General features: G+C 60.7%; 50 protein-coding genes and 3 tRNA genes (2 of these 53 only partly in view). 22 read left to right on the top strand and 31 right to left on the bottom strand.

The window, feature by feature from the left end; all coding sequences use genetic code 11:
• The 6 genes in view from ACZRMS_RS10040 to ACZRMS_RS10015 are tightly spaced (each overlapping or abutting the next) and all read left to right on the top strand, a layout consistent with a single transcriptional unit that may run on beyond the window.
• Positions 1 to 377 carry the final stretch of a monovalent cation/H+ antiporter subunit A gene (locus ACZRMS_RS10040; protein ID WP_463995206.1) on the top strand. The gene continues 2,554 nt to the left of window position 1, outside the view, so the window shows 377 of its 2,931 coding nt (coding positions 2,555-2,931); the start codon falls outside the window, past its left edge; the stop codon is at positions 375 to 377.
• On the top strand, positions 377 to 721 hold the full coding sequence (locus ACZRMS_RS10035; protein ID WP_003446102.1) for a Na+/H+ antiporter subunit C: 345 nt from the start codon (positions 377 to 379) through the stop codon (positions 719 to 721). Before ACZRMS_RS10040 ends, ACZRMS_RS10035 begins: the two co-directional genes overlap by 1 nt.
• A complete protein-coding gene (locus ACZRMS_RS10030) occupies positions 718 to 2,403 on the top strand; it encodes a monovalent cation/H+ antiporter subunit D (RefSeq protein WP_463995205.1) in 1,686 nt (561 codons plus the stop codon). The genes ACZRMS_RS10035 and ACZRMS_RS10030 overlap by 4 nt, the downstream gene beginning before the upstream one ends.
• The gene (locus tag ACZRMS_RS10025) at positions 2,400 to 2,888 is read left to right on the top strand and encodes a Na+/H+ antiporter subunit E (protein WP_463995204.1); all 489 of its coding nucleotides are present in this window, start codon (positions 2,400 to 2,402) and stop codon (positions 2,886 to 2,888) included. The genes ACZRMS_RS10030 and ACZRMS_RS10025 overlap by 4 nt, the downstream gene beginning before the upstream one ends.
• Positions 2,885 to 3,163, top strand: a complete 279-nt coding sequence (locus ACZRMS_RS10020; protein WP_048358261.1) for a K+/H+ antiporter subunit F — start codon at positions 2,885 to 2,887, stop codon at positions 3,161 to 3,163. The genes ACZRMS_RS10025 and ACZRMS_RS10020 overlap by 4 nt, the downstream gene beginning before the upstream one ends.
• Positions 3,160 to 3,531 carry a Na+/H+ antiporter subunit G gene (locus ACZRMS_RS10015; RefSeq protein WP_463995203.1) on the top strand — a complete coding sequence of 124 codons (372 nt, stop codon included), beginning with the start codon at positions 3,160 to 3,162 and terminating at the stop codon, positions 3,529 to 3,531. The genes ACZRMS_RS10020 and ACZRMS_RS10015 overlap by 4 nt, the downstream gene beginning before the upstream one ends.
• 134 nt (positions 3,532 to 3,665) lie before the next feature.
• On the opposite strand, the gene ACZRMS_RS10010 is transcribed toward ACZRMS_RS10015, so the two are convergent.
• The 6 genes from ACZRMS_RS10010 to ACZRMS_RS09985 form a co-directional block, all read right to left on the bottom strand.
• Positions 3,666 to 5,156, bottom strand: a complete 1,491-nt coding sequence (locus ACZRMS_RS10010) for a DASS family sodium-coupled anion symporter (protein WP_463995202.1) — start codon at positions 5,154 to 5,156, stop codon at positions 3,666 to 3,668.
• 188 nt (positions 5,157 to 5,344) lie between these two features.
• Positions 5,345 to 6,139 carry a TonB family protein gene (locus ACZRMS_RS10005; RefSeq protein WP_463995201.1) on the bottom strand — a complete coding sequence of 265 codons (795 nt, stop codon included), beginning with the start codon at positions 6,137 to 6,139 and terminating at the stop codon, positions 5,345 to 5,347.
• The gene (gene tolR, locus ACZRMS_RS10000; protein WP_463995200.1) at positions 6,136 to 6,582 is read right to left on the bottom strand and encodes a protein TolR; all 447 of its coding nucleotides are present in this window, start codon (positions 6,580 to 6,582) and stop codon (positions 6,136 to 6,138) included. The genes ACZRMS_RS10005 and tolR overlap by 4 nt, the downstream gene beginning before the upstream one ends.
• A 13-nt stretch (positions 6,583 to 6,595) precedes the next feature.
• Positions 6,596 to 7,306, bottom strand: coding sequence for a protein TolQ (tolQ, locus tag ACZRMS_RS09995; protein ID WP_463995199.1), 711 nt, complete (start codon positions 7,304 to 7,306; stop codon positions 6,596 to 6,598).
• 66 nt (positions 7,307 to 7,372) lie between these two features.
• On the bottom strand, positions 7,373 to 9,280 hold the full coding sequence (locus tag ACZRMS_RS09990; protein ID WP_463995198.1) for a phytase: 1,908 nt from the start codon (positions 9,278 to 9,280) through the stop codon (positions 7,373 to 7,375).
• A gap of 128 nt (positions 9,281 to 9,408) precedes the next feature.
• Positions 9,409 to 11,943, bottom strand: coding sequence for a TonB-dependent receptor (locus tag ACZRMS_RS09985; protein ID WP_463995197.1), 2,535 nt, complete (start codon positions 11,941 to 11,943; stop codon positions 9,409 to 9,411).
• A gap of 399 nt (positions 11,944 to 12,342) precedes the next feature.
• Between ACZRMS_RS09985 and ACZRMS_RS09980 the strand changes: the two genes are divergently transcribed.
• Both ACZRMS_RS09980 and ACZRMS_RS09975 read left to right on the top strand, forming a co-directional pair.
• Positions 12,343 to 13,263, top strand: coding sequence for a GGDEF domain-containing protein (locus ACZRMS_RS09980; protein ID WP_463995196.1), 921 nt, complete (start codon positions 12,343 to 12,345; stop codon positions 13,261 to 13,263).
• On the top strand, positions 13,260 to 14,294 hold the full coding sequence (locus ACZRMS_RS09975; RefSeq protein ID WP_463995195.1) for an AraC family transcriptional regulator: 1,035 nt from the start codon (positions 13,260 to 13,262) through the stop codon (positions 14,292 to 14,294). The genes ACZRMS_RS09980 and ACZRMS_RS09975 overlap by 4 nt, the downstream gene beginning before the upstream one ends.
• Before the next feature lie 157 nt (positions 14,295 to 14,451).
• Here the strand turns inward: ACZRMS_RS09975 and ACZRMS_RS09970 are convergent, their stop codons facing one another.
• Positions 14,452 to 15,483 carry an Ldh family oxidoreductase gene (locus tag ACZRMS_RS09970; RefSeq protein WP_463995194.1) on the bottom strand — a complete coding sequence of 344 codons (1,032 nt, stop codon included), beginning with the start codon at positions 15,481 to 15,483 and terminating at the stop codon, positions 14,452 to 14,454.
• A gap of 132 nt (positions 15,484 to 15,615) precedes the next feature.
• Between ACZRMS_RS09970 and ACZRMS_RS09965 the strand changes: the two genes are divergently transcribed.
• From ACZRMS_RS09965 to ACZRMS_RS09940, 6 genes are all read left to right on the top strand, one after another.
• The gene (locus ACZRMS_RS09965; protein WP_463995193.1) at positions 15,616 to 16,491 is read left to right on the top strand and encodes a MurR/RpiR family transcriptional regulator; all 876 of its coding nucleotides are present in this window, start codon (positions 15,616 to 15,618) and stop codon (positions 16,489 to 16,491) included.
• Positions 16,492 to 16,504: 13 nt separating this feature from the next.
• Positions 16,505 to 17,260 (top strand): transporter substrate-binding domain-containing protein, encoded by a 756-nt coding sequence (locus ACZRMS_RS09960; protein WP_463995192.1) that lies wholly within the window; start codon positions 16,505 to 16,507, stop codon positions 17,258 to 17,260.
• Positions 17,261 to 17,363: 103 nt separating this feature from the next.
• On the top strand, positions 17,364 to 18,083 hold the full coding sequence (locus tag ACZRMS_RS09955; RefSeq protein WP_463995191.1) for an ABC transporter permease: 720 nt from the start codon (positions 17,364 to 17,366) through the stop codon (positions 18,081 to 18,083).
• The gene (locus ACZRMS_RS09950) at positions 18,080 to 18,790 is read left to right on the top strand and encodes an ABC transporter permease (RefSeq protein ID WP_463995190.1); all 711 of its coding nucleotides are present in this window, start codon (positions 18,080 to 18,082) and stop codon (positions 18,788 to 18,790) included. The genes ACZRMS_RS09955 and ACZRMS_RS09950 overlap by 4 nt, the downstream gene beginning before the upstream one ends.
• A 48-nt stretch (positions 18,791 to 18,838) precedes the next feature.
• A complete protein-coding gene (locus ACZRMS_RS09945; protein ID WP_463995189.1) occupies positions 18,839 to 20,080 on the top strand; it encodes an NAD(P)/FAD-dependent oxidoreductase in 1,242 nt (413 codons plus the stop codon).
• A gap of 16 nt (positions 20,081 to 20,096) precedes the next feature.
• Entirely contained in the window at positions 20,097 to 20,882 is a 786-nt protein-coding gene (locus ACZRMS_RS09940) for an amino acid ABC transporter ATP-binding protein (RefSeq protein ID WP_463995188.1), read from the top strand.
• A 114-nt stretch (positions 20,883 to 20,996) separates the two neighbouring features.
• On the opposite strand, the gene ACZRMS_RS09935 is transcribed toward ACZRMS_RS09940, so the two are convergent.
• Complete coding sequence (locus tag ACZRMS_RS09935; protein ID WP_463995187.1) at positions 20,997 to 23,033, bottom strand: oxidoreductase; 2,037 nt, start codon at positions 23,031 to 23,033, stop codon at positions 20,997 to 20,999.
• A gap of 210 nt (positions 23,034 to 23,243) precedes the next feature.
• On the opposite strand from ACZRMS_RS09935, the gene ACZRMS_RS09930 reads away from it, so the two are divergent.
• Together ACZRMS_RS09930 and ACZRMS_RS09925 are read left to right on the top strand one after the other, a co-directional pair.
• Positions 23,244 to 24,374 carry a nitrilase-related carbon-nitrogen hydrolase gene (locus ACZRMS_RS09930; RefSeq protein WP_463995276.1) on the top strand — a complete coding sequence of 377 codons (1,131 nt, stop codon included), beginning with the start codon at positions 23,244 to 23,246 and terminating at the stop codon, positions 24,372 to 24,374.
• A 4-nt stretch (positions 24,375 to 24,378) separates the two neighbouring features.
• Complete coding sequence (locus ACZRMS_RS09925; protein WP_463995186.1) at positions 24,379 to 25,419, top strand: AraC family transcriptional regulator; 1,041 nt, start codon at positions 24,379 to 24,381, stop codon at positions 25,417 to 25,419.
• A gap of 239 nt (positions 25,420 to 25,658) precedes the next feature.
• Here ACZRMS_RS09925 and ACZRMS_RS09920 read toward each other — a convergent pair whose 3' ends face one another.
• The 20 genes from ACZRMS_RS09920 to leuC form a co-directional block, all read right to left on the bottom strand.
• Positions 25,659 to 26,504, bottom strand: coding sequence for a DUF2242 domain-containing protein (locus ACZRMS_RS09920; RefSeq protein ID WP_463995185.1), 846 nt, complete (start codon positions 26,502 to 26,504; stop codon positions 25,659 to 25,661).
• Positions 26,505 to 26,806: 302 nt separating this feature from the next.
• Positions 26,807 to 26,883, bottom strand: a tRNA-Asp gene (locus tag ACZRMS_RS09915).
• A 101-nt stretch (positions 26,884 to 26,984) separates the two neighbouring features.
• Positions 26,985 to 27,061, bottom strand: a tRNA-Asp gene (locus ACZRMS_RS09910).
• A 55-nt stretch (positions 27,062 to 27,116) separates the two neighbouring features.
• Positions 27,117 to 27,192: transfer RNA gene (locus tag ACZRMS_RS09905), tRNA-Val, on the bottom strand.
• A gap of 109 nt (positions 27,193 to 27,301) precedes the next feature.
• Positions 27,302 to 28,069, bottom strand: a complete 768-nt coding sequence (locus ACZRMS_RS09900; protein WP_463995275.1) for an SDR family oxidoreductase — start codon at positions 28,067 to 28,069, stop codon at positions 27,302 to 27,304.
• Between the two features lie 8 nt (positions 28,070 to 28,077).
• Positions 28,078 to 29,289, bottom strand: coding sequence for an O-succinylhomoserine sulfhydrylase (locus tag ACZRMS_RS09895; RefSeq protein WP_463995184.1), 1,212 nt, complete (start codon positions 29,287 to 29,289; stop codon positions 28,078 to 28,080).
• 78 nt (positions 29,290 to 29,367) lie between these two features.
• Positions 29,368 to 30,873: an amidophosphoribosyltransferase gene (gene purF / locus ACZRMS_RS09890; protein WP_048358285.1), complete on the bottom strand. Its 1,506-nt coding sequence runs from the start codon at positions 30,871 to 30,873 to the stop codon at positions 29,368 to 29,370.
• 41 nt (positions 30,874 to 30,914) lie between these two features.
• Positions 30,915 to 31,472 (bottom strand): CvpA family protein, encoded by a 558-nt coding sequence (locus ACZRMS_RS09885; protein ID WP_463995183.1) that lies wholly within the window; start codon positions 31,470 to 31,472, stop codon positions 30,915 to 30,917.
• A gap of 106 nt (positions 31,473 to 31,578) precedes the next feature.
• Positions 31,579 to 32,211 carry an SPOR domain-containing protein gene (locus ACZRMS_RS09880; RefSeq protein ID WP_463995182.1) on the bottom strand — a complete coding sequence of 211 codons (633 nt, stop codon included), beginning with the start codon at positions 32,209 to 32,211 and terminating at the stop codon, positions 31,579 to 31,581.
• Positions 32,195 to 33,502 carry a bifunctional tetrahydrofolate synthase/dihydrofolate synthase gene (gene folC / locus ACZRMS_RS09875; protein ID WP_463995181.1) on the bottom strand — a complete coding sequence of 436 codons (1,308 nt, stop codon included), beginning with the start codon at positions 33,500 to 33,502 and terminating at the stop codon, positions 32,195 to 32,197. Before folC ends, ACZRMS_RS09880 begins: the two co-directional genes overlap by 17 nt.
• Positions 33,499 to 34,419, bottom strand: a complete 921-nt coding sequence (gene accD, locus ACZRMS_RS09870) for an acetyl-CoA carboxylase, carboxyltransferase subunit beta (RefSeq protein ID WP_463945471.1) — start codon at positions 34,417 to 34,419, stop codon at positions 33,499 to 33,501. The genes folC and accD overlap by 4 nt, the downstream gene beginning before the upstream one ends.
• 270 nt (positions 34,420 to 34,689) lie before the next feature.
• Positions 34,690 to 35,313 carry a phosphoribosylanthranilate isomerase gene (locus ACZRMS_RS09865; protein WP_463995180.1) on the bottom strand — a complete coding sequence of 208 codons (624 nt, stop codon included), beginning with the start codon at positions 35,311 to 35,313 and terminating at the stop codon, positions 34,690 to 34,692.
• A gap of 62 nt (positions 35,314 to 35,375) precedes the next feature.
• Positions 35,376 to 36,200, bottom strand: coding sequence for a tRNA pseudouridine(38-40) synthase TruA (gene truA, locus ACZRMS_RS09860; RefSeq protein WP_048358291.1), 825 nt, complete (start codon positions 36,198 to 36,200; stop codon positions 35,376 to 35,378).
• Between the two features lie 257 nt (positions 36,201 to 36,457).
• On the bottom strand, positions 36,458 to 38,824 hold the full coding sequence (locus ACZRMS_RS09855; protein WP_463995179.1) for a FimV/HubP family polar landmark protein: 2,367 nt from the start codon (positions 38,822 to 38,824) through the stop codon (positions 36,458 to 36,460).
• 189 nt (positions 38,825 to 39,013) lie between these two features.
• The gene (locus ACZRMS_RS09850) at positions 39,014 to 40,024 is read right to left on the bottom strand and encodes an aspartate-semialdehyde dehydrogenase (RefSeq protein WP_463995178.1); all 1,011 of its coding nucleotides are present in this window, start codon (positions 40,022 to 40,024) and stop codon (positions 39,014 to 39,016) included.
• 222 nt (positions 40,025 to 40,246) lie between these two features.
• On the bottom strand, positions 40,247 to 41,359 hold the full coding sequence (gene asd, locus ACZRMS_RS09845; RefSeq protein ID WP_463995177.1) for an aspartate-semialdehyde dehydrogenase: 1,113 nt from the start codon (positions 41,357 to 41,359) through the stop codon (positions 40,247 to 40,249).
• A 68-nt stretch (positions 41,360 to 41,427) separates the two neighbouring features.
• Complete coding sequence (gene leuB / locus ACZRMS_RS09840) at positions 41,428 to 42,510, bottom strand: 3-isopropylmalate dehydrogenase (RefSeq protein ID WP_463995176.1); 1,083 nt, start codon at positions 42,508 to 42,510, stop codon at positions 41,428 to 41,430.
• Between the two features lie 57 nt (positions 42,511 to 42,567).
• Positions 42,568 to 43,335, bottom strand: a complete 768-nt coding sequence (locus tag ACZRMS_RS09835; RefSeq protein WP_463995175.1) for a class I SAM-dependent methyltransferase — start codon at positions 43,333 to 43,335, stop codon at positions 42,568 to 42,570.
• Positions 43,336 to 43,472: 137 nt separating this feature from the next.
• Positions 43,473 to 44,117 (bottom strand): 3-isopropylmalate dehydratase small subunit, encoded by a 645-nt coding sequence (leuD, locus tag ACZRMS_RS09830; protein ID WP_463995174.1) that lies wholly within the window; start codon positions 44,115 to 44,117, stop codon positions 43,473 to 43,475.
• Between the two features lie 10 nt (positions 44,118 to 44,127).
• Entirely contained in the window at positions 44,128 to 45,546 is a 1,419-nt protein-coding gene (gene leuC / locus ACZRMS_RS09825) for a 3-isopropylmalate dehydratase large subunit (RefSeq protein ID WP_463995173.1), read from the bottom strand.
• A 133-nt stretch (positions 45,547 to 45,679) separates the two neighbouring features.
• On the opposite strand from leuC, the gene ACZRMS_RS09820 reads away from it, so the two are divergent.
• Positions 45,680 to 46,594 carry a LysR family transcriptional regulator gene (locus tag ACZRMS_RS09820; protein ID WP_463995172.1) on the top strand — a complete coding sequence of 305 codons (915 nt, stop codon included), beginning with the start codon at positions 45,680 to 45,682 and terminating at the stop codon, positions 46,592 to 46,594.
• Positions 46,595 to 46,638: 44 nt separating this feature from the next.
• Positions 46,639 to 47,820: an acetyl-CoA C-acyltransferase family protein gene (locus ACZRMS_RS09815; RefSeq protein WP_463995171.1), complete on the top strand. Its 1,182-nt coding sequence runs from the start codon at positions 46,639 to 46,641 to the stop codon at positions 47,818 to 47,820.
• 87 nt (positions 47,821 to 47,907) lie between these two features.
• On the opposite strand, the gene ycaC is transcribed toward ACZRMS_RS09815, so the two are convergent.
• Positions 47,908 to 48,534 (bottom strand): isochorismate family cysteine hydrolase YcaC, encoded by a 627-nt coding sequence (gene ycaC, locus ACZRMS_RS09810; RefSeq protein WP_463995170.1) that lies wholly within the window; start codon positions 48,532 to 48,534, stop codon positions 47,908 to 47,910.
• An 88-nt stretch (positions 48,535 to 48,622) separates the two neighbouring features.
• Positions 48,623 to 49,489: a pirin family protein gene (locus tag ACZRMS_RS09805; protein ID WP_463995169.1), complete on the bottom strand. Its 867-nt coding sequence runs from the start codon at positions 49,487 to 49,489 to the stop codon at positions 48,623 to 48,625.
• Between the two features lie 329 nt (positions 49,490 to 49,818).
• Between ACZRMS_RS09805 and ACZRMS_RS09800 the strand changes: the two genes are divergently transcribed.
• The 4 genes from ACZRMS_RS09800 (at position 49,819) to ACZRMS_RS09785 (ending at position 55,890) form a co-directional block, all read left to right on the top strand.
• Positions 49,819 to 52,293, top strand: a complete 2,475-nt coding sequence (locus tag ACZRMS_RS09800) for a TonB-dependent siderophore receptor (protein ID WP_463995168.1) — start codon at positions 49,819 to 49,821, stop codon at positions 52,291 to 52,293.
• Positions 52,294 to 52,371: 78 nt separating this feature from the next.
• The gene (locus ACZRMS_RS09795) at positions 52,372 to 53,235 is read left to right on the top strand and encodes a LysR family transcriptional regulator (protein WP_463995167.1); all 864 of its coding nucleotides are present in this window, start codon (positions 52,372 to 52,374) and stop codon (positions 53,233 to 53,235) included.
• A 77-nt stretch (positions 53,236 to 53,312) separates the two neighbouring features.
• Positions 53,313 to 54,551, top strand: coding sequence for a cytosine deaminase (gene codA, locus ACZRMS_RS09790; RefSeq protein ID WP_463995166.1), 1,239 nt, complete (start codon positions 53,313 to 53,315; stop codon positions 54,549 to 54,551).
• A gap of 94 nt (positions 54,552 to 54,645) precedes the next feature.
• Positions 54,646 to 55,890 (top strand): D-mannose isomerase, encoded by a 1,245-nt coding sequence (locus ACZRMS_RS09785; protein ID WP_463995165.1) that lies wholly within the window; start codon positions 54,646 to 54,648, stop codon positions 55,888 to 55,890.
• An 846-nt stretch (positions 55,891 to 56,736) separates the two neighbouring features.
• On the opposite strand, the gene ACZRMS_RS09780 is transcribed toward ACZRMS_RS09785, so the two are convergent.
• Positions 56,737 to 56,755: the final stretch of a TonB-dependent siderophore receptor gene (locus ACZRMS_RS09780; protein WP_463995164.1), read on the bottom strand. Its footprint extends 2,417 nt past the window's final position; 19 of the gene's 2,436 nt are visible here — the last part of the coding sequence; its start codon lies off the right edge, out of view; its stop codon occupies positions 56,737 to 56,739.

Genomic DNA, 56,755 nt, shown 5'->3' with positions numbered 1-56,755 from the left:
TCGCCGGTCTGGTGATGAGTGTGGCGTTTATTCTGCAGTACATGGTTGCCGGCACGCAGTGGGTCGAAGCGCAAATGAGCCTGCGCCCCTTGCGCTGGATGGGCACCGGCCTGTTGTGCGCGACCCTGACCGGCCTTGGATCGATTGCAGTGGGCTATCCGTTCCTGACCACCCATACCGCCCACTTCAGCTTGCCGCTGCTGGGGGATATCCATGTGGCCAGCGCCCTGTTCTTCGATATCGGCGTTTATGCGGTCGTGGTCGGTGCCACCCTGCTGATCCTCACGGCACTGGCGCACCAGTCGGTCCGGGCCCATCGCCCGAGCAACCAGCTGGCCCCGCAACCTGCCCGTCAAACCAAAGAAGGAGCCGCCTGATGGAAGAAGTCATCGCTATCGCTATCGGGGTTCTGGCCGCATCGGGTACCTGGCTGGTTCTGCGCCCGCGAACCTTCCAGGTGGTCATGGGCCTGTGCCTGCTGTCGTACGGGGTCAACCTGTTCATTTTCAGCATGGGCAGCCTGTTTATCGGCAAGGAGCCGGTGATCAAGGACGGCGTGCCCCAGGACTTGCTCAACTACACAGACCCGCTGCCCCAGGCGCTGGTACTCACCGCCATCGTCATCAGTTTTGCCATGACCGCACTGTTTCTGGTGGTCTTGCTGGCCTCTCGGGGCCTGACCGGTACCGACCACGTTGATGGCCGGGAGCCTAAAGAATGAATTTGATGCCGCATCTGATCGTTGCGCCCATTCTGTTACCGCTGCTGACTGCGGCCATCATGCTGTTGCTGGGGGAAAAACACCGCCCGCTCAAAGCCCGGCTCAATCTGATCTCCACCCTGATCGGCCTGGGCATCTCGGTGCTGTTGCTGCTATGGACTTGCCAGCAGGCTATCCCGGCCTCAATCGGGGTATACCTGCCCAGTAATTGGCAAGTGCCATTCGGGATTGCTTTGGTGGTTGATCACCTGAGCGCCCTGATGCTGGTGCTGACCGGCATCATCGCCAGCTGCGCCCTGATGTTCGCCATGGCCCGCTGGGACCGCGCCGGGGCCAGCTTCCACGCGTTGTTCCAGATCCAGCTGATGGGCCTGTACGGGGCCTTCCTGACCGCCGACCTGTTCAACCTGTTCGTGTTTTTCGAAGTGCTGCTGGCCGCCTCCTACGGCCTGATGCTCCACGGCTCGGGCAAGGCCCGGGTGTCGGCGGGGCTGCATTACATTTCGATCAACCTGCTGGCCTCATCGTTGTTCCTGATCGGCGCGGCCTTGATTTACGGGGTGACCGGCACGCTGAACATGGCCGACCTGGCACTCAAGATCCCCCTGGTGCCCGAGGCTGATCGCGGCCTGCTGCATGCAGGCGCGGCCATTCTGGCAATTGCGTTCCTGGCCAAGGCCGGGATGTGGCCCCTGAACTTCTGGCTGGTGCCGGCCTACTCCTCGGCCAGTGCACCGGTGGCGGCCCTGTTCGCGATCATGACCAAGGTCGGGATCTACACCGTGCTGCGCTTGTGGACCCTGTTGTTCTCCGGGCAGGCCGGAGCGTCGGCGTACTTTGCCGGCGACTGGCTGATCTACGGCGGCATGGCGACCATCGTCTGTGCCGCGATTGCGATCCTTGCCGCCCAGCGCCTGGAGCGCATGGCCAGCCTGAGCATTCTGGTGTCCGCCGGCATTCTGCTGTCGGCCGTGGGGTTTGCCCAACCCAACCTGACCGCCGCCGCGCTGTTCTACCTGATCAGTTCCACCCTGGCCCTGAGTGCACTGTTCCTGCTGGCCGAGCTGATCGAGCGTTCGCGCTCCTCTGCCGATCTGGTGCTTGAAGACGATGCCGAGCCCCAACCCAGCCTTGCCGAGTCTTCCACCCCACCCCGTGGCACCAACCTGGACGACGAGCAAAAGGTAGTGGTCGGGCAGATCATTCCCTGGACCATGGCCTTTCTGGGGCTGAGCTTTATCGCCTGCGCCCTGTTGATCATCGGCATGCCGCCGCTGTCCGGGTTTATCGGCAAACTCAGCCTGCTCAACGCCCTGCTCAACCCGATGGGCCTGGGCAATGCGACTGACGAGCCGATTTCAACGGCAGCCTGGAGCCTTTTGGCGCTGTTGATTCTGTCGGGGCTAGCCTCGTTGATTGCCTTTTCGCGCATGGGTATCCAGCGCTTCTGGACGCCCCTGGAGCGTGAATCCCCGATACTGCGCCGCATCGAGTGCCTGCCCATCGTGCTGCTGCTGGGGCTGTGTGTGGTACTGACATTCAAGGCCGAGCCGGTGTTGCGTTACACCCAGGCCGCTGCCGATACCCTGAACAACCCTGAGCGCTACGTCATGGCCGTAATCGGCACCCGCCCGGTACCGAGCCCCGAAGCCAGGACGGCAACACCGGAGGTGCAGCCATGAAGCGTCTGTTTCCCGCGCCCTGGCTGTCACTCGCGCTGTGGGTGCTGTGGTTGTTGCTCAACCTTTCGCTGAGTGCCGGCAACCTGCTGCTGGGCGCCGCGCTGGCCATTGTGGCACCGCTGATGTTCGCGCCGTTGCGGCCATTGCCGGTGCGCATCCGGCGCCCGGGGGTGATTCTCAAACTGTTCTTCCTGGTCGGCCGCGACGTGGTGGCTTCTAATATCGCCGTGGCCTGGGGTGTGCTCAGGGCCGGCACGAACCCGCCTCGCTCCCGGTTCATCAAGATCCCCCTGGACTTGCGTGACGCCAATGGCCTGGCCGCCCTGTCGATGATCACCACCGTGGTGCCCGGCACCATCTGGTCGGAACTGGCGCTGGACCGTAGCGTCCTGTTGTTGCACGTGTTCGATCTGGACGACGAGGCGCAGTTTATCGAGCACTTCAAAACCGCCTACGAACGCCCATTGATGGAGATCTTTGAATGAGTGCCCTGCTCACCAATGCCATCCTGCTCAGCCTGTTTATCTTCAGCCTGGCCATGGTCCTGACCGTGATTCGCCTGTTCAAGGGCCCGTCGGCCCAGGACCGGGTCCTGGCGCTGGACTACCTGTACATCCTGGCCATGTTGATGATGCTGGTGCTGGGCATCCGCTATGCCAGTGACACTTACTTTGAAGGCGCGCTGCTGATTGCTCTGTTTGGCTTTGTCGGCTCTTTTGCGCTGGCCAAATTCCTGCTGCGTGGCGAGGTGATCGAATGAATTCCCTCAGCGAGTTGTCGCTCTGGATCGAAATACCGGTGGCCGTGCTGCTGGTGCTCAGCAGCCTGTTTGCCCTGTGCGGTGCTGTCGGGCTGTTGCGCCTCAAGGATTTTTTTCAGCGCATGCACCCGCCGGCCCTGGCGTCGACCATTGGTGCGTGGGGGGTGGCGCTGGCGTCGATCCTGTACTTTTCCGCACTGAAATCGACCCCGGTGCTGCACGCCTGGCTGATGCCGATTCTGCTGTCCATCACCGTACCGGTGACCACCTTGCTGCTGGCCCGGACCTCGCTGTTCCGCAAGCGCATGGCGGGCGAAGACGTACCGGCAGAAGTCAGCAGCGAGGGCGGCAGCGAGAGCGGCAACTAGCGTCATAGAGACGCTTGTTAGCGGTCAAGCACCCCTGTGGGAGCGAACCTGCTCGCGAATGATCTTCGCGAGCAGGTTCGCTCCCACAGTTGAGTCATCTTTGTACATCCACAGCTACTGCGGTTAGCGGCTTTTTACATCCAGCCCAGCCAGCTCCAGTACGTTGCGCCGAACAGCAGCATCAGCAAGTACCCCACAGCGGTAACGATCAGCCCGACCTTGGCAAACTGCTTGGCAGTGAAGGTCTGGGTGCCCAGGCACACCATGTTCTGCGGTGCGTTGATCGGCAGGATGAACCCGTAGCTGACCACAAACCCCAGCAACATGGTCATGCCCAGGCGGTTGAATTCACCCGGCAAGGTTTGCAGCACCGCGATCAGAATCGGCAACAGCGCCGAGGTCAACGCGGTGGCACTGGCAAACCCCAGGTGAATCAAAATCAGGAACGCCCCCAGAATCGCAAAGATCCCCAGCGGCCCGACCTGATCCAGTCCAGTGTTCTGCACCACCTGCGCCCCCAGCCATTGCCCGGCCTGGGTGGTCAGCAACGCCGTGCCCAGGCTGATCCCGACCCCGAACACAATCACCGTGCCCCACGGGATACGTGACTGCACGTCTTTCCAGGTCATGACGCCAAAGCGCGGCAACAGCAAGAAGACCAATCCGGCATAGGTCGTGGAGGTGGTGTCAAAGTTGTGCAGCTTGCCTTCAGTGGCCCACGCCAGCAGCAAGGCTATCGAAACCCCCATCAGGCGTTTCTGCGGCCCGGTCATGGGGCCCAGTTCCGCCAGGGACTTTTCCACCGCCTCTTTGCCGCCGGGGATGCTGTCGCTTTCCGGCGGCAGCATTTTGAGCACTACAAACAGCAACACCGCCGACATGATGATGGCCCACGGCGCACCGGCGATCAGCCAGTCGAGCCAGTTCACGCGGGCGCCGAGCATCTTGTCCATAAAGCCCACGGTCAGCAGGTTTTGCGCAGCCGCCGTTTGAATCCCTACGTTCCAGATACTGGTGCCCTGGGCCACGACAATCATGATCCCGGCGGCGATGTTGGAGCGTTTGTCCACGCCAAACGCCATGATCACGCCCATCATGATCGGCACCACGCAGGCACTGCGGGCCGTGGCGCTGGGCACCACCAGGCTCAGGAGGATGGTGACCGCAATCGCCCCCAGCAGGATGCGCCGGGTGCTGGTACCGATACGCGACAGCGTGACCAAAGCAATGCGCCGGTCCAGACCGGTATGGGTCATGGCGGCGGCAATAAACAGCGCGCCCGCCACCAGCGCCAGTGCGGCATTGGAAAAGCCGGTCAGGGCCATGGTGATACCGGCGGACGTGCCGTAGAGCTTTGACGGGTCTGCCAGGGTCGGCGCCATGCCGATCAAAAACGCCATCAAGGACGTAATCATGATTGCGCTGGCTTCGTACGACACCGCTTCGGTGATCCACACCACCACGGCAAATGCCAGGATCGCCAGCATGCGATGGCCGGCCACCGGCAAGTCGGCAGGCAATGGCAACAGCAAAATGCCGATCATCACCAGGACTGCAATCACCAGGCCTATGGGGAGTTTCGCTTTTGCCGTAGCAGGCGTCGGGGTGGTTGCAGGCGCATTCATGGCCAGTTCCTTATGCTGAAAACCCGTGGAGCATAGGCCAAGGATGCACGAAGGATGTTGATACTCGTCAGGTGAGCGGCAAACCCTGTGGGAGCGGGCTTGCTGGCGACACAGGCGCCTCGGTCTTTCAGTTAATGCGCGTCGCTGCCATCGCGAGCAAGCCCGCTCCCACAGGGTTGTGCCTACCGCTACTGGATCTTGTAGTGAAATGTGTTGCGCACTCCCGGTACGGTCACGGCCTGACCGTCGACCATCCGTGGTTGATAACGGAATGTCGCTGCCGCCACGAGTGACGGCCGGATAAAGGCCGGGTGGCAGCTGCCCACCACTTTGGGATTGTCGACCTTGCCCTGAGGCGTCACCGAATACTCCACCGTGCAATCACCCTCAATGCCTTTGTCCAGTGCCCGCTGCGGGTAGTCCGGAGCTTGTTTGCTGATGGGCAGGTATTGGCGCACCTGCGCTGCCGCAGCTGCCTGTTGCGCTCGTCTGGCGTTATCCGCAGCCACACGGGCCTGCTGCGCCGAAACTTCGGCCAGCGCTTGCTGACGCTGGGACTCCAGTTGCTCGGCACGATGGCGAGCGGCTTTGTCTTGCTCCAACTGCACCTGCTTTTGTTCGGCTACCCGTTTACGCGCCAGCGCTGCCTGCTCCAGCTTGCGCGCCTGTATCTGCGGATCAACCGTGGGCTTGACCACCTCGGGTTTTGCCTCCACCACCGGCGCCGGGGCGGCCACCGGCAGCGGTTCTGGCGCCGGCGGCGCCGCAACCGGTTCGGCGGGCAACATCACCAGCCGGGTTTTCAGGGTCGAGGGCGCCGGCTCTGTCAGCGGTTGCTCCATGCTCCAGCCCAGCACCAAAAAGGCCACCACGGCGCTGTGCAGGGCGATGGTCACCGTCAGGGCCTGGCTGTTGCGCCACAACCGGGACCAGGGCAAGGGCCGGGCTTGCAGCAACGGGCCATGCATCAGCGCGGCACTCATTGCGGGGCCTCGGTCACCAGCCCCAGATTAGTCACGCCACCTTGCTGCAAGGCGGCCATGGCCTTGACCACACTGCCGTAACCGGCCTCATTGTCGGCCCGGATATACACCTGGGTGTCGCCGTTTTGCGCCACCACCTCGCCGACCTTGGCCTGCAGCTCTTCAAGGCTCACGGCGCTGTCGGTCTGGTTTTTGGTGTCCAGTTCGCTGCCCAGGTTCCAGTAATAGCCCCCCTCGGCCTTGACCGACAGGGTCAGGATTTTTTGCTGACTGTCATTGACCAGGGCTTCGCTGGCGACTTTGGGCAGCTCAATCTTCACGCCCTGGGTCAGCATCGGCGCCGTCACCATAAAGATCACCAGCAGCACCAGCATCACGTCGATGTAAGGCACTACGTTCATTTCGGCCTTGGGCCCGTGTTTGCGCTGTGGTCGAGTTAGCATGTTGAACTCCCTTTCAAGCGACGGCAGACATGTTCCGCGCACCGGCGTGCAGGTTGCGGTACAGGCGCATCTGCACCTCGTTGCCCAGGCTGTAATAACGGGTCAGCAAAGTCTGGCCACGGGCCGAGAAGCGGTTATAGGCAATCACCGCAGGAATCGCGGCAAACAGGCCAATGGCGGTTGCAATCAGGGCTTCGGCAATGCCCGGGGCCACGGTGGACAGGGTCGCCTGCTGCACCTGGGACAGGCCGATAAAGGAATTCATGATCCCCCACACGGTGCCGAACAGGCCGATATAGGGGCTGACCGAACCCACGGTGGCCAGAAACTGCAGGCCTTTTTCCAGACGGATCTCCTGCTCGCTGATGGCCACATACAGCGCCCGCTCAACCCCTTGCATCACGCCCTCGGCATCTACCCCCGGCTGTTGCTTGAGCTGGGCGTACTCACTGTAGGCAGCCGCAAATACCTGCTCGGCGCCAGCATCTTCCTGGCTGGCATCACGGCTTTCGCGGTACAGCGCATTGAGTTCACCCTGGGCCCGCAGGCGCCGGGCGAAGCTGTCCATGTCGCGCTCGCTGCGGCGCAAAATGGCGCTGCGCCGCACAATCAAAAACCAGCTCAACAGCGAGGCCGCCAACAGGATCAGCATCACGCCTTTGACCAGCAGACTCGCGTCGCTGATCAGGCCCCAAATAGTCATGTGTTCCATGGTTGCGTGCATAGTGCTGCTCCTGCCGGGGGTTATTGGCCAGCGGTTAAAGGATTGAAAAGGATTCAGATGACCGGATTATGGCAAGTGCAGCGCCTTGGCCACTTCGGCCCAGGGGATGTACTTGAAGTTCTGTGCTTGCTCGGGCATGCGCTTGCGACCGTCCTGCACCACCAGCATGCCTTTGCTCCACGGGCCTCCCAGGTTGGCCGAAGTCACTTCAAGGCCATCGGTCTCCGAAGCGCCATCGATACCCTCCCCGGCATTGACTCCCACCCGGAATGCACCACGCAGGGCGTAAGGCGGCTCCGCATCGAGCACCACATAACTGTCATTGCCCTGGCTGGAGATCACCAGGTAGTTGTCTTTTTCGGTCTGATACAGCGCCAGCCCTTCGATGTCGTCATGCACCTGATCCCCCACCCTGATCACGCTGCTCAGCGTTGCCGGCTGCTCGGGACGGGCATCCACCGCCCACACCGCCACATCCTCTTCCCCGAGGAACAGACGCTGGTGCTTGTCGTCTGCCACACAGCCCTCAGGCTGGCTCGCAACCTTGAACTGACGCACCAGCTCACCCTCGACCTTGTCGCCCCGGGCAAACAGGCGGTGTTGCACAAAGGTGCCATCCTTGTCGTTGGCAAAGCTGTAGATTTCGCCCGATGGCGCCTTGAACAGGCACAACCCGTAGATGTCGCTGACCGGCGTGGCGATCTCGCCTGCTGGCTGCAACTCACCCGTGGCGCGATCAATGCTGAACACGCTCAGGCTGTTGTGATCACGATTGGTCGCCACCGCCAGATCCACGGTGCGCGACCCCAGGGTGAAACCCGGGCGTACATCGACGTTGTTCAGGCGCCCGACCGGCAGATGCTGTACCCGTTTGCCTTGCAGGTCGTACACCTCAAGGCCTTGCTGTTTATTGGTGCCCAATACCCGGCTCAGGGCGGGGGTTTGCGGGTGAACCCAAATCGCCGGATCATCAGCCGCATCGCCCTGACTCATCACCACTTCGGTTTGCACTGCAGGTTTCACGCTCACCAATACCGGCGGCAGACTCACCGCCGTGGCTTGCCAGCCAAGGGTGCCTTCCAGCAGCTTGCTGTTGGCGCCATCCTGCACCAGCACTTGCAAGCCTTGGGGTGTCTGGCGTGCGGCCAGATGTTCGGGCTCAACCACACCGGCCAGTGCCAGGCTGGCAACCGGCGACCAGCGTTTGCCTTGTTGCTGATAGAGGTTCAGCCGGGCCGCTTGCGGATCAAGCCCGAGCATTGCGCCCGGTACCAGCGCCATTGCTCCGGCAGTTTTTTTCACATTGCCAAACGGCTCGACCATGGCCACCGGCACGCGTGAAGCATCGGCTTCCGCGTGTGACGGGTACGCCCACCAACCGACGTTTTCTTCGTTGACGAACAGGTTCTGCGCACCGTCGTCGACCTGACAAAACTTGGCTTGCGGCGGCAACGGCAGGCTGCGTACCAACAACGGCTTTTGCAAACGCTTACTGTCGGCGGCTACCAGCCATTGCTCACCCTTGCCCTCTTCGCCCACGGTGAACAGGTAGATGTTGCTCGCGTCATCCTGGTACAGGCACACCCCGTCCACCCCATAGTCCCGGGCGGGCAGGTACGACGGTGCTTGCCATTGATGGCTCTTGGGGTCGAGGCTAAACAGGGCCACTTGCTGTTTGTCCTTGTCGTGACTGGCAACCAGTACCTGATCGCCCAGCGCACGGCTGTCCAGCCCGGCAAACACGCCCGGGACCCGGCTCAGGGTTTTGCCCTGTTTATCGAGCAGCAGCAGACCTTCGCGCTTGCTCACTGCCAGGCGTTCGTCGCTTGTACCGTTCGGCAAAAAACCAAGGGCCTGGGCTTTGCTGGTCGACCACGGCTGCAAGACCGGGGCTGTGATTTCAGTCGCTGCCTGAGCGCTGCCAGCGGTCAGGCATGCCAGCAATGGCAAAAAGCGGGGTTTGCGTTTAAACATGAGTGATCAATCCTGAATTCTGTTCAAAAAAAGCACTGTCTTTCAGTGGGAGCGAGCCTGCTCGCGAAGGCCTCGGCATCGCTTACGATCTTCGCGAGCAGGCTCGCTCCCACGGGGTCTGCGAACGTTTAGAAATGGGTGAAAGTCAGGCCCACCGAGTAGGTCGGGCCGTACTCTTCGTACTGGTTGTTGTAGCGGCTGTTGCCGCTGTAGACGAAGTACGGCTGGTCGGTGAGGTTCTGTGCATCGAAGCTCACTTGCAGGTTTTTGGTCAGGGAGTAACGGGCGCTGAAGTCGACAAAGGTCTGGGCGTCGACATGGGTGTCGTGGGCCTTGTCGTTGATCCCCGCCAGCTCGTAGAGGTAGTCCGATTTGTAGTTGGCCGACAGGCGCAGGCTCAGCTTTTCGTCTTCCCAGCCGAGCATCAGGTTGCCCAGGGTGTTCGACTGGTTCGGCAAGTCGATATCGCGCTTGAGGCTGGCCCCCGTTGTCGCATCCACGCCCTTGATGCTCGCCCTGGAACGGCTGAAGGTGGTGTTGGCCCCCAGGATGACGCCGTTCCAGGGTGCCGGCAGCCAGTCGAATTTTTGCGAGTAGGCCAGTTCCAGGCCGTACAGCTTGGCGCTGTCGCCATTGGCGTAGCTGTGGGCTTCGGTGAAGTCGATCCACTCGCCGCTGCCGGCCAGGTCGGTGTTGTAGACGAAGTTTTTGATGTCCTTGTAGAAGAGGAATGCCGACACCGTGCCCGCCTGCCCCATGAAGTGTTCGATACCGAGGTCGAAGTTGCTCGATTCCAGCGGCTTGAGGTTGGGGTTGCCGAACTCCGCCACGTCATCGTCGATCACAAAACCCGGCGCCAGCTGGCCGAAGGTCGGGCGCACCACGGCGTTGGTCCAGGCCGCCCGCAGCTGGGTGTTTTTCGCCAACTGATAGCGCGCATGCAGGCCCGGCAGCCAGTGGTGATAATCACGTTTGGTGTCCTGGGCTTCGAACACGCCATCCCGCACACCGGTGCCCTTGGCTTCAAATTCGGTGCCTTCGTAGCGCATGCCGGCGATAAAGCGCCAGTCATCGATATCGACGGTGTTCATCAGGTACGCCGAGTTGATGTCTTCGCGCATGGTGAAGTCATTGGCCCGCGACTCCTGCTCATCGTAGTAGTCGTTGGGGTTCAGGCCGCCGATCAGGTCCTTGATCGCCCCGCCACTGATGCCCGGGCCGAACTGGCCGAGGTTGTAATGCAGATTGCCCTTGTTGAACCGGTCGAGGTTGAGCTGATCGTCGGTATACCCCAGGTCCGCGAAGTCCTTGTAGACCCAGGCATTGAGGTCGTTGTCCTTGTTGCGCCGACTGACCTTGCCGCCGAATTTGACCTGGGAGGCATAGCCCTGCACGTCGTAGTCGCGGGCCAGGTCCAGGCGAATGTTTTTTTCGGTGTCCCTGGTGTTCTGTTCTTCCCAGTCCACCTTGTCGAGGGTGAAGTTGGTCGGGTCATAAAAGCCCGGGCCAATAATGGGCCGCGGTTTTTCGGTGTCATAAAAACCACCGTCGCCAATGCTGGAGTTGCCTTTGAACGTGGCCCCGGCAATGTGCCCCGGGCTGTCTTCGCTGGACTTGCTGTACCCGGCCTGCCCGCTGAGGGTCCACAGGCCCATCATGCGTTCGCCGCCAAATACGTAGGACTGGATTTCCTGGGTTTCTTCGCGCTGCTTGAGCTTGCGCTTGGTCTTGGTTTTGCCCACCTCGCCCTCGGCCTGGGGGTCGGCAAATTCGATGGCGGTGGAGTTGCGGGTTTCGCTGTCCTTGAAACGGCTGTACAGGGTGCGCAGGTACAGGCTGGTGTCGTCGTCGGGTTTGTAGTCGAAGTTCAGACCGCCGCCGGTACGTTCGCGGCTGATGTCATAGATACGCTGTTCGAAACTGTTCAGTCGCGCGCCATCGGTGAAATCCCAGTCGCCGCCGGTTTCGACGTTGTCAGAGCGAAAGTCGCGCTTGTTCCAGCTCAGGGCGGCCGCCACACCGAAGTTGTCGATGCCGTCGCCGAGGCTGAAGCGGTCACTGATGGCGCCTGACACCTTGGGGCTGGTTTGATGGCTGTTCTTGTTATAGGCCGCCTCGGTGCTGGTGGTGTAGAACAGGCCGTCATGGTCGAAGGCCGATAGGCTGCGCACGTAGACCGTGCCGCCCAGGGAGTTGGCGTCCATGTCGGGAGTCAGGGTTTTGATCACCGACAGCGACTGCACCAGTTCCGAGGGCAACACGTCCAGCGCCACGGCGCGGCGGGCGCTTTCCGGGGACGGCACCAGGGTGCCGTTGATGGTCACGGTATTGAGGTCCGGCCCAAGGCCCCGCACGCTGACAAAACGTCCTTCGCCCTGGTCGCGCTCAATGCTGATACCGGGCAGGCGCTGCACGGCTTCGGCGACGTTGGCATCCGGCAACTGCGCCACGCCATCGGCATGCACCACGCTCTCGATATTGTCCGAGCTGCGCTGCTGCTTGAGCGCCTTGTCCAGGCTGACAGCCTGCCCTACCACTTCTACGTGCTCGGTGGCGCCGGTGGCCGATGCCTCGGCGGCACTCAGGCGCTCGCTGGCAATTGCCATGGCCAATGCACTGAACGTAAAGCCGACCCACTGCGCCCTGCTGCGACACTTGTACATGTTTGTCCTCCCCCAAAAACGCACTTCAGGCCGGGCAAATGGCCCGACAACTTGGGAGCGAACGCTAGGGTCGGCGAATGACAACGCTGTGACAGTGTTTGGTGAAAAGCCCGAAACAGAGGGTTTGGCGCGCTATTTTGGCGAAGATTGAGCTGATTTGACCTGTTTCTGCACCCCTCCTCTGCCTGTGGGAGCGGGCTTGCTCGCGATGCAGGCGCGGCGGTGGCTCGGTTACTCCGCGCTGATGCTATCGCGAGCAAGCCCGCTCCCACAGTTTAGAGAGGGGAATGTTTAATTTTTAACGCCGGGCACCTGAGCTGATTTGACCTGCAACCCCCGTCACACCGCTGTCACACACCTCTGTTCTGCTGACCGGTAATACGTATTGGCAGAGCTTTCATGACCTGGTTAAACGTTCTTCAACATCATCGCTGGAAGCTCGCGTTACTCGTGGTGGCGACCAATGCAGGCCTGCTGCTGAATCTGGCCTTCGGCACAGCCAAAACCTTCAGCGAATGGCAGTGGCTGGATATCTTCGGCGAAGGCGGTACAGCCCTGTTCATGTTGTTCTGGCTGAGCCTGGTGCTCAAAAGCCGGCCGACCGGGCGGGTCACCAACTACCTGGCGAGCGGTTTGTGCTTCATGTTTTTTTCCTGGTGGGTCGACGTGCTGGACGAATTCATTCGCCTGCCCAAGCACATCGGCTGGGACCACTGGATGGAGTCGGCCCCCATGCCCGTCGGCATGATTTTGCTGACCATCGGCCTGTTCCACTGGCACCGCGAACAGCAGGCCATCAACCAGCAAATGGAGAAACGCGAGCGGGTGTTTCGCGAGCATCGCCTGTTCGACAAGCTGACCCCCCTGGGCGGCGCCGAATACCTCAAGCGCCAGGTCAGTGATTGCCTTAACCAGAGCCTTGAGCAACAACAGCCGCTGTCACTTCTGGCGCTGGATATCGACGACTTTGCTGCGGTCAATCAGCACTACGGCCACCCTGAAGGTGACGCCGTGCTGCAAGCCCTGAGCCAGTTACTGCTGCTCAACCTGCGCCGTCACGACCTGCTCTGCCGGCTGGCCGGCGACCGTTTTGTGGTGGTGCTGCCCAATACCGGCGAAAGCCAGGCCCGGCTGCTGGCGCTGGAGCTGCAACAGGCAGTCCAGAGCCTGGCCCACAAAACCCGCCAGCATGGTGAGCGGGTGTACCTGTCGGCCAGCACCGCCGTGGTGATGGCCCTCGATGAGGCCCCCGATGAACTGCTCAAGCGCCTGAACCTGGCGCTGGTACGCGCCAAGCCGCCCCGGAGCAAACGGGCATGACCCTCGATGCCCTCTGGTACGAAGCCGACAGCCGTTTTATCGCCGGGCATTACCAGCCCGCAGCGCTGATTGATCTGGCACTGTCCCGGGATATCGACAGCCATCGCCTGCTGCGCGGCACCGGGTTGTTTTACGACGATATTGTGGCCGGGCACACACGCCTCAGCCCGCAGCAATGCTTTGGGCTGATTGCCAACGCGCAGCGCTTGCTCGAAGCCGATGACAGCAGTTTCCTGTTTGGTCAGCGCCTGTGGCCGGGGCATTACGGCCCCGCCAGCCACGCCCTGCAACAGGCGCAGAATCTGCATCAGGCACTGGAAACCCTGATCCACCATCGCGCCCTGCTCAGCCCCTTGCTGACCCCGCGTTTGTTACTGGACGACAAATACGCCTACGTGTACTGGCTCGACAGTTGCGGCGCCCGTGAGCAACTGCGTTTTGTAGTGGAAGCCAGCATGACAGCCCTGAAGGCCATGAGTCAGTGGCTCAGCGGCGAGCGCTTGCCGTGGGAATGCAGCTTCAGCCATGCCGAGCCGCGTTATGTGGAGCAGTACTGGGTCCACCTGGGGGAAAACACTCAATTTGACGCGCAACTGAACCTGATGCGTCTGCCCCGCGAGTACCTGACCCGGCCCTGGCCCAATGCTTCGGCGATTGCCCGGCAGGTGGCCCATCAACAGGCACAGGCGCAGTTGCACGACCTGGGGTTCAGCGCCAGCCTGCTGGACCGGCTGTATGTGTACCTGCGCGATAATGCGCAGCACGCGCCGGGCCTAGAGCAGGCCGCGCAGCATTTTTCAATGAGCCAGGCCACCCTCAAACGCAAACTGAACAAGCATGGCACCCACTTCCAGGCCCAGCAGGACCAGGCGCGCAAGCATATGGCGCTGTACCTGTACCAGATCAAGGGGCTGAGCAACGAGGCGGTGGCCGAATACCTGAATTTCAGCGACCCGGCCAACTTTCGCCGGGCGTTGAAGCGCTGGACGGGGTGTACGCCCAAGCTGATCCGGCAGTTTTTGGCGTTGTAAGCCACCACCAAACCTGATGCGCGCAGGTGGATTGTGGGAGCGGGCTTGCTCGCGATGCAGGCCACGCGGGGTATCAGGCAAACCGCGGTGATGCTATCGCGAGCAAGCCCGCTCCCACAGGTTTGGCGGCGTTTACCCAATCGGATCCTTAGGGCAGTTACCCCGCCAACGCACGCAACTTGGCCAACTCTTCAGCCCCCAGCGGGATGCCTTCGGTCAATGATTTGGCACGCTCGATAAAGCGTCGATCACCCGGCATGCGCTCAAGCCCGACCACGTGCATCTGCCGCACCAGTTCTGCGCTGCGCCGGGCGAAGCTGTTACCGCCGGATTTAGTGGGGTCGATCACGATCAGCAATTGCCCGGTCCACGGGGTTTGCGCGCCCGGATGTTTGGACCAGTCGAACTCAAACGAGAAGTTGCCGCCGGTCAGTGCCGCGGCCAGCAACTCGACCATCATCGACAGCGCCGAACCCTTGTGTCCGCCAAATGGCAGCAAGGCGCCACCGTCGAGGATCTCTTTGGGGTTTTGTGTCGGCTCACCCTGTTTGTCTACCCCCATGCCGGCAGGGAGCATGTGACCGCTGCGCGCGGCAATCTGCACATCGCCGTGGGCAATGGCGCTGGTGGCCAGGTCGAAGACGATCGAATGACTCCCGGCACAGGGCGCAGCAAAGGCAATCGGGTTGGTACCGAACAGGGGCTTTTGCGCACCGTGGGGCACCACGCAGGTCATGCTGTTGACCACGCTCAAGGCCACCAGGCCTTCTTCGGCAAAAGGCTCTACGTCCGGCCAGAGCGCTGCAAAGTGATGCGAGTTACGAATCGCCAGTACCGCGATCCCGGCGCTGCGGGCCTTCTCGACCAGCAATTGACGGGCGGCCGCCAATGCGGGCTGGGCAAAGCCACCGGCCGCGTCCACGCGGATAAAGCCCGAGGCCACGTCTTCCACCACCGGGACAGCCTGGCCATTGACCCAGTTGCTGGCCAGCGACGACAGATACCCCGGAATACGGAACACCCCATGACTGTACGAACCGTCGCGCTGAGCCCGGGCGCAGTTATCGGCCAAAACGGCGGCGACCTGTGACGAGGTGCCATTACGTTCGAAAATCTGTTGCAGCAAGGCGGTCAATTCACCGAGAGAAAGTGACTCCTGGGCCTGCGTGGAGGTGACGGGCTGAGACATTCTGGCGCTCCAGTCTAATTGTTATTGTGCGTGGCAAACTATCCAGCGATGACAGTTATCTGTCAATTGTTGACTTAATGACAGAAAACATTCACTTTCTGCATCGCGCTGAAATAAAAACAGGAAGCAGTCGTGAGCCAGCCGATTAAACAACGCCTTGAAAGCAGTCTGTCAACCGCCGCGCCTTCGGGTCGGGCGATTGCCAGCTACATGCTGGCCAATCTTTACGAGCTGCCTTTCCAGACTGCTGCCGACATCGCCGGCAAACTGGGGGTGAGCGAATCCAGTGTCGGGCGGTTTTGCCGCTCGCTGGGTTACAGCCATTTCAAAGACCTTAAAAACGATCTCAAGGACGACCTGGGCGATGGCCCCTGGCTGGTGGGCGACCGCCTGCAAGAGTTTCGCTTGCAGTCAAGCCAGAGCCCGCAGGCATTGCCCCGCAGTTTTGAGCTGGAAGTCGGCGCACTGGTCAAGGTCTACGAATACAGCCTGACGCCGGAGTGGCGCACCGTCAGCCAACGTCTGGCCACCCGGCGCAAGGTGTTTGTCGCAGGGTTCCAGACCGAGCGCGGGATCGCCGCCTCGATGGTGCATTTGCTGCAATACCTGCGCGATGGTGTGCAACTGGTGGACGGCGCCGCCGGGCATTACGCCGACGTGCTGCTGTGCCCGGCCGATGACTGCGCGCTGGTGGTGTTCGAAGCCCGCCGCTATTCGCGCCACGCCCAGTTGTTGTGCCGCAAGGCGCGCGAGGCCGGGATCCCGGTAACGCTGATCACCGATACCTTTTGCGACTGGGCTGACCAGCACGCCAATGAAGTGTTTCGCGTGCCCACCGAGTTCAACCTGTTCTGGGAATCCACCGCGGCGATGCTGTCGCTGGTACATCTGCTGATCAATGAAGTGTGCAAACAACTGGGGCCGGACGTCGAGAAGCGTCTTGAGGCAACCGCGGCCTTACACAATGAGTTCGTGGGCTACACATCCTCACCCGGATCAAAACAATAAAACGAGGTGCTAGATGAAATACGTCATTCGCTTTGCAAGTGCATGTGCACTGGTGGCCGCCGTTGCAGCCAACGCTCACGCCGACACGCTGACTATCGCCACGGAAGGCGCCTACCCTCCTTTCAACACCACCAACTCTGACGGCACGGTGTCCGGCTTTGACGTCGATATCACCAAAGCCCTGTGCGAGCGCATGAATGCGCAGTGCAAAATCGTCGCTCAGGACTGGGACGGGATCATTCCGGGCCTGATGGCGAAAAAATACGATGCCATCGTGGCTTCGATGATCGTGACCGATGAACGCAAAAAGAAAATCGCGTTCACCAATCACTATTACCGCACCCCGCTGTCGATCGCCGTACCCAAAGACTCTGACATCACCGATGCCCAGATCAACTTCAAGGGCCGCACCATCGGTGCCCAGGGCGCAGCGACCCAAGGCATCTACGCCGAAGATCACTACGAGAAAGCCGGCGCCAAACTCAACCTCTACCCGACCCTGGACGAGGCCAACGCCGAGCTGAAAAACGGCCGCGTCGATGCAGTGATTGCCGACAAGTTCCCGCTTCTGGAATGGATCAACAAGGCCAGCGACGATTGCTGCAAGATTATCGGTGACGTCAACGGCACCAATGCCGATGCGGCGATTGCCGTGCGCCAGGACGACAACGCCCTGCGTGAGCGCTTCAACAAGGCGCTGGACGAAATCGTGGCTGACGGCACCTACCAGAAGATCTCCGGCAAGTACTTCGACTTCAATATTTACTGAGTCACCCGCCCTCGTTTGAGGGCTCCCTGCCCATGACCCTGCCCTGCGCACCGAACGTGCGCTGCGGCTGAATTTCGGCCCAATTTTGCCCGGGGATTCGAGCATGCTCGATCAACTCTCACTTCTTTCTTTCGCCAGTGGCGGCTGGGGCTCGGCTTTGCTCGCAAGCGCCATGGTAACCATTGCCCTGGCCTTGAGCTGCCTGCCCATCGGTTTGCCCCTGGGGCTGGCCGTTGCCGTGGCGGCGCGCTCGAAAAACCGCTGGGTGCGCGCCTGGGCAACGACCTTTTCCACCGTGTTCCGTGGTTTACCGGAACTGCTGACGCTGCTGATCATTTATTACGGCTGCCAGATCGCTGCGCAAAAAATCCTCGCCATGATGGGCTACGACGCTCAGGTCACGATCAATACCTTCGTGGCCGCGATGGTCGCCTTCAGCCTGGTGTTTGCCGCGTTCTCCAGCGAGATCTGGCTGGGCGCGTTCAAAACCGTTCCCAAGGGCCAGTTCGAAGCCGCCTCGGCGCTGGGTCTGAGCAAATTCACCACCTTTCGCAAGGTCGTGCTGCCGCAACTGGCGCGCATCGCCCTGCCCGGCCTGTCGAACAACTGGTTGTCGCTGCTCAAGGACACCTCGCTGGTATCGACCATTTCCCTGGTGGACCTGATGCGCCAGACCAACCTGGCGGTCAGCGTGACCAAGGACCCGATGCTGTTCTACAGCGTCGCCTGTTTGGGCTACCTGTTTTTCTCGGCGATTTCGGGGCGGCTGTTCAGCTTCCTTGAACGCTACTTCAGCCGCCACCAACGGAGCGTGCAGCCATGAGTCTGGCGGACCTGCAAAACATGTTTCTCAACCCCGACCTGCTGGAGCGCTACGGCCCGCGCTTTATCGACGGGCTGCTGGTGACCGGCAAGCTGGTGGCGATCTCGTTCACCCTCGGCGCCCTGCTGGGTTTGCTGATTGCCCTGGGCCGCCTGTCCAGCAACCGCTTTGTGCGCAATTTCACCGGCGCCTATGTGTACTTCTTCCGGGGCTCGCCGCTGCTGGCGCAATTGTTTTTGCTGTATTACGGCCTCGGTTCGTTCAAAAGCTTCTGGCAGGACGTGGGCCTGTGGTGGTTTTTCCGCGATGCGTGGTTCTGCACCCTGCTGGCCTTCACCCTCAATACGGCGGCGTACCAGGCCGAGATCCTGCGGGGCAGCATCCTGTCCGTGGCCCAGGGCCAGCGTGAAGCCTGCAAGGCGCTGAACCTGTCGCGCTGGACCGCCTTTCGCAAGATCATCCTGCCGCAATCGCTGCTGGTCGCCATCGGCCCGCTGGGCAACGAACTGATCCTGATGATCAAGGCCAGCGCCATTGCCTCGCTGGTGACCATTTATGACTTGATGGGCGTGACCAAAATGGCGTTCTCGCGCAGCTTCGACTTCCAGGTCTACCTGTGGGCCGCCGTGTTGTACCTGCTGATCGTGGAAGTGGTGCGACGCAGCCTCAAGCTGATCGAAGGCCGCCTCGGCCGCCATTTGCAGTAAGCCCATTGTCCGGGCTGTGAACACGGCCCCCGATTTAAGGATTCGTTTATGCATTGCGACATTATCGTTCTGGGTGCCGGCATTGTCGGCGTCAGTACTGCGTTGCAACTCCAGGCCCGGGGTCGCAGCGTAGTGCTGCTCGACCGCGCCCAGCCAGGCAGCGGCACCAGCCACGGCAACGCCGGGCTGATCGAGCGCGCCAGCGTCATCCCCTATTCGTTCCCCCGCGAACTGTCGCGCCTGCTGCGCTACGGCCTCAATCAGCAGTCCGACGTACGCTACAGCCTCAAGCACCTGCCCAAGGCTGGGCCATGGCTGATGAAATACTGGCAGCAGTCCGGCGTCAAAGGCCTGGCCAAAGCCACCCGGGCCATGCTGCCGCTGATTGAAAAATGCGTGACCGAGCACGACCTGCTGGCCGGGCCTGCGGGCGTGACCGAACTGATTGATGACAGCGGCTGGATCGAGGTGTACCGCACCCGGGAAGACTTCGAAAAAGCCCAGCGCGACGCCGCGGCCTTGAGCGAGTTCAAGCTCAACTACCGGGTGCTGGGTGAGCAGCAAGTCCACGCCCTGGAGCCGGGCCTGCACACGGATGTGATCGGCGGCATTCACTGGCTCGACCCCAAGACCGTCAGCGACCCGGGCGGCCTGACCCGGGGCTACGCCGAACTGTTCATCAAGCGCGGCGGCACCTTTGTGACCGGCGATGCCACCCGCCTGCGGGCCACTGCGGGACAATGGCAGGTCGAAAGCAACAAGGGCCTGATTGTCGGCAATGAAGCCGTGGTCGCTCTGGGGCCGCAAGCGCGGGAGATTTTCGAACCCCTGGGTTATCGCATCCCGCTGGCGATCAAGCGCGGCTACCACATGCATTACGCCGCCAAGGACGGCCATACCATGCAGCACCCGATTCTTGATTCGGTGGGCGGTTATGTTCTGGCCCCCATGGTGGGCGGTATCCGTCTGACCACAGGGATCGAGTTCGCAGACAGCAGTGACCCGATCAACGAGATCCAGCTGCGCCGCTGCGAAGAACGCGCCCAGCGCTTGTACCCGCTGGGTCCACGTGTGGATGCCGAGCCCTGGCTCGGCCGCCGCCCGTGCCTGCCGGACATGTGCCCGGTGATCGGCCCGGCCGGTCGTCATAAAGGCCTGTGGTTCAACTTTGGTCACGCCCACCACGGCCTGACCCTGGGCCCGGTCTGCGGTCGCCTGCTGGCCGAAATGATGACCGGCCAAACCCCTTTCACTGACCCGTCCCCCTACAGCGCCGAGCGTTTTCACTGATCACTGGAGACACACCATGCACGCACAATCTGCTTACGTTCACCCTGTGTCACCCGTCATCGACACCCGCAAGGTGGTGGTGGATATCGCCGGCCTGAACAAGTACTACAGTGCCTTTCACGTGCTCAAGGGCATCGATCTCAAGGTTCGCGAAGGTGAACGCATCGTGCTGTGCGGCCCGTCCGGCTCCGGCAAGTCGACCTTGATCCGCTGTATCAACCGGCTGGAAATCGCCGAGCAGGGCCGTATCCTCATCAACGACACCGACCTGTCGCAGCCCACCCGGGAAGCGAGCAAGGTGCGCAGCGAAATCGGCATGGTGTTTCAACATTTCAACCTGTTCCCGCATATGAGCGTGATCGACAACTGCATCCTGGCGCCGATGTCGGTGCGGGGCCTGTCCCGGAAAAAGGCGATTGAGCTGGCGCAACATTTTCTGACCAAGGTGGGGATTGCCAGCCAGGCGGACAAATACCCGAGCCAGCTGTCGGGCGGCCAGCAGCAACGCGTCGCCATTGCCCGTGCGCTGTGCATGGAGCCGAAAATCATGCTGTTCGATGAGCCCACTTCGGCGCTGGACCCGGAAATGGTCAGTGAAGTGCTGGACGTGATGGTCAACCTGGCCGGCAGCGGCATGACCATGCTGTGCGTGACCCACGAAATGGGTTTCGCCCGTCAGGTAGCGGAGCGGGTGTTGTTTCTGGATGGCGGGATGGTGATTGAGGACTCGCCGCCCGAGGAGTTCTTCAACGCCCCGAAAAGCCCGCGGGCCAAGGCGTTTTTAGCGCAGATCGTGCATTAGACACCACCCTGTGGGAGCGGGCTTGCTCGCGATCAAGGCGCCGCGGTATTGAAGTTGAACCGCGTCGATCCAATCGCGAGCAAGCCCGTTCCCACAAAGGGCACAGGCGGGAGTCTAGAGCTGCGCCGCCAATCTCGACCCCTGGTTGATCGCACGCTTGGCATCCAGCTCGGCCGCCACGTCGGCGCCGCCAATCAAATGCACGTTCTGCCCCGCTGCAACCAGACCATCCTGCAACTCGCGCAACGGATCTTGCCCGGCGCAGATCACAATATTGTCCACCGGCAATACCTGCGGCTCACCCTCGCCGATACGGATATGCAGCCCCGCATCGTCGATGCTCAGGTATTCAACGCTGTTGAGCATCTGCACCTGCTTGTTTTTCAGGCCCGCACGGTGAATCCAGCCGGTGGTCTTGCCCAGGCCGTCACCGACCTTGCTGGCTTTGCGTTGCAGCAGGAATACTTGCCGCGCCGGGGCATGCACTTCGGGTTTGATCCCGGCCACACCGCCGCGGGCTTCCAGTTGCGTATCAATACCCCATTCTTTCCAGAACGCTTCGCGGTCCTGGCTGGTGGACACGCCCTGGTGCACCAGGAACTCGGACACATCAAAGCCGATACCGCCGGCGCCTATCACCGCAACCTTGCTACCCACCGGCTTGCGCCCCAGGATCACGTCCAGGTAGCTCAGCACCTTGGGGTTGTCGATGCCCGGAATCGCCGGTGTGCGCGGCGCAATCCCGGTGGCCAGGATAATCTCGTCAAACTGCCCCGCCACCAGTTGCGGCACATCCACACGGGTGTTCAGGCACAGCTCGACCCCGGTGGTTTGCAGCTTGCGCTTGAAGTAGCGCAGGGTTTCAAAGAACTCTTCCTTGCCCGGTACCCGCTTGGCCACGTTGAACTGGCCGCCAATCTCGCTGGCCGAATCGAACAGCGTCACTTCATGCCCGCGCTCCGCCGCCACGGTGGCCGCCGACAGCCCCGCCGGGCCAGCACCGACCACGGCGATTTTTTTCACGGCAATGGTGGGCAGGTAATTGAGCTCGGTTTCGTGGCACGCACGGGGGTTGACCAGGCAGCTGGTCAGCTTGCCGCCAAAGGTGTGATCCAGGCAGGCCTGGTTGCAACCGATACAGGTGTTGATTTCATCGCTGCGCCCGGCGGCAGCCTTGTTGACGAACTCCGGGTCGGCCAGGAACGGACGCGCCATGGACACCATGTCAGCGTCGCCTTCGGCCAGGATCTGCTCGGCGATTTCCGGGGTGTTGATACGGTTGGTGGTGATCAGCGGCACGTTGACCGAACCACGCAATTTGGCCGTGACCTTGCTGAACGCCCCGCGCGGCACCTTGGTGGCGATGGTCGGAATGCGCGCTTCGTGCCAGCCGATACCGGTGTTGATCAGGGTCGCACCGGCCAGTTCTACGGCCTTGGCCAACTGCACGATTTCTTCCCAGACGCTGCCGCCGGCCACCAGATCGAGCATCGACAGGCGATAAATAATGATGAAATTCGGGCCCACGGCTTCGCGCACGCGGCGCACGATTTCCACCGGCAGACGCATGCGGTTTTCGTAGCTGCCACCCCAGCGGTCGGTGCGCTGGTTGGTGTGCGCGGCCAGGAACTGGTTAATCAGATAACCTTCCGAACCCATGATCTCGACACCGTCATAACCTGCGCTCTGGGCCAGCCTGGCGCAGGTCACGAAGTCGCTGATCTGCTTTTCGATGCCTTCCTCATCCAGCTCCCTGGGTTTGAACGGGTTGATCGGGGCCTGGATCGCACTCGGGGCCACCTGACGCGGGCTGTAGGCATAACGCCCGGCGTGCAGGATCTGCAGGCAAATCTTGCCCCCGGCATCGTGCACGGCACGGGTCACCACCACGTGTTTTTCTGCCTCTTCAACCGTGCTCAGCTTGGCCGCGCCGCTGTACACCCCGCCCTCGTCGTTGGGTGCAATGCCGCCGGTCACGATCAGGCCGACACCGCCTCTGGCACGTTCGGCAAAGTAGGCAGCCATGCGCTCAAAGCCACCAGGCTTTTCTTCCAGGCCGGTGTGCATCGAACCCATCAGGCTGCGGTTGCGCAAGGTGGTAAAACCCAGGTCCAGCGGGGCCAGTAAATGCGGGTAGTGAGTGGCAGTCATCAGTAAGCTCCACAACAGGCTGAATCACGGATCGCGAGGTGCTCTGCGGCCCTCGTCGTTGATGAGTGGCACAGTAAAGGCTCAACCAACCCCACTCAATGACCCAAAGTGACAAATTATTAACCCAAATGAGCAGCCCCCCTTGGCAAGCCAGCAGGCGCCGCCTACCCTAGGCCTCGAATTCCGCTGATAGCTGTCCGTTCTATGTCTATGCGCAAATTATTTGGCTGCACTTTACTGATCGCCCTTGCTGCCGCTGCTGGCGGTTATGCCTACTGGACCACGCAACGGGATGTCGGCCATTACCTGTCCGACCTGCGCATCGAGCTGGCGATCAACGAAGGCACCGACCAGGGCCGGGGCAATCTGCTTGGTATCGAACCCGACCTTTCCCCCCGCGACTATCAAAGCCTGGAGCTGGTGCGCCGGAAACTGGCCGCCTACTTGAACAGTGCCCGTGACGCCGGGTTGCTCAACGACAAGACCGTGGTGGTCTTGCCGGAACATATCGGCTCCTGGCTGATGTTTCGTGGCGAAAAGAACGAGCTGTACCAGGCACCCAACCTCAGTGAAGCGATGCGCTGGCTGGCACTGAGCAATCCTCTGGACTTTGCCGGTGCATGGCTGCGTGCCGACGGTGAAAGCCGGGTCAACGATGCCCACCTGCGCATGAAGGCCCAAAGCATGGCGGCCGATTACCAGGCCCTGTTTGGCGGTCTGGCCAAAGAGTTCGGCGTGACCCTGGTGGCGGGCAGCATTGCCCTGCCCGACCCGCACATCGAGGACGGCAAGCTGCTGCCCGGTACCGGCCCGCTGTACAACAGCAGCATCGTCTTTGGCCCTGACGGCGCTCCCCTCGGCGCACCGCAGTTGCAGCTGTTACCGACCTACGAAGAACAAAGCTATATCCAGCCGGGCCCCGACCATGAGCTGAACGTAGTGGACACCCCGGCCGGGCGCCTTGGCATCCTGATCGGCAGCGACAGCTGGTACCCCGAGAACTACCGCACGCTGAACGAAAAAGGCGCACAACTGATTGCCGTACCGGCATTCATCATTGGCAAGACCACCTGGGACCAGCCATGGGGCGGATACAAGAGCGTATCGACCCCCAGCGAGATCAGCCTCAAGCCCGGCGAAATCACCGAAGGCGACGCCTGGCACCGCCTGACCCTGACCAGCAGCGCGCCCATCAGCACGGCCGAGGCCGGCGTCACGGTGTTCTTGCGCGGCAAGTTCTGGGACAAGTACAGCGGCGGCCATGGCTTTATCAGCCGCAACGGCCAGACCAGCCCCGACCAGCCGGGCACCGGTGCCCGACTGCTGAACCTCTGGCTGTAGTGCAATGAAACCGCTGCCGATGCGCCTGGGGGATCTATCGGTCGGGTTCGTACAGGCTCTGGCTGACGCCGTGCACAGCTGCGGCCAGGACCCTGCGCCCTTGCTTGAACAGTTCGGGCTGGACCCGGCCCGCCTCGCCCAGCCCCTGGCACGCCTGTCGATCCCGCGCTACATGCGCCTGGGGCACGCAGCGATTGCCCTGACCGGCGAACCGGCGCTGGGCTTGCGCATGGGCCAGCTCAGCCGCTTGAGCCAGGTCGGCCTGGCCGGTGTGACCGCCGCCCAGGCGCCCACCGTGCGCGAAGCGGCACGCACCCTGATCCGCTTTGAAGCCCTGTATGGCTCCAACTACCGCGGCCAGTCGAGCCTGCACGAAGACGCCCAGGGCGCCTGGATGCGGTTTTATTCCATCAGCCCGTACAACGCCTACAACCGCTTTGTGGTGGACTCGATCATTGCCGGCTGGTTGCAACACCTGTCATCCGTCGCGGCCCGGCCGTTGAGCTGCGAACAGATCGATATCGAGTTCAGCGAACCGGCCTACGCCCAGCACTACAGCGTGCTGGGCAGCGCGGCGCTGCATTTCCGGGCCGAGACCAACCAACTGCGCCTGAACCACGCCACCCTCGACCTGCGCAACCCGCAGCACTGCCCAAGCACCTGGGCTTACCTGCTGCAATTGTGCGAACGGGAACTGGAGCAACTGACCCGCACCCGCAGCCTGCGCGAACGCATCACCCAACTGCTGGGGCCTTTGCTCAATGGCGGCCGGGAGCCCGACCTGGAAGAAGTGGCGGCACGCCTGAAGCTGCCGACCTGGACCTTGCGCCGCAAGCTCGCGGAGGAAGGCACACAGTTTCGCGCCATTCTCAACGACACGCGGCGCGACCTCGCCATGACCTATATCCGCGATACGGAACTGGCCTTTGGCGAGATAGCCTATTTGTTGGGGTTTGCCTCAGCAGAGGCGTTTCAGCGGGCCTTCAAGCGCTGGAATGCGCAGACGCCGGGAGAATACCGGCGTCGTCAGCGCCAATCTGCGTGAAGCGAACTGCAGCTCAAAGCTCGGTTGCGTCGTCAGCAGGGTCCAGCGGGTCCAGTTCAAAAGCCTGATACTCAAGCAACTCTTCCTGATAATCGTCCATTGCAGCATCCCTTTTCAGTCTGTTTTGTTTAAGTCATGCCTGAGCATAAAGTGCCCGCATGAAGGAAAAATGACACCTTCACCGGCACTGTCAAGACTCATCAGTAAACGTAGCAGAGCTTTTGAGATTTACCGCACATTTATGGCGCCGCCAAAGGCTCTACAACGGCAGGCGCAGCTACCGGGGCGGGCTCAGGGTCTACCGCCGGCGTAACCGGCTCAGGCAGCACGGAGGCCGGCTTGAGCGGCACCGGGAGCTCCACCGGGGCGATGACAGGCACAACAACGGCCGGGACCACGACAGGCTCGCTGACGGGTACTACAACCGGCTCAGCCGCTGGCGCAGGAGCCGGGACTGGAACTGGAGCAACCGCTTCGACCTTGGCGGGAGCCACTTCCGGTACACCCAGCTCGACCTTGGGTTTTACAGGGGCGTGAGGCGTTTTTTCCACTTCTTTGGGCTTGGGCAGGAACACCTCGACCAAAGCGAAAAAACGGTCATAAAACTGCGGCGAAGACACGGTTTCGCTGGCGACCTTGACCATTGAGTCATCGCTCGAACCGATTGGCATCGACACCGAGCCCAACACACCGACCCCGAGACTGGCAGAGTTGTTGACCTTTTTCAGTGCGTAACGGTCCTGCAGTGCGTTGGCAAACATCGTGGCGTGATGCTGCGAGCCGCCGTCATCGGCACAGACCACGTTGAAGCTGATTTCCAGATGGCTTTCGCCGGTTTGCTGGAAGCTCTTGTGGCCGCTGATCATTTTCGGGTCGTTGCTGGTGATGATGTAACCCTGGCTGAGCAAGGCGCGGCGTGCGGCTTCGCACGAGGCCTTGTCAGTGACCGGGTAATTGCGCGAGAAGGTCCCGGAATCGTCGAAACTTTCATGTTCGTAGATCGCAGTTTTCTTCGATGAGCAACCTGCGAGTCCAGCCAGCACAAGGGCGACTACCAAGGCACGCAAGGGAAATGACATAAGCATTAAGAATCCTGAAGAGAACGGTGCGGGGCGTATTGTGCATCAAGTCGTGATAATCGCGGGCAGTTTGTCGCGTCCGATCGGGGTCTGAAGACCCATACGGCCTCACTGTGGGAGCGAGCCTGCTCGCGAAGGCGCTAAGAGCTTCGCGTTAATCCGGCAAGTACGCGCTATCGCCGAGTATCTTCGCGAGCGGGCTCGCTCCCACATTAGTTGGAACCTTGCAAAATCCCGGGCACAAAAAAAGCGACCCTAAGGTCGCTTTCTTTGCAGCTTCAGAGAGTTCAAGGGCTCTGAAGCAAATATGGCGCAGCGGACGGGACTCGAACCCGCGACCCCCGGCGTGACAGGCCGGTATTCTAACCGACTGAACTACCGCTGCGTATCGCTCGGACTTGCGTCCGTTTGAAACTTTTAAACCTGTGAATGAAAAGCTTCGGTGCTTTTCAATCGCAAACCAGGCAAACCTGATTTGTACAAATATGGCGCAGCGGACGGGACTCGAACCCGCGACCCCCGGCGTGACAGGCCGGTATTCTAACCGACTGAACTACCGCTGCGCGTCGGTGGCAGCTCCTTTCGGAACGACCTTTCTCTTGCGAGAATCTCAAGAAGTGGTGGGTGATGACGGGATCGAACCGCCGACCCTCTGCTTGTAAGGCAGATGCTCTCCCAGCTGAGCTAATCACCCTTTGCTTCGTTGAGGCCGCGAAATTTACGCAGGTATTGAACCTAAGTCAAGGACGAGATTGAGTTTTTTTCAAAATAAGCAAAAAAGACCAACCTGCAGCGCACTGCTGCTATTCCTCGTAAATCATCTTCCTGCTCATGCCACCGTCGACCACAAACTCCTGCCCCGTCACAAACCCGGCGTTACGCGACAGCAACCACGCGACCATGGATGCAACGTCTTCCACGCCCCCGGCCCGGCCAGTCGGGTGCTGGGCATGATCAGCCTCTGTCAGGGGCTCTGCGCGCCTCACGGAGGGGGCCCGGGCATCGATCCAGCCCGGGCTCACCGCATTGACCCGGACCTGCGGCCCAAGGCTGATGGCCAGCGCGTGGGTCAACGCCAGCAACCCGCCCTTGCTCGCCACATATGCCTCGGTATCAGGCTGCGACTGGTGAGCGCGGGTGGAGGTCAGGTTGACTATCGAACCGCTATGCGCACGCAAGTACGGCGCGCAATGCTTGGCCAGCAACATCGGCCCGGTGAGATTGACCGCCATGACCCGGTTCCACCGCTGCAGATCCAGGCTTTCCAGGGGCTTGTTGTGCGGGTCGGCAATTGCCGCGTTGCACACCAGCCCGTCAAGCCGGCCAAATTGACCCAGGATTTGTGCGACACACTGAATGACATCGGCCTCGACCGAAACATCCAGGGTCAAAAACCAGGCACTCTCGCCCAACGCCTTGGCCACCTTGGCCCCCCGGGCGCGGTCGATGTCAGCCAACACCACTTGCCAGCCTTCGCTGACCAGCCATGCAGCAATCCCCAGGCCAATGCCCCGCGCAGCGCCTGTTACAAGCGCTACGCGGCCATTCTCACTTACCGGTGCCTCGGTCATGCGGTTGGTCACAGCGCAGCCAGACCACGCGCAAGGTCCGCTTGCAGGTCGACGACGTCTTCCAGGCCTACCGCGATACGGATCAGGCTGTCACGAATACCCGCCGCTGCACGTTCCTGCGGTGCCAGACGACCATGGGAAGTGGTCGCCGGGTGGGTAATGGTGGTTTTGCTGTCACCCAGGTTGGCCGTGATCGAGATCAGGCGGGTTGCATCGATAAAGCGCCAGGCGCCCTCTTTGCCACCCTTGACCTCAAAGCTGACTACCGCACCAAAACCGCGCTGCTGACGCTGGGCCAGTTCATGCTGTGGGTGGCTCTTGAGACCGGCGTAGTGAACCTTTTCAACACCGTCCTGCTGCTCCAGCCACTCGGCCAACGCCTGGGCACTGGCGCAGTGAGCGCGCATGCGCAGGTTCAGGGTTTCCAGCCCCTTGAGGAAGATCCAGGCATTGAACGGGCTCAGGGTCGGGCCGGCGGTACGCAAGAAGCCGACGATTTCTTTCATCAGCTCGCCACGACCGGCAACCACACCGCCCATGCAACGACCCTGACCGTCGATGAACTTGGTGGCCGAATGCACCACGATGTCCGCACCCAGCTTCAGCGGCTGCTGCAAGGCAGGCGTGCAGAAGCAGTTGTCGACCACCAGCATTGCGCCCTTGGCCTGTGCAATCCGGGCCAGGGCAGCGATATCCACCAGCTCGGCCAGCGGGTTGGATGGCGACTCCACAAACAGCAATCTGGTATTGGGTTTGATGGCTTCGTCCCAGCCAGCCAATTCGGCCAGAGGCACGTAATCGACCTCAATGCCAAAGCGCTTGAAGTACTTCTCGAACAGGCTGATGGTCGAACCGAATACGCTGCGCGACACCAGAATATGGTCACCGGCGCTGCACAGGCTCATGACCACCGACAGGATGGCCGCCATGCCCGTTGCAGTCGCTACGGCCTGCTCGGCCCCTTCAAGTGCGGCGATGCGCTCTTCAAAAGCGCGAACGGTGGGGTTGGTGTAACGAGAATAAACGTTGCCTGCCACCTCGCCCGAGAACCGTGCCGCAGCATCCGCCGCCGTACGGAACACATAGCTGGAGGTCAGGAACATTGCATCACCGTGTTCGCCTTCTGGCGTACGGTGCTGGCCGGCACGCACAGCCAAGGTGTCGAACGCTACGCCATCGAGGTCGCTGTCCAGCCGACCCGCATCCCAATCCTGACTCATGCTGACCACTCCTTGCTCTGTATTGGCTTTGTATTGGAGAAACGCAAACCGGCCCATCAGGGCCGGTTTGGTGAACACTTAGTTGTTGTACAAGCCTATCGTCGCACCGACACCTTGAGCAACCACCTTGGAGGCATCGTTGCGCGCACGCTCGATTCGCTCCAGGTAGTCCGCGTCAACGTCACCGGTCACGTACTTGCCGTCGAACACCGCGCAGTCAAACGTGTCGATCTTGACCTTGCCGCCACCTACCGCTTCGATCAGGTCAGGCAGATCCTGGTAGATCAGCCAGTCAGCACCGATCAGCTCGGCCACTTCCTGGGTGGTGCGATTATGTGCAATCAGCTCGTGAGCGCTTGGCATGTCGATGCCGTACACGTTCGGGTAACGAACTGCGGGAGCTGCCGAACAGAAGTAAACATTCTTGGCACCGGCTTCGCGGGCCATCTGAATGATCTGCTTGCAAGTGGTGCCCCGTACGATCGAGTCGTCCACCAGCATCACGTTCTTGCCACGGAATTCGAGCTCAATGGCATTGAGCTTCTGGCGCACGGATTTTTTACGTGCAGCCTGGCCCGGCATGATGAAGGTGCGGCCAATGTAGCGGTTCTTCACGAAGCCTTCGCGGAACTTGACGCCCAGGTGGTTGGCCAGTTCCAGCGCAGCGCAGCGGCTGGTGTCCGGAATCGGGATCACCACGTCGATGTCGTGTTCAGGACGCTCGCGCAGGATTTTCTCGGCGAGTTTCTCGCCCATGCGCAGGCGGGCCTTGTACACCGAGATACCGTCGATGATCGAATCCGGACGCGCCAGGTACACGTGCTCGAATATGCACGGCGTCAGTTGCGGGTTCACCGCGCACTGACGGGTGTGCAGCTTGCCGTCATTGGTGATGTAAACAGCTTCGCCCGGCGCCAGGTCGCGAATCAGGGTAAAACCCAGCACGTCCAGCGAAACGCTTTCGGAAGCGATCATGTATTCGACGCCTTCGTCGGTATGACGTTGACCGAAGACGATAGGACGAATGGCGTTAGGGTCACGGAAACCGACGATGCCGTAGCCGGTAATCATCGCAACAACGGCGTAACCACCGCGGCAGCGGTTGTGTACGTCGGTGACTGCGGCGAACACGTCTTCTTCGGTTGGCTGCAGCTTGCCGCGCTGGGCCAGCTCATGAGCGAAGACGTTAAGCAGGACTTCCGAATCGGAGTTGGTGTTGACGTGACGCAAGTCAGATTCGTAAATCTCCTTGGCCAGTTGCTCAACGTTGGTCAGGTTGCCGTTATGCGCCAGGGTGATGCCATACGGCGAGTTGACATAAAACGGCTGGGCTTCAGCTGAAGTCGAGCTGCCTGCGGTTGGATAGCGCACGTGACCAATGCCCACGTTGCCGACCAGACGCTGCATGTGACGCTGATGAAACACGTCACGAACCAGCCCGTTGTCCTTGCGCAGAAATAACCGGCCATTATGGCTGGTCACAATACCGGCAGCATCCTGGCCGCGGTGCTGGAGGACGGTTAGCGCGTCATACAGCGCCTGATTGACGTTCGACTTACCGACGATACCGACGATGCCACACATGCGACGCAACCCCTACTTAATGGATCTGAACTGAACACCGCTTACCTGACCAGATTGGCCGGCAAGAGATGCTCCTTGAACGGAATATCAGCAGGTACGCTGATACCGCTGGCCAACCACTGGCTACTCCACCCCAAAATGAGGTTTTTCGACCAATCGGCAACCAATAGAAATTGTGGCACGAGCCTCGACTCTTGCCACCATGAGTCTTGCTGTACCGGCCCCAGGCTCAACAACCCGACTGCCACGACCACCAGCAACGCGCCACGCGCCGCGCCAAAGGCCATGCCAAGAAAACGATCGGTCCCGGACAACCCGGTGACGCGAATCAGTTCGCCGATAAGAAAATTGATCATTGCGCCTACCAGGAGGGTGGCGACAAACATGATGGTGCACCCAACGATAACGCGGGCGGAAGGTGTTTCGATGTATCCGGAGAGGTATTGCGACAGTGAACCGCCGAACATCCAGGCTACAACCCCGGCAATGATCCAGGTGCACAGCGACAAGGCCTCTTTAACGAAGCCGCGCTTCAAACTGATCAAAGCGGAGATGGCGATAATTGCAACGATCGCCCAGTCAACCCAGGTAAATGGCACAGTTCAGCCTACGGACAGATAAGGCGGCGCATTTTAGCAGAGCGCCGCCGCTCAGGTAAGGCGATTTATCCGAGCTTGAGCAATCAGATTGAACCTTTTTACAGTCTCAACCACGTTCAGGCTGGAAGCGCACTACAAAACCCTTGAGATTCTGCTGCTTGCCGAGCAGATCACGCAGGCGGTCAGCCTCTGCACGCTCAAGCAATGGCCCGACAAAAACCCGGTTCATCCCGCCAGAAGATCGCACATAGGCGTTATACCCTTGATTTCGTAGGGTTTTTTGCAGGTTATCAGCGCTTGCGCGGTTGGACAGGCTCACCAGCTGAACCGACCAGCTGATTGGCAAACCATTGGGATCAACGCGTTTTTGCGTGGTATCGAGTTTGGCCGGTGCCTGGGCAACCGTTTGCGCCGGCGTAACAGCCGGTGGCTTTGGCGCAACCACTGGCGGCTTTGCCACTACCGGAGCCACCGGTGCAGGGGCAGTTATCGGACCGGCAACCACTTCCTGCTCGGGCGGCGCGGGCTCTTCGGCAATCACTTGCGGCTCAGGTACGACCACAGGCTCGACCTGAACCGGCGCCATGACCGGCATTTCAGGTGCCGTGGGCGCATCTACCTGGATCTGACGCTGCTCGTCCTGACGCGAGAACAACATAGGCAGGAAAATCACTGCAAGCGCCACCAATACCAGGGCACCTACCATTCGCTGCTTGAATACCTTATCCAGCAAAGCCATTTGCAGCTTCCTCCATGGCACGCCGCTGCAACCATTCGAGCGCTTCGGCGACACAGTAAAATGATCCGAACAACACAATTTCGTCTGCCGGGGTGGCCCGCTCACACTGAGCCTCCAGTGCTGCAGCCACGCTGTCGTAGGCCGAAACCGACGCTTGCAGGCCTTGCAGCGCTGCCTGAACCTCGCCCACCGGCCGCGTACGCCCAGTGTTCAACGGCGCAACTGCCCAATGCTCGACCGACGAGACCAGTGGTGACACTACGCCATCCAGGTCCTTGTCCACCAGCAGCCCGAACACCGCCAGGCGCTTGCCGGCCACCGGGCGCAGGGCCAGACGCCGCGCCAGGTACTCGGCTGCATGGGGGTTGTGCCCCACATCCAGCAACAGGTTCAGGGTTTTGCCCTGCCAGTTGAATTGACGACGATCCAGACGCCCCGTAACCCGGGTACCGGTCAACACACTGATGATGCGCGCCGGCTGCCAGGGCAGGTCAGTCAATGCATACGCCTGTACGGCCAGGGCAGCGTTTTCCATGGGCAGATCCAGCAACGGGATGTCACGCAGCTCCACAGCTTGCCCTTTGGCATCAAGGCCGCGCCAGTGCCAGACCTGCCCGGCACTGGCCAGGTCAAAGTCACGCCCGCGCACGAACAGCGGGCAACCCAGCTCCCCGGCCTTGTCGAGCAGTGTGTGGGGCGGATTCGTATCGCCACACAGGGCCGGTTTGCCCGCACGGAAAATTCCGGCCTTTTCATAGGCCACCGATTCGCGGGTATTGCCCAGGTATTCAACGTGATCCACGCCAATGCTGGTAACCAGTGCCATGTCGGCATCCACCAGGTTGACCGCATCCAGTCGACCACCCAGCCCGACCTCCAGCACCACTGCATCCAGCTGGGCACGTTCGAACAACCAGAACGCCGCCAACGTGCCCATTTCAAAATAAGTCAGGGAAGTCTCGCCCCGCCCTGCTTCCAGGGCCACAAAAGCCTCGCAAAGCTGTTCGTCAGAGACTTCAACACCGTCAATTTGTACACGCTCGTTATAGCGCAGCAAATGGGGGGAGTTGTAAACCCCCACCTTGAGCCCTTGCGCCTGCAGCAACGCTGCCACAAACGCACAGGTCGAGCCCTTGCCATTGGTGCCCGTAACCGTCACCACCCGAGGCGCAGGCTTTTGCAGCCCCATGCGGTTCGTTACCTCGCGCGCGCGATCCAGGCCCATGTCGATGGCGGATGGATGCAGCTGTTCAAGATAGGCGAGCCACTCGCCAAGGGTGCGCTGAGTCATATGTTTGCAGGTACCGGCGGAACAACAATCGCCACGACAGGCGGGGCAACGTACTCAGGTGTCGGCAAGCCCATCATTTGTGCCAGCAGGCTACCCAGGCGCGGACGCAGTTCCTGACGTGCAACGATCAGGTCGATTGCACCGTGCTCCAGCAAAAACTCGCTGCGCTGGAAACCTTCCGGCAATTTTTCGCGAACGGTCTGTTCGATTACGCGCGGGCCGGCAAAGCCGATCAGCGCCTTTGGCTCAGCCACGATCACATCACCAAGCATCGCCAGGCTAGCCGAAACGCCACCGTAGACCGGATCGGTCAGTACCGAGATAAACGGAATGCCTTCTTCACGCAGACGCGCCAGCACCGCCGAGGTCTTGGCCATTTGCATCAGGGAGATCAGCGCTTCCTGCATCCGGGCACCGCCAGAAGCTGCGAAGCAGATCATCGGGCAACGGTTTTCCAGGGCGTAGTTGGCAGCACGGACAAAACGCTCGCCGACAATGGCACCCATCGAGCCACCCATGAAGGAGAACTCAAATGCAGACACCACCACCGGCATGCCCAGCAGGGTGCCGCTCATGGAAATCAGGGCGTCTTTTTCACCGGTCTGCTTTTGTGCGCCGACCAGGCGATCCTTGTACTTTTTGCTGTCGCGGAACTTGAGACGGTCAACCGGCTCCAGGTCTGCACCCAGCTCGGCACGGCCGTCGGCATCCAGGAAGATATCGATGCGGGCACGCGCACCAATGCGCATGTGGTGATTGCACTTGGGGCAAACGTCCAGGGTCTTTTCCAGCTCCGGACGATAAAGCACAGCGTCGCAAGACGGGCATTTGTGCCACAGGCCTTCAGGTACCGAGCTCTTTTTGACCTCGGAACGCATGATCGAAGGAATCAGCTTGTCTACCAACCAGTTGCTCATGCTTTCTTTCTCCAGTACCGGTGACCAGAACACTTGGGTTCAGGCCCCGTGTATGCCCTTGAGCTAAATTCATTAGGTGTGTGGCGATGATTGTCGGGGGAGCGGTCAACACACGGCTAACCAGCGCCCCCCTGAAACCCTCAGCCTTCCCGACAACACGCCCCAGAGCGGCTGCCACTTTAATTTCTGCCCGTCAAACCACCGGGCCCGCCTGCTTTTTTGCGACGGTAAGGATGGACGGCGGCAGACTGCCAGCCGTCACATCGTCCATCAGTTTGTTGCGCGTACTGCTCGCATGAAGGCACGAATCTTCTCGTGGTCCTTGATGCCCTTGCTCTTTTCTACCCCGCCACTCACATCGACGGCATAAGGCCGCACTTGCGCGATGGCGTCGGCAACGTTCCCGGGCGTCAAACCGCCCGCCAAAATAATCGGCTTGCTCAGATCCTGTGGTATCAAAGACCAGTCAAAGGCCTGTCCGGTTCCACCCGGCACACCCTCAACATATGCATCGAGCAAAATACCGCTGGCCCCGGCATATGCCTTGCAGGCACCGGCAATGTCATCGCCGGCCTTTACCCGCAAGGCCTTGATGTAAGGCCGGTGATAACCCTCGCACTGCTCGGGGGTTTCATCGCCATGGAACTGCAACAAATCCAGCGGCACGGCATCCAGCGTTTCATTCAGCTCGCAGGCGCCGGCATTGACGAACAATCCCACCGTGGTCACAAAAGGCGGCAAGGCAGCGATGATGGCTCGTGCCTGCTGCGCCGATACGGCACGCGGGCTTTTTGCATAAAACACAAAACCAATAGCGTCAGCCCCGGCGGCTACTGCGGCCAGCGCATCATCTATGCAGGTAATACCGCAGATCTTGCTGCGAACGGCTGACATGTCGACTACACCCCAAGGCTGAACGTGAAAGCCCCGGATGGTAACAAATGCTTATCCGGGCGTCAGCCGTCCAGTTCAGTAAAACCGGTCAGGAAGTGTGGACCAATGTAACGCTCCGGCAACTGGAACTCATCGCGATACTCAACTTGCACCAGATACAGGCCATAGGGATGCGCCGTCACGCCACCGGAGCGACGCTCACGGCTTTCCAGCACTTCCTTGATCCACTCCACAGGCCGCTCGCCCGTGCCGATGGTCATCAGTACCCCGGCGATATTGCGCACCATGTGGTGCAAAAAGGCACTGGCACGAATATCCAGCACGATCATCTGCCCGTGACGGGTCACTCGCAGATGGTGCATTTCCTTGATCGGGGACTTGGCCTGGCACTGACCTGCGCGAAAAGCACTGAAGTCATGTACGCCCAGCAGGTACCGGGCCGCTTCGGCCATGCGCTCGACGTCCAGCGGGCGGTGGTTCCAGGTCACTTCCTGGTTCAGGTGCGCGGGCCGGATCTGATCGTTGTAGATCACATAGCGGTAGCGTCTGGCGATGGCCTTGAAGCGCGCATGAAAGTGCGCCGGCATGACCTTGGCCCAGCTGACGCTGATGTCGTGGGGCAAATTGATATTGGCACCCATCACCCAGGCTTTCAGCGAACGTTCGGCCCGGGTGTCGAAGTGCACCACTTGCCCGCAGGCATGCACGCCGGCATCGGTACGCCCGGCGCACATCAAGGACACCGGCGAGGCCGCGACTTTTGACAGGGCGTTTTCCAGGGTTTCCTGAACCGTCAGCACACCATTGGCCTGACGCTGCCAGCCGCAGTAGCGCGAGCCTTTGTATTCCACGCCTAGCGCGATTCGGGAAAAACCGTCGGCAGCCATTTCAGCGGCTGGGTTATCTATATTTGCCAAGGACTTACAGCCTGCTCATAAACGCAAAGGCGGCCATTATAGGGCGCGCCCGGCAAGACGCCATGAAACAAATGATGAGCGAGCAACAAAAACCACTGGAACCTTGAGACGGGCACAAGGCGGCGATCACTGCAGAAGGCTGAAAAGATGAGCAACGGACTTTCAAATAACGGCTTGTTCCATAGCCCTTCGCAGCCTTCGACAACGACTACGAAGGGCTATTGGGTTCAGGTCAGACGCGAAATCATTTCCAGAGCTTCTGCCTGCTGCTGCGGGTTACCCTCTTCCATCACTTCGGTCAGGATATCCCGCGCACCCTCGTCGTCGCCCATGTCGATATACGCCTGGGCCAGATCGAGTTTGGTGGCTGTTTCATCGGCCCCCGAAAGGAAGTCGAACTCAGGCTCGTCATCGGCAAAAGGCTGCGCCAGGGACGACTCTTCCATGCTTTGCGACAGACGCTGCAACTCGGCATTGACCTTGTCCAGCTCAAGCGAAAAGCTGTCCGGCGCCGCAGTTGCCGGAGCGCTCTCGTCCGCAAGGGAGAGATCGAAATCCGCCGGCAGGTCCAGATCAAAGTCCGACGCATCTTCGCGTGCCGACTGAACTTCAGCCTGCTGCTCAAGCACCGCTTCAAAGCTGTCAGCTACAGGCTTGTCGGGAGCTGGTTGCGGCGCAACCTCGGCCGGCGAAGCCGCTTCCAGATCATCAAGGCTCAAGTCGAAATCGTGATCAAAGGCTTCAACGGGAGGTGCAGTTTCGGGTTCCGGCTCGACCTCGCGGTCGTCACGCATCATTTCCTGGACGAACTGCGCTTGCAGCTGCGTGGCGACTGCGGCGGTGGCGATGCCCGCCGCCCCCGCCAGCATGGCCGGGTAATGCTTTTTAAGCAGCTCGACTTCAGCGTGGTTCTTGCCATTGGCTACCAGCTGACGCTCTTGAGCGACAAAGGCTTCCCGCTCGCCCAGCTCGCCATAGACTTCCATCAGCCTCAGGCGCAGATCACAGCGATCCGGGGCCTGATCGATCGATGCCCTGAGCAATGCTTCGGCTTCGCGCAACTGGCGCTGCTCGATCAAGTGCTGCGCCTCAGCCTGCACATCTGCTGCGGGCCTGGGCTTGTTCAACGACACGGGCGCCGCTACGGGAGCGGCGGTTTGAACGACAGATGCAGGTGCCGGCTCAAGCGTGACGCTGCGCGAAGGGGTTTCCAGCCCTTCGAAGCTGCTGGGTGGCATGTCCAGATCCATCGCAAAGCCGGACTCGTCTTCGAGATCCCGCGCCATGCGCTCATGCCGTTGAGAGGCCTGCAGGGCTTTGCGCCGGCGGACCAGCAGCAACAGCAAGAGCAGCAACAACACGGCTGCGCCACCGACCAGCCCGAGCAATAGCGGGCTACCCAGCAGGTCCTGGATTTTTCGCTCGACGCTCGGTGCCGCGCTGCTTTCAACCGGAGCTGGCGCGACCGCCGTCGCAGGCGCGCCCTCGAGTGCTGGCGCAATATCGGCTTCAGGCGAGTCCGCCGACTGCACCCCGGGGGCGGCCGCTATGGCAACTGCCGGGTCCACAGGCGCCTCGCTGCCAGCCTCAAGCCTGGCCAGTTGATTGTTTTTCAAATCAATCAGGCGTTGCAGTTTGTCCAGCTGGCTTTGCAAGTCTTGCATGCGGCTTTGCAGTTCGGCGTTTTCACGGCGGCTGCTGTCCAGCCCTTCCTGGGCCACCGCCAGTTTGTCATTGACCTGACTGGCATCCCCCGCAGCGCCCTTGCCCGCTGCTTTGCCCGCCTGCCCCGACACCAGACTCAGACCGTCCCGGGTCGGCGTTTTGGCAACCGGGGGCCGCGCTGGCTGGCGACCGGTTGCATCCAGTTGCTGGGCCAGCGGCACAGTGCGACGACCGTTACGCCAGTCAGCATTTTGCGAAGCAACTTCGTTGATGGCCTTGGCCTGAGCCAACTGCACGCTTTGCGTGGCATCCGGCAGGCGCAGCACCTGGCCGGTTTTGAGACGATTGATATTGCCGTTGATAAAGGCATCAGGGTTCAGGGCCTGAATCGCCAGCATGGTCTGCTGGACCGAGCCACCATTGCGCGCCTTGGCGGCGATTTCCCAAAGGGTGTCGCGGGCCGTGGTGGTGTATTGCCCAGGCTCGGCAGGTGCCGATGTAGCAGCTGCGGCTGCGGTCTGGGGCGAGAACTTTGCAGGGTCGAGCAGGACACTGTAGTCGCGCAGCAAGCGGCCGTTTGGCCACATCACCTGCACCAGGAATTTTACGAAAGGCTCGGACAGCGGCTGGCTGGAGGTCACGCGCAGCACGCTCTTGCCGTCGGCGTTAATCACCGGAGTAAAGCGCAGATCCTCCAGAAAGGCCGGCCGTGGCACGCCTTCGTTGCTGAAGTCCTGGGCCGGGGCCAGGCTCGGCACCACTTGCGCGGCCGTCAGATCCTTGACGTCCAGCAACTCGATTTCGGCCAGCAACGGCTGATTCAGGGTCGACTTGAGGGTCAGCTCCCCGAGCCCAAGCGCCTGTGCCATACCGGATGACAGCGCCGAAGCGGCGGCGATTGCTAACACTAATTTGCGAACCTGAACCATAGCCTCTTCCTTATTGGTACAGACCTCGTCCCACGAGACCTGTATAGCTGCTGCATGAAGGCAGGGCCCGGGGCTTTCGCCGCCCGGCACACTGCCCCGTTACACCTGCAAGCCCTGACAGCAGCTTAACTGCGACGACCGCCGCTGGTCCTCTGTGACAACCTGCTACAAATTGGCGCCAAGTATCTTTTACAGCAGGCCTTTTATCAACAACTCAGCCAACTGCACGGCGTTCAGCGCAGCGCCCTTGCGCACGTTGTCCGAAGTCAGCCACAGGTTGAGCTGCGATGTGTCGTCCACACCATGGCGCACGCGTCCGACGTACACCACGTCTTGCCCGACTGCATCCCCTACAGCTGTAGGATAGTCGCCATCTTCAACAAATTCGATGCAGTCCCCCGCCTCAAGTGCGGCATTGACCGCCTTCAGATCCACCGGCCCGGCCAACTGCAGCGACACACTGAAGCTATCGCCAAAAAACACCGGCACTTGAATGCAAGTGACCGACATTTTCAGCGCGGGCATGCCCAGCACTTCGCGCAGTTCGGTCACCAGGCGTTTTTCCAGCGGCACATGCCCCTGGGCGTCCGGCTTGCCGACCTGGGCCAACAGGTTGAACGCCACCTGACGATCAAAAAAGCTGGTTTCCAGCGGGTGCAGATTCAGCAGTGCCGTGGTTTGGCGTGCCAGCTCGGCAACCGCTTCACGCCCCTGGGTAGAAACCGCCAGGCACGCGGTCACATTGAGCTGCTCGATCTGGAGCAAACCGCGCAAGGGGGCCAGAGCCACCGCGAGGGCTGTCGCCGAAGGGCTTGGGCTGCTGACCTGCACCGGCTGCGGCAAACCGGTCAATGCCTGTGCATTGGCCTCCGGCACCACCTGCGGCGCCTGGGCCGAAGGCAAGGCACCGGACAAGTCCACGATCATGCAACCGGCGGCGTGAGCCTTGGCGGCAAAGCTCAGGGTAACGGCGGGACCAGCAGCAAAGAATGCAAGCTGTACCTTGCTGAAATCGAACTCGTCGACTTCACGCACTCTTACGTTTTTGCCTCGAAAAGGCACCGAATGCCCGACTGACTCGCTGCTGGCCAGCAAGTGCAAGTCCGCTATCGGGAAATCACGCTCTTCCAGGATCTGTACGATGGTTTCGCCGACAGTGCCGGTGGCGCCAACGACGGCGATATCAAAGGACTGGCTCATGTGTCTACCTCAGGCGAAACGTGGGGAGCGGCACTGTACCGGGCGCAACCCCGGTAGGCAACGCGCCCGGCCTCTTTGATAGTGCGCCGGTTGCAGTGCTGCCACTGACGGCCCCATCGCGGGCAAGCCCGGAGCCCACAGGTTTTGCGGTATGTGTAAAACGCGCCCAACAAAAAGCCCGCCTCTCTGGCGAGAGGCGGGCCCGGGGTTGCCAGGGGCGAATTAACGCTCCAGCAAGATCCGCAGCATGCGGCGCAACGGCTCGGCCGCGCCCCACAACAACTGGTCGCCCACGGTGAACGCACCAAGGAACTGAGAACCCATGTTCAGCTTGCGCAAACGGCCAACCGGCACATTCAGGGTGCCTGTCACCCTGGTCGGGCTCAGCTCTTGAATGCTGGCTTCACGCTGATTCGGCACCAGCTTGACCCAAGGGTTGTGCTGGCTGATCAGGTCTTCGATATCGGCAATCGGCACATCTTTGTTCAGCTTGATGGTCAATGCCTGGCTGTGGCAGCGCATCGCACCGATACGCACGCAGATACCGTCTACAGGAACCGGGTTCTTGAAGCGACCCAGGATCTTGTTGGTTTCGGCCTGGGCCTTCCACTCTTCGCGGCTTTGACCGTTCGGCAGCTCTTTGTCGATCCACGGGATCAGGCTGCCGGCCAGTGGCACGCCGAAGTTCTCGGTCGGGTAGGCATCGCTGCGCATGGCTTCGGCAACACGACGATCAATGTCGAGGATGGCGCTGGCCGGGTCGGCCAGTTGATCCGCAACAGCAGCATGGGTCGCGCCCATTTGCTTGATCAGCTCACGCATGTTCTGCGCACCGGCGCCCGAAGCCGCCTGGTAGGTCATGGCACTCATCCACTCAACCAGACCCGCTTCAAACAGGCCACCCAGGCCCATCAGCATCAGGCTGACGGTGCAGTTGCCGCCGATGTAGTTCTTGGTGCCCGCATCCAGCTGCTGGTCAATCACGCGACGGTTGACCGGGTCCAGAACGATAACCGCGTCATCCTGCATCCGCAGGCTCGACGCCGCATCGATCCAGTAACCTTGCCAGCCCGCCTCGCGCAGCTTGGGGAACACCTCGGTGGTGTAGTCGCCGCCCTGGCAGGTCAGGATCACATCGAGGGTTTTTAACTCTTCAATGTTGTAAGCATCCTTGAGCGGGGCAATATCCTTGCCCACGGACGGACCTTGTCCACCGACATTGGAGGTAGTGAAAAACACTGGCTCGATAAGATCGAAATCCTGCTCTTCCAGCATCCGCTGCATGAGCACGGAACCAACCATACCGCGCCAACCGACCAGACCTACACGCTTCATCACAACGACACCTTTAACAAAAAGTGGGGTCGTTACTTCCACCAACAGGAAGTAACGGGCCAGAGAGATTACAGATTCTGTAGCGCGGCGACTACTGCATCGCCCATTTCCTGTGTTCCGACCCTGGTGCAACCCGCCGACCAGATGTCACCGGTACGCAAACCCTGATCCAGAACCAGGCTCACCGCCTGCTCGATGGCGTCAGCGGCGCCGGCCTGATTGAAGCTGTAACGCAGCATCATCGATACCGACAGAATGGTCGCCAGCGGGTTGGCAATGCCCTGCCCCGCGATGTCCGGCGCCGAACCGTGGCAAGGCTCGTACATGCCCTTGTTGTTGGTGTCCAGGGACGCCGACGGCAGCATGCCAATCGATCCCGTGAGCATCGAAGCCTGATCGGACAGGATGTCGCCGAACATGTTCTCGGTCACGATCACGTCAAATTGCTTGGGCGCTCGCACCAGTTGCATGGCGGCGTTGTCGACGTACATGTGGCTCAGTTCAACGTCCGGGTAGTCCTTGGCCACTTGCTCGACCACTTCACGCCACAGTTGGCTGGAAGCCAGCACGTTGGCCTTGTCGACCGAGCACAGTTTTTTGCCGCGGACTCGGGCCATGTCGAAACCCACGCGGGCGATACGACGGATTTCGCTTTCGCTGTACGGCAGCGTGTCGTAGGCCTGACGCTCACCGTTTTCCAGTTCGCGGGTGCCACGCGGGGCGCCGAAGTAGATGCCGCCAGTCAGTTCGCGAACGATCAGGATATCCAGACCTGCGACGATTTCAGGCTTGAGGCTGGATGCATCGGCCAGTTGCGGATAAAGGATCGCAGGGCGCAGGTTGCCGAACAGCCCCAGTTGCGCACGGATTTTCAGCAGGCCGCGCTCAGGACGGATATCGCGGTCGATCTTGTCCCATTTAGGGCCACCCACGGCGCCCAGCAGCACAGCGTCGGCCACACGGGCGCGCTCAAGGGTTTCATCAGCCAGCGGCACGCCATGCTTGTCGATGGCGGCGCCGCCGATCACGTCATGGGTCAGTTCAAAGTTCAGATTGAACTTGTCGTTGGCCAACGCCAGCACCTTGACCGCTTCGGCCATGATTTCCGGACCGATACCGTCGCCAGGGAGAATCAGAATCTGCTTGCTCATGGGTTCCTCTTTCTTGTCTGTCGATGCCCCCGGGGGCGCATCCTGAAATGTTTAGGGTTACTTCTCAGCCCAAAGCACCAGCACATCGGTACTGAACGAGCCATCGGCTTCAATTTCGAAATATTCGCGAACTTCGGCGCCCATCGACTGCTGCAACCGGGTAATCGCCGCGCTCATGACCTGCGGCGTACGCATGCGCTCGATCCAGGAGCTGAACTCTAATCGCAAACGCTGACGCTGTGTGCTTCGCGTATGCAAACCGGCTTCACTGATCTGGCGCAGCCACTCGGCTGTCGAATAATCGCGTACATGACTGGTGTCGCGCAGCACCTCGACACTTTGCAGATAGGTGTCGAACAGCGGGCTGCCGGGAGAAATCACATCGATAAAGGCTGCCACGCCACCCGGTTTGAGCACCCGGCGCACTTCACGCAGAGCCAGGCCGAGGTCGCTCCAGTGGTGCGCCGAATAGCGGCTGAGCACGTAGTCGAATTCACCATCGGCAAACGGCAGACGCTCGGCCGCGCCGCACACGGTGCTGATATTGCCCAGCTCCCGATCGGTCGCGGCAGCGCTTACGACATCGAGCATTTGCTGCGAAAGATCGTAGGCCACCACGTCCTTGACCAGTGCCGCCACATGAAAACTCACATGACCCGCGCCACAGCCCAGATCCAGCACCCGCGCCCCGGACTTGCCGGCCAGCTCGGCCTTCAGCAGCCCGAACTCTGTGCCCTGGGCATGCACGGTGCTGCTCAGATAGGCCGAAGCCTGTTCGCCGAACTGTTTTTGTACAACCTGACTGTGCTGAGCGGTGCTGGTCATGCTGGCTTCCTTTTAATGCTCAAAATAGGTGTTACCCAGGCTGCCGTCCCGCGGGCAAGCCCGGCTCCCACAGGGGATCGCATTGCAAATGCGGAAGCCGGGCTTGCCCGCGATGAGGTCAGAACGGCCGCTCTCAATCAAGCGTCGCGAAACAACCAGGGCTGGCTCGCGCGGTGCTTGCTTTCGAACACGGCAATCGCATCGCCGTCCTGCAGGGTCAGGCCGATATCGTCCAGACCGTTGAGCAGGCAGTGCTTGCGGAACGCGTCTATCTCGAAACTCAACACCTTGCCATCCGGGCGGGTCACGGTTTGTGCTTCAAGGTCGACGGTGAGCTGGTAACCCGGCTCGGCTTCGACCTGGGCAAACAGCTCATCCACTTCGGCGTCGCTCAAAATGATCGGCAACAAGCCGTTTTTAAAGCTGTTATTGAAGAAGATGTCGGCATAGCTCGGCGCGATGATGCTGCGAAAACCGTACTCTTCCAGCGCCCAGGGCGCGTGCTCACGGCTGGAGCCGCAACCGAAGTTTTCACGGGCCAGCAATACGCTGGCGCCCTGATAGCGCTCGGCATTGAGCACAAAGTCCTTGTTCAGCGGGCGCGTGGAGTTGTCCTGGTACGGCTGCCCCACATCCAGGTAGCGCCATTCGTCAAACAGGTTCGGGCCAAAGCCGGTACGTTTGATCGACTTCAAGAACTGCTTGGGAATGATCTGGTCGGTGTCGACGTTGGCTCGATCCAGAGGTGCGACAAGCCCGGTGTGCTGAGTAAAAGCTTTCATGCTGCGCTCCTTAGATCAATTCGCGGACGTCGATAAAACGACCGTTTACAGCGGCGGCGGCGGCCATGGCCGGGCTCACCAGGTGGGTACGGCCACCGGCACCCTGACGGCCTTCGAAGTTGCGGTTGGAGGTCGAGGCGCAATGCTCGCCCGACTCCAGACGGTCCGGGTTCATCGCCAAACACATCGAGCAACCCGGCTCGCGCCATTCAAAACCGGCTTCCAGGAAAATCTTGTCCAGCCCTTCCGCCTCGGCCTGGGCTTTCACCAGGCCCGAACCCGGCACCACAATCGCCTGCTTGATGGTGGAGGCCACTTTGCGACCCTTGGCAATCACCGCCGCAGCGCGCAGGTCTTCGATCCGCGAGTTGGTGCACGAGCCAATAAACACTCGGTCCAGCTGGATATCAGTGATCGCCTGATTGGCGGTCAAACCCATGTACTTCAATGCACGCTCGATTGAGCCGCGCTTGACCAGATCGGCTTCCTGCGCCGGGTCCGGCACGTTCTGATCAACCGCCAGCACCATCTCGGGCGAAGTGCCCCAGCTGACTTGCGGCTTGATCCGGGTAGCGTCCAGTTCAACCACGGTGTCGAAATGCGCATCGGCATCGGAAACCAGATCTTTCCAGGCCTCTACCGCCAGGTCCCATTCGACGCCTTTTGGCGAAAAGGGACGACCCTTGACGTATTCAACCGTCTTCTGATCGGCGGCCACCAAACCTACGCGAGCGCCGGCTTCGATGGACATGTTGCAGATGGTCATGCGGCCTTCAACCGACAGGTCGCGAATGGCGCTGCCGGCGAACTCGATGGCATGGCCATTGCCGCCCGCGGTGCCGATCTTGCCGATCACTGCCAGCACGATGTCCTTGGCGGTCACGCCGAACGGCAATTGCCCCTCAACCGACACCAGCATGTTCTTCATTTTCTTGGCAACGAGGCACTGAGTGGCGAGCACATGCTCAACCTCGGAAGTGCCGATACCGTGAGCCAACGCACCGAATGCGCCGTGGGTCGAGGTGTGCGAGTCGCCGCAGACCACGGTCATGCCCGGCAAGGTTGCGCCCTGCTCCGGACCGATCACGTGAACGATGCCCTGGCGGATATCGTTCATCTTGAACTCGGTGATGCCGTACTCGTCGCAGTTGTCGTCGAGGGTTTGCACCTGCAGACGGGAAACCTGGTCGGCAATCGCTTCAATCCCGCCCTTGCGCTCCGGCGTGGTCGGTACGTTGTGGTCCGGGGTCGCGATGTTGGCATCGATGCGCCAAGGCTTGCGCCCGGCCAGACGCAGGCCTTCAAAGGCTTGCGGCGACGTCACTTCGTGAATGATATGACGGTCGATATAGATCAGCGCCGAGCCATCGTCGCGCTGCTTGACCAAATGCGAATCCCAGAGCTTGTCGTAGAGCGTTTTGCCGGCCATCAGACGGTTTCCTCATCAGCTACTTTTCTGTGCCAATAACCACTTGGCTTGTGAGGTCGATCCTATGGCGTTACAGTTAATAACTCAAATTCATAATTTTCATGCTTTGGATAACCAACAGGAATTCGAATAGATGGATCTCGCGAATCTCAATGCCTTCATTGCCATTGCTGAAACCGGAAGTTTCTCCGGGGCCGCCGAACGGCTGTTTTTGACCCAGCCCGCCATCAGCAAACGCATCGCCAGCATCGAGCAGCAGTTGAAACTCAGGTTGTTCGATCGCCTGGGCCGTGAGGTCAGCCTGACCGAGGCGGGCCGGGCCCTGCTGCCGCGGGCGTATCAGATTCTCAACGTGCTGGATGACACCCGGCGGGCGCTGAATAACCTGAATGGCGAGGTCAGCGGACGCCTGACCCTGGCCACCAGCCATCATATCGGCCTGCACCGCTTGCCCCCCCTGCTGCGCGAGTTCACCCGCACCTACCCCAAGGTCGCGCTGGATATCCAGTTTCTGGATTCAGAAGTGGCCTACGACGAAATTCTCCATGGCCGTGCCGAACTGGCGGTGATCACCCTCGCACCGGAACCCCATTCGCTGATTCGTGCCGTGCCGGTATGGGATGACCCGCTGGATTTCGTGGTGGCCCCGGAGCACAGCCTGACCCGGCAAAAGGCGGTCAGCATGGCTGACATTGCGCGCCACCCGGCGGTATTCCCCGGGGGCAATACCTTTACCCACCATATCGTCCATCGCCTGTTTGAAGCCCAGGGCCTGACGCCCAATATCGCCATGAGCACCAACTACCTGGAGACCATCAAAATGATGGTCTCCATCGGTCTGGCCTGGAGCGTACTGCCGCGCACCATGCTCGATGAGCAAGTGGCATCGATTGCCCTGCCAGGCATCCAGCTGACACGCCAGCTGGGCTACATCGTGCACACCGAACGAACCCTGTCCAATGCTGCCCATGCCTTCATGACACTTCTGGATGGCCAGGTCGACGCACTCGCCCCTCAAACGGACGACTCTGCCCCCGTGGCACAGTGAAATAATCCAGCTCATTTGGCCCCATAAAACAAAAAGGACCCGCCATGCAAGCTCCTGAAATTTTCATCCTCAGCGCCCAGCGCACGGCCATCGGCACCTTTGGTGGCGCCCTCAAGGACGTACCTCTGGGCGAGTTGGCCACCACTGCGGTAAAGGCCGCGCTGCTCAATAGCCAGGTCGAACCCGGGCGCATCGGGCATGTGGTGATGGGCAACGTGATCCCGACCGAACCCCAGGATGCCTATTTGGCGCGAGTCGCCGCGATCAATGCCGGGATACCCAAGGAAACACCGGCCTACAACGTCAATCGCCTGTGCGGCTCCGGTTTGCAGGCGATTATTTCAGCCGCCCACACCCTGATGCTCGGCGACGCCGAGTTCGCCATTGGTGCCGGGGCCGAAGCCATGAGTCGTGGCCCGTACCTGCTGCCTGCCGCCCGCTGGGGTGCGCGCATGGGTGATACGCAGATGCTCGATTACATGCTGGGCATTCTGCATGACCCGTTCCACGGCATTCATATGGGCATCACCGCCGAGAACATCGCCCAACGCAACAGCATCAGCCGCCAGGCCCAGGACGCCCTGGCGTTTGAAGATCAGACGCGCGCCGCCCGGGCCATCGCCCAGGGTTATTTCGACAGCCAGATCGCTACCGTCGAAGTTCGCAGCCGCAAAGGCAGCGTGCTGTTCAGCCAGGACGAACACCCAAGGGCCACCACCCTGGAGCAGCTGGCGCTGATGAAACCCGCCTTCAAGAAAGACGGCAGCGTGACTGCGGGCAATGCCTCGGGGCTCAATGACGGTGCCGCGGCACTGGTATTGGCCAGTGGCGCTGCGGTACAGGCGGGCAATCTGGCGCCGATGGCCCGTCTGGTGGCCTACGCCCATGCCGGGGTTGAACCCGAGCTGATGGGCCTGGGACCGATTCCGGCGACCAGGCTAGCGCTCAAACGCGCGGGACTGAAGATCGGGGACATGGATGTGATCGAAGCCAATATCGCCTTCGCCGCCCAGGCCTGCGCCGTGATGCAGGAACTGGACATGGACCCGGCCAAGGTCAACCCCAATGGCTCCGGGATAGCCCTGGGCCACCCGGTAGGCGCCACTGGCGCGATCATCGCCACCAAGGCCATCCACGAACTGCACCGGATAAAGGGCCGCTATGCCCTGGCGACCATGTGCATTGGCGGCGGCCAGGGCATTGCGGTGATTTTCGAACGGGTTTGAAAGCCACAACCTCTGTAGCAACAGGTTGCGGCAAGGGCCGAAGGGCGTTTAACCATGGTCGCTGCGCTGGCAGCGGCCACAGGCCCCCTACTTGCCAGCCGTCAAGGTGGAGTAGCTGGTGATCAGATTGCGGTAATCCGGGATATGGTTGGAGAACAGCGCACCCAGACCTTCAATGTCATTGCGCCAGTCGCGGTGCAGCTCACAGGCCAGGCCGAACCAGGTCATCAACTGAGCTCCCGAAGACGACATGCGATCCCATGCTGAATGGCGGGTGATTTCATTGAACGTTCCGGACGCATCCGTCACCACGAACACCTCATAGCCTTCAGCCAGTGCAGACAGCGCCGGGAAGGCTACACACACCTCGGTCACGACCCCGGCAATAATCAACTGCTTCTTGCCAGTCGCCTTGACCGCCTTTACAAAATCTTCGTTGTCCCATGCATTGATCTGCCCCGGGCGTGCGATATAAGGCGCCTCCGGGAACAGGGCCTTGAGCTCGGGCACCAGCGGGCCATTGGGGCCGGTCTCGAAACTGGTAGTCAAAATGGTCGGCAACTTGAAGTACTTGGCCAGATCAGCCAGCGCCAACACGTTGTTCTTGAACTTGTCCGGCTCAATATCCCGCACCAGCGACAGCAATCCAGCCTGGTGATCCACCAGCAAAACGGCGGCATTGTCCTTGTCCAAACGCTTGTAAGAAGTTGTCACGGGGTTTACCTCTCTGGAAGAAGATAAAAGCCAGGCCATGACCCTGCATGGCCTGGAACTGCGGTTTTTTGCAGTATCAGTGACGTTATTACGCGGGCATCCGGCCAAATTTGCCCGACTGGAAATCCACAAATGCCTGCTGGATTTCAGCGTCCGTGTTCATCACAAACGGGCCATGCCCCACGATCGGTTCGTCGATAGGCTCGCCACTGAGGATCAGCAGCACTGCATCGTTATTGGCCTCAAGCCGGACCTGGGAACCGTCACGTTCGAACAGCGCCAGCTGCCCTTCTCGCACCATTTCCTGCCCGTTGACCTCGACTGCACCATGCAGCACCACCAGCGCAGTGTTGCGGCCCGGGTGCAGGTCGAGCGTAGTCGACTTGCCCGCATTCAAGCGGATGTCCCACACATCAATCGGCGTAAAGGTATGGGCCGGGCCGCGTTTGCCTTCGAACTCACCGGCAATCAGACGCAAACGTCCGGCATCGTCCTTTAGCGCCAGATCAGGAATCTCCTGATCCACAATGCCCTGATAACCCGGCGCGGACATTTTGTCCTTGGCCGGCAGGTTGACCCACAACTGAACCATCTCCAGCGGGCCGCCACTGCGGGCAAACGCTTCGGAGTGGAACTCCTCGTGCAGGATCCCCGACGCAGCGGTCATCCACTGCACATCACCAGGCCCGATCACCCCGCCGTTGCCGGTGGAATCGCGGTGCTCGACTTCGCCCTTGTAGACGATGGTCACTGTTTCAAAACCGCGATGCGGGTGCTGACCTACGCCCCGACGCTGTGTCGTAGGCGAGAACTCGGCTGGCCCGGCGTAATCGAGCAACAGGAACGGGCTGATGTGTTTGCCCATGCTGTCGTAGGAAAACAACGTGCGAACCGGAAAGCCATCGCCTACCCAATGGGGACGGGGAGCTGTGTAAACACCAAGAATCTTTTTCATGTTGCACCTCCTGTAAATCATGGTGACAAGCTTAGATTCGATCCACCCATAAGACTAGATAGCATTTTTGACACTAATCGTCCCACCAGCAGAACAACAATCCCACTCCTGTGGGAGCGAGCCTGCTCGCGATTGCATCAGCGCGGTATTTCAGGGAAAGCGAGCCGTCTGCATCGCGAGCAGGCTCGCTCCCACAAGGGCTTAGGCACACGTCAGAAAAATAAAACCAACTCATTCAGAAACTTGTTTCTGGTTTCTCAATCGCGCTGCGTCTAATAACTATTCCTATTAACAAACAAGAAATTCCCTTCTCGGAGCCTAGGCACGCAATGCAACGACCCAACTTGAACCGGACCCCTCTTTCGATCGCCACCCAGCGTCATACTGTTCGCCGCGCCCTGTTGACCAGCGCCTTTGTGACCTCGGTCCTGCTGGGTTCAACCATGGCCCAGGCGGCTGCTGTGGCCTTGAATATTCCGGCCCAATCGCTGGCCAGTGCATTGAATGAACTGGGCAAGCAAGCCAACCTGCAGATCCTGTATAGCCCGGATCAGGTTCAAGGCATCAAGTCGCGTTCCGTGTCCGGGTCCCTGGAGCCGGTCCAGGCGCTGGAGTCACTGCTGCAAGGCAGCGGCATTTCGTATCAGCTCAATGGCGATACGGTGATTTTGAGCGCCCCCCAAGGCAAGGGTCTGGAGCTGGGAGCGACCAATATCTCCGGCCAAGGGATGGGCACTTCGCTGACCACCGAAGACACACATTCCTACACCACTGGCGCCAGCAACAGCTCGACCAAACTGCCACTGTCGATCCGCGAAACCCCGCAAACCGTGACCGTGATCACCCGTCAGCAAATGGACGACCAGGCGGCCCAAAGCATCGGTGATGTGCTGCGCAACGCACCGGGCGTTTCCACCCAGGCCTACGACAGCGAGCGCATGGAATACTCGGCCCGTGGCTATGCCATCACCAACTTTCAGTACGACGGCGTCAATACCTTGTATGACGGGGTTTTCGACGAGGGCGCAACCAAGGTCGACATGGCCCTGTATGACCGCGTAGATATCGTCAAGGGCGCCACGGGCCTGCTGTCCGGTTCGGGCGAACCTTCGGCCACGGTCAACCTGATCCGTAAAAAGCCGACCCGCGAATTCAAGGCTTCGGTCACTGCCAGCGCAGGCTCGTGGGACAACTACCGCACCGAAGGCGATATTTCCGGCCCCCTGAATGACGATGGCAGCGTGCGCGGCCGCTTTGTAGGCGTGTATCAGGATGCCGATTCGTACCGCGATCACGCTTCGAAAAAGAATGATGTGTTCTACGGCATCATCGAGGCAGACCTGACACCGGACACCCTGTTCACCTTCGGCATGGACTACCAGAACATCAAGCCGCGCGGCGCGAACTGGACCGGTAACCCGTACTACTTCTCCAACTACACCAAGACCGACTTCAGCCGCTCGTTCAACCCGGCCACTGACTGGAGCCGTCGCGATGTCCAGGCGCAGACGACGTTCGCCGCCCTGGAACACCGTTTTGCCAACGACTGGAAAGTCAAAGGCACCCTGACCCAGCAAACCAACGACCACGACACCCTGCTCGGCTCGGCCAGCGGGGGCAGGCCGGACCCGGTCACCGGTGACGGCATGTTTTTCTACTGGGGCAAGTGGGAAGGCCATCGCGTACAAAACACCTTCGACCTCAACGCGACCGGACCGTTTACCCTGTTCGGCCGCGAACATGAGCTGGTGGTGGGCGCAACTTCACAGTCGTCCCGGCAAACCGGCGCGACCTTTGACGGCAGCGAGTACCGCGAGCTGAACAGCAGCATCTTTGACTGGAACGGCAAATACCCGCAGCCTGACTTCCCGAAAAACGGCAAGTACGAAACCAACCAGAACCAGAACAGCGCGTACATCGCCGCGCGTTTCAAGCCGGCAGACGACTGGTCGATCATCCTCGGCAGCCGCCTGAGCGACTTCCAGTACAACAGCACCTACACGTACTACCAACAGACCAGCACTTTCCAGGACAACAAAACGACTTCCAAACAACACGGCAAAGTCACGCCCTACGCCGGGGTGGTGTATGACATCAACGACACTTACTCGGTCTACGGCAGCTATACATCGATCTACAAACCCGTCATCGAGCAGAGCAGTTCCGGGACCACCCTGCCGCCTACCGAAGGCAACAGCTACGAAATCGGCCTGAAAGGTGAGTACTTCGATGGCCGCTTGAACGCCAGTGCGGCCGTGTTCCGGACTGAGCAAAAAAATGTGCCGATACAAACAGGCACCAACCCAAACACCAACCTGGGCATCTACGAGTCCCTCGACGGGGCAACCACCAACGGTATCGAACTGGAACTGGCCGGTGAGCTGATGCCGGACTGGAACCTGATGGCCGGTTATACCTACGCCAAAACAAGGTCCGACGATGGCGAGCGCGTGTATGGCTACCCGCTTGAAACCACCAAACCGGAAAACGTGGCTCGGGTGTTCACCACCTATCGCCTGCCGGGCGTGATGAACAAAGTGACCGTGGGTGGTGGCGTGAACTGGCAAAGCCCGTTCTACGGCAAGATCTACAACGATGCCAAAGGCGACTACGACATCATCGAGCAACAAAGCTACGCGCTGGTCAACCTGATGACCCGCTACGAATACAACGAACACCTGACGTTCAACCTCAACGCCAACAACGTATTCGACAAAAAATACCTGTCGGGCCTGGGCAACTTCAACACCACTTACTACGGCGAGCCCCGCAGTTTGATGCTCACCACCAAGTACACCTTCTAGGCCCCAGGGCTCGCGCAGGTTCTGGGCAGACCCTGCGCAAGCCCTTACACTGACCGCCCCCTGCACACTGGCGCGTTTATGGACCTCGACCTGGCCCGCACCTTCCTTGAAATCGTTCGCTACGCCAGCCTTGCTGGCGCCGCCGAAAAACTGCACATCACCCAGACGGCCGTCACCGCGCGGCTGCAAAAACTCGAAAGCCTGCTGGGTGTGACCCTGTTTATCCGCAACCGCGCCGGGGCACGGCTGACACCCGAGGGCGAAGCTTTTGTGGTGTACGCCAATCAACTGCTGCAAACCTGGGAGGCCGCCCGCCGCGATCTGCCACGCCCCGAAGGGTTGCATCAGATGTTGCACATCGGTGGCGAAGTCAGCCTGTGCAACCCGCTGATCCTCAGTTGGGCCAAGGCCCTGCGCCAGCACCTCACCACCCATGCCCTGCGGGTGCAGATACGCGATTGCGAATGGTTGTTGCGCCAGCTCGAAATGGGCCTGCTGGACGCCGCGCTGGTCTATCAGCCAGCCTATTGGCCCGGCGTGCAGGTCGAGCAATTGCTGGAAGAAAAACTGATCCGGATTCGCCGCCCCGACCTGTCCGACCCCTATGTCTACGTCGACTGGGGCGACGACTTTCGCCGTCAGCATGACGCCGCCCTCCCCGACAAGGCACGGGCCGCCATCAGCTTCAACCTGGGGCCGGTGGCCTTGCATTACATCCTGCAAAACGGTGGCAGCGGCTACTTCCGTACACGCGTGGTGCAGAGTTACCTGGACAGCGGCGTACTGGAGCGGGTGCCCAAAGCCCCCGAATTCAGCTACCCGACCTATCTGGTGTATTCCCGCGAGCGCGACAGCGCGGCCCTGCAACACGCCATCGAGTTGCTGCGCGACATGGTCAAACAGGACAGCGACTGGTCACAAAGCTGGGTACCGGAGATTTAAGCGCCCCCCTGCCGCGGTTGGCAACATTGAGCTACATTTTCTCAGGACGCCGTGAGCCTTCCCCACAAGGATCAACCATGAACCTGATCAATGCCCGACTGCGTCACGTGGATGGCCTGCACACCCTGAGCTGGGAAAACCGGGTATTCACCGCAATCACCCCACAAACCGCAAGCCTGCCCCCGGGCGCACGGGACCTGGACGCCCAGGGCCGGCTGGTGATCCCGCCGCTGGTCGAACCCCATATTCACCTGGACGCAACCCTGACCGCCGGGCAACCCGAGTGGAACATGAGCGGCACCCTGTTTGAAGGCATCGAGCGCTGGAGCCAGCGCAAGCAGACCATCACCGTTGAAGACACCAAACAGCGGGCCCATGCCACCCTGCGCATGCTGGCCGAGCACGGCATTCAACATGTGCGCACCCACATCGACGTAACCGACCCGTCGCTGGTTGCCCTGCAAGCCATGCTGCAAGTGCGCGAAGAAGCCCGCCACCTGATCGATTTGCAAATCGTGGCCTTCCCCCAGGAAGGCATCGAGTCCTATGCCGATGGCCGGGCCCTGATGGAGCGTGCCGTGGCCATGGGTGCAGACGTGGTGGGCGGCATTCCGCATTTTGAAAACACCCGCGAACAGGGCGTCAGCTCGATCCACTTCCTGATGGACCTGGCCGAGCGGCACGGTTGCCTGGTGGATGTGCATTGCGATGAAACCGACGACCCCCATTCACGCTTTCTCGAGGTCCTGGCCGAACAGGCCAGGGTACGCGGCATGGGCAGCCGGGTGACCGCCAGCCACACCACCGCCATGGGCTCCTACGACAACGCCTATTGCTCGAAACTGTTCCGGTTGCTCAAGCAGTCGGGGATCAATTTTGTCTCGTGCCCCACCGAAAGCATTCACCTGCAAGGGCGCTTCGACAGCTTTCCCAAGCGCCGGGGCGTGACCCGCGTAGCCGAACTGGATCGCGCCGGGATGAATGTCTGCTTCGGCCAGGATTCCATCATGGACCCCTGGTACCCGCTGGGTAATGGCGCCATTTTGCGGGTGCTGGATGCCGGGCTGCACATCTGCCACATGCTGGGGTTTGAAGACCTGCAGCGCTGCCTTGACCTGGTTACCGATAACAGCGCCCGTACCCTGAATCTGGGGGATGGCTACGGCCTGGCCGTGGGTCGCCCGGCCAGTCTGGTGGTGCTGGAGGCCACCAGCGATTTTGAAGCCGTACGCCTGCAGGCCAAGCCGCTGCTGTCGGTGCGCGGCGGCCAGGTACTCATGACCCGCACTCCGCAGGTGGTCCATCTGAATGCCTGAGCGGCCGGAGGATGAAACCTTTCAGCTATTCACTTCAAGAGCAATCCCTTAGGCTGCGAACGTTGAATAACTACAAGAACACCACAGGTGGCCCATGACCGATCTCACCCGCACCAGCGACAGCTGGCTCACATCCGTACCCCATCAGCAGTGGCTGCAGGATCAGGGCCAGGCGCTGGTCGACTTTGCCAAGGCCGCCCGCGTGCCCGACGGGTTCGCCCAGCTGGACTGTTTTGGCTGTCGTGCGGACGATGCGCCGGCGAACACCGTCACCACGGCGCGCATGGTGCACAGCTTTGCGCTAGCCCAAATCCAGGGCTTGCCGGGCTGCACCCCGCTGATCGACCACGGCCTGGCGGCACTGGCCGGCCCCTTGCGTGATGCCAAACACGGTGGCTGGTTTGCCAGCGCCCACGGGCAGGACGGCAATACCCGCAAAGAAGCCTATCTGCATGCCTTCGTGGCCCTCGCCGCCAGTTCCGCAGTCGTTGCCGGGCGTGGTGGCGCCGATCAATTGCTGCGTGATGCGGTGCAAATCCTCGATGAGCACTTCTGGTCGGAGCCTGAAGGCGCCCTGCTGGAAAGTTTTGCCTGTGACTGGAGTGACTGCGAGGCCTATCGCGGAGCCAACAGCAACATGCATGGCACTGAAGCCTTTCTGGCCCTGGCCGATGTACTCGACCAGGACCTGTGGCTCAACCGCGCCCTGCGCATCGCCGAACGAGTGATTCACCAGCACGCCGCACAATCGCACTACCTGCCCATCGAGCATTTCGATGCCCAGTGGCAGCCTTTGCCCGACTACAACCAGGACAACCCGGCAGACGGTTTTCGCCCGTTTGGCAAAACCCCGGGCCACGCCTTTGAATGGTCCCGCCTGTTGCTGCACCTTGAAGCTGCGCGTAAACAACGAGGCCTGCCGGCACCCGAGTGGCTGCTGGAAGACGCCCGGCAACTGTTTCGCAGCGCGTGCCAGCATGGCTGGAATGTCGATGGCAACAGCGGAATCGTCTACACCCTGGACTGGAACAACCGGCCCGTGGTGCGCGAGCGCCTGCACTGGACCCTGGCCGAAGCGTCTGCTGCGGCGGCGGCGTTACTGCAACGCACCGAAGAGCATGAGTACGAAGTCTGGTATCAACAGTTCTGGGACTATATCGACCTGCACATGATCGACCGCCAGCATGGCAGCTGGCACCACGAACTGGGGGTCGACAACCAGCCTTCGCAAAACATCTGGCCCGGCAAGCCGGACCTTTACCATGCATACCAGGCCACGTTGTTACCGCGCCTGCCGCTGGCGATCAGCCTGGCCAGCGCCCTTAAACTGCGCCGCTGAAAAAAGCCTCGGCCTGTAGCCGCTGCCGAGGATCGCAGCCTCGCGTCGCTCCTCAGCGGGTTTGTGTACTGCGCAATCTATTGCTTTGCTTGGCTTTGCTTGGCTTTGCTTTGCTTGGCTTGGCTTTGCTTTGCTTTGCTTTGCTTTGCTTTGCTTTGCTTTGCTTTGCTTTGCTTTGCTTGGTTTGGCTTTGGCTTTTGATCTGCTCTTGATCTACCTGCCCCTTCGGGAGGCCGAGTGGAGGTTCTGCGCAGTGGGTCTCCCGGCATGGATGCCGGGAGAGCCGTGTTGGGCCATGGATGGCCCGTCACGGCGTGCCCACGGAGCGTACCTGCGCGAGGGACACCTGAGCGAAGCGAGGGCCGTACGCCGGGGCAAGGCCTTTTTGGGTACTTTTGTGGCTGTTTGACAAAAGTGCCTCGCCGTAAGGGCGAAACCCGTAGAAAGCCGTGGCGCATCGAATGGATATGTACGCTGTTCAACAGCTGCAAAAACAACAGAACCACCAAGTACATATCCCCCATACACGCCCAACTGGAATAGGGGCATTCGCGTTGTTTGCACATTCCCCTGACTACAGCCAAAGCAAAGACAATAACCAGATTTGAAACAACACCCTTTTTTGTGGGAGCGAGCCTGCTCGGGAAACAGGCGACGCGATCTTCCTGGCAAACCCCAGTGATGCCTTCGCGAGCAGGCTCGCTCCCACAGCAGATTGGAAGCGTCACAGATCCCGACACCAAACAGACCGGCCTGCCGCCTTTAATCCGGCCAAGCCGTTTAGCGAGAAACACTCCGCCAGTGCATGACCGGAAACAGAGTATCTACAGGTCGATTGCAGTGACATCACCAGTCGTATTTGACC

The organism is Pseudomonas sp. B424, from assembly GCF_055408345.1.
This window is presented reverse-complemented; position numbering and strand designations above follow the sequence as displayed.

Excerpts from the sequence above, each read along its gene's own strand:
- ACZRMS_RS10035 (WP_003446102.1), top strand. The coding sequence starts at position 377 with ATGGAAGAAGTCATCGCTATCGCTATCGGGGTTCTGGCCGCATCGGGT.
- ACZRMS_RS10030 (WP_463995205.1), top strand. The coding sequence starts at position 718 with ATGAATTTGATGCCGCATCTGATCGTTGCGCCCATTCTGTTACCGCTG.
- ACZRMS_RS10025 (WP_463995204.1), top strand. The coding sequence starts at position 2,400 with ATGAAGCGTCTGTTTCCCGCGCCCTGGCTGTCACTCGCGCTGTGGGTG.
- ACZRMS_RS10020 (WP_048358261.1), top strand. The coding sequence starts at position 2,885 with ATGAGTGCCCTGCTCACCAATGCCATCCTGCTCAGCCTGTTTATCTTC.
- ACZRMS_RS10015 (WP_463995203.1), top strand. The coding sequence starts at position 3,160 with ATGAATTCCCTCAGCGAGTTGTCGCTCTGGATCGAAATACCGGTGGCC.
- ACZRMS_RS10010 (WP_463995202.1), bottom strand. The coding sequence starts at position 5,156 with ATGAATGCGCCTGCAACCACCCCGACGCCTGCTACGGCAAAAGCGAAA.
- ACZRMS_RS10005 (WP_463995201.1), bottom strand. The coding sequence starts at position 6,139 with ATGAGTGCCGCGCTGATGCATGGCCCGTTGCTGCAAGCCCGGCCCTTG.
- tolR (WP_463995200.1), bottom strand. The coding sequence starts at position 6,582 with ATGCTAACTCGACCACAGCGCAAACACGGGCCCAAGGCCGAAATGAAC.
- tolQ (WP_463995199.1), bottom strand. The coding sequence starts at position 7,306 with ATGCACGCAACCATGGAACACATGACTATTTGGGGCCTGATCAGCGAC.
- ACZRMS_RS09990 (WP_463995198.1), bottom strand. The coding sequence starts at position 9,280 with ATGTTTAAACGCAAACCCCGCTTTTTGCCATTGCTGGCATGCCTGACC.
- ACZRMS_RS09985 (WP_463995197.1), bottom strand. The coding sequence starts at position 11,943 with ATGTACAAGTGTCGCAGCAGGGCGCAGTGGGTCGGCTTTACGTTCAGT.
- ACZRMS_RS09980 (WP_463995196.1), top strand. The coding sequence starts at position 12,343 with ATGACCTGGTTAAACGTTCTTCAACATCATCGCTGGAAGCTCGCGTTA.
- ACZRMS_RS09975 (WP_463995195.1), top strand. The coding sequence starts at position 13,260 with ATGACCCTCGATGCCCTCTGGTACGAAGCCGACAGCCGTTTTATCGCC.
- ACZRMS_RS09970 (WP_463995194.1), bottom strand. The coding sequence starts at position 15,483 with ATGTCTCAGCCCGTCACCTCCACGCAGGCCCAGGAGTCACTTTCTCTC.
- ACZRMS_RS09960 (WP_463995192.1), top strand. The coding sequence starts at position 16,505 with ATGAAATACGTCATTCGCTTTGCAAGTGCATGTGCACTGGTGGCCGCC.
- ACZRMS_RS09955 (WP_463995191.1), top strand. The coding sequence starts at position 17,364 with ATGCTCGATCAACTCTCACTTCTTTCTTTCGCCAGTGGCGGCTGGGGC.
- ACZRMS_RS09950 (WP_463995190.1), top strand. The coding sequence starts at position 18,080 with ATGAGTCTGGCGGACCTGCAAAACATGTTTCTCAACCCCGACCTGCTG.
- ACZRMS_RS09945 (WP_463995189.1), top strand. The coding sequence starts at position 18,839 with ATGCATTGCGACATTATCGTTCTGGGTGCCGGCATTGTCGGCGTCAGT.
- ACZRMS_RS09940 (WP_463995188.1), top strand. The coding sequence starts at position 20,097 with ATGCACGCACAATCTGCTTACGTTCACCCTGTGTCACCCGTCATCGAC.
- ACZRMS_RS09935 (WP_463995187.1), bottom strand. The coding sequence starts at position 23,033 with ATGACTGCCACTCACTACCCGCATTTACTGGCCCCGCTGGACCTGGGT.
- ACZRMS_RS09930 (WP_463995276.1), top strand. The coding sequence starts at position 23,244 with ATGCGCAAATTATTTGGCTGCACTTTACTGATCGCCCTTGCTGCCGCT.
- ACZRMS_RS09925 (WP_463995186.1), top strand. The coding sequence starts at position 24,379 with ATGAAACCGCTGCCGATGCGCCTGGGGGATCTATCGGTCGGGTTCGTA.
- ACZRMS_RS09920 (WP_463995185.1), bottom strand. The coding sequence starts at position 26,504 with ATGCTTATGTCATTTCCCTTGCGTGCCTTGGTAGTCGCCCTTGTGCTG.
- ACZRMS_RS09900 (WP_463995275.1), bottom strand. The coding sequence starts at position 28,069 with ATGACCGAGGCACCGGTAAGTGAGAATGGCCGCGTAGCGCTTGTAACA.
- ACZRMS_RS09895 (WP_463995184.1), bottom strand. The coding sequence starts at position 29,289 with ATGAGTCAGGATTGGGATGCGGGTCGGCTGGACAGCGACCTCGATGGC.
- purF (WP_048358285.1), bottom strand. The coding sequence starts at position 30,873 with ATGTGTGGCATCGTCGGTATCGTCGGTAAGTCGAACGTCAATCAGGCG.
- ACZRMS_RS09880 (WP_463995182.1), bottom strand. The coding sequence starts at position 32,211 with ATGGCTTTGCTGGATAAGGTATTCAAGCAGCGAATGGTAGGTGCCCTG.
- folC (WP_463995181.1), bottom strand. The coding sequence starts at position 33,502 with ATGACTCAGCGCACCCTTGGCGAGTGGCTCGCCTATCTTGAACAGCTG.
- accD (WP_463945471.1), bottom strand. The coding sequence starts at position 34,419 with ATGAGCAACTGGTTGGTAGACAAGCTGATTCCTTCGATCATGCGTTCC.
- ACZRMS_RS09865 (WP_463995180.1), bottom strand. The coding sequence starts at position 35,313 with ATGTCAGCCGTTCGCAGCAAGATCTGCGGTATTACCTGCATAGATGAT.
- truA (WP_048358291.1), bottom strand. The coding sequence starts at position 36,200 with ATGGCTGCCGACGGTTTTTCCCGAATCGCGCTAGGCGTGGAATACAAA.
- ACZRMS_RS09855 (WP_463995179.1), bottom strand. The coding sequence starts at position 38,824 with ATGGTTCAGGTTCGCAAATTAGTGTTAGCAATCGCCGCCGCTTCGGCG.
- ACZRMS_RS09850 (WP_463995178.1), bottom strand. The coding sequence starts at position 40,024 with ATGAGCCAGTCCTTTGATATCGCCGTCGTTGGCGCCACCGGCACTGTC.
- asd (WP_463995177.1), bottom strand. The coding sequence starts at position 41,359 with ATGAAGCGTGTAGGTCTGGTCGGTTGGCGCGGTATGGTTGGTTCCGTG.
- leuB (WP_463995176.1), bottom strand. The coding sequence starts at position 42,510 with ATGAGCAAGCAGATTCTGATTCTCCCTGGCGACGGTATCGGTCCGGAA.
- ACZRMS_RS09835 (WP_463995175.1), bottom strand. The coding sequence starts at position 43,335 with ATGACCAGCACCGCTCAGCACAGTCAGGTTGTACAAAAACAGTTCGGC.
- leuD (WP_463995174.1), bottom strand. The coding sequence starts at position 44,117 with ATGAAAGCTTTTACTCAGCACACCGGGCTTGTCGCACCTCTGGATCGA.
- leuC (WP_463995173.1), bottom strand. The coding sequence starts at position 45,546 with ATGGCCGGCAAAACGCTCTACGACAAGCTCTGGGATTCGCATTTGGTC.
- ACZRMS_RS09820 (WP_463995172.1), top strand. The coding sequence starts at position 45,680 with ATGGATCTCGCGAATCTCAATGCCTTCATTGCCATTGCTGAAACCGGA.
- ACZRMS_RS09815 (WP_463995171.1), top strand. The coding sequence starts at position 46,639 with ATGCAAGCTCCTGAAATTTTCATCCTCAGCGCCCAGCGCACGGCCATC.
- ACZRMS_RS09805 (WP_463995169.1), bottom strand. The coding sequence starts at position 49,489 with ATGAAAAAGATTCTTGGTGTTTACACAGCTCCCCGTCCCCATTGGGTA.
- ACZRMS_RS09800 (WP_463995168.1), top strand. The coding sequence starts at position 49,819 with ATGCAACGACCCAACTTGAACCGGACCCCTCTTTCGATCGCCACCCAG.
- ACZRMS_RS09795 (WP_463995167.1), top strand. The coding sequence starts at position 52,372 with ATGGACCTCGACCTGGCCCGCACCTTCCTTGAAATCGTTCGCTACGCC.
- codA (WP_463995166.1), top strand. The coding sequence starts at position 53,313 with ATGAACCTGATCAATGCCCGACTGCGTCACGTGGATGGCCTGCACACC.
- ACZRMS_RS09785 (WP_463995165.1), top strand. The coding sequence starts at position 54,646 with ATGACCGATCTCACCCGCACCAGCGACAGCTGGCTCACATCCGTACCC.